This is a genomic window from Rhabdonatronobacter sediminivivens, assembly GCF_013415485.1.
Classification (GTDB): Bacteria; Pseudomonadota; Alphaproteobacteria; order Rhodobacterales; family Rhodobacteraceae; genus Rhabdonatronobacter; species Rhabdonatronobacter sediminivivens.
This window is the reverse complement of the sequence record NZ_JACBXS010000027.1, coordinates 1-53,085: the sequence shown is the minus strand read 5'-3', so window position 1 is coordinate 53,085 and position 53,085 is coordinate 1. Positions and strand designations below refer to the sequence as shown.

Below are 53,085 nucleotides of genomic sequence, written 5' to 3'. Positions count from 1 at the left end.
ATGTCGGAGCGTCTCATGCCCAAGGTATGACACACCCTGCAGCCGTTGGGAATCTTGCGTCAGGTGACGAACACTAGGTGCGAAGGGTGCGACGCTGGAGGGTCATCCCTTGATCTGAAAGAGAACAGAAATCGGGCGCGATCCGCGACCTGACAGCCATGAAGATGTCGTTAGTCAGAAAGTGTAATCTTTTCAGAAACTTGGTAAATTAATGGCCGGACCGAAAAATAACTCTTGACACGGTGCGCAGCAAAAACCGCCGTTTTGCGCACTCATATGCCCGTCATACAAGATAAGAAAGCCATGGCGATCCCGGCAGGACTCGAACCTGCAACCATTCGCTTAGAAGGCGAGTGCTCTATCCGGTTGAGCTACGGGACCGTGATGCGCTTTGCCAGACGGTTCGCCCGAGACGGTTCTTATGCCACCTCCCTATAATGCCTCTGGCTTTCCTGTCCAGAGCTACCGCTTCGAAGTCGTCCGCTCGATCAGGCGAGCTACGGGCATGCGTCGGCTTTCACCCGGTCGGACCGGGGCGCCTTGGTCAATAGCGGCCGGGGTAGGGTGTGCGCAAGTCTGATTGCAGCCTGGGGCATCTGGACAAGGGCGGCGGGATGGCTAGTTTCCCGCGGGCATAACCTGTCGGAGGCTCCATGCTTGTTGTTCTTTCCCCCGCCAAGGCATTGGACTGGGAAACCCCTGAGCCGAACCTGAGCGCCACACCGCCGCGCTTTGCCGGGGAGACCGCCGAGCTTGTCGCCGCGGCGGGGGCGCTGGACGCGGATGCTTTGGGCGAGCTGATGAAGATCAGTGCAAATCTGGCGCGGCTGAACCGGGATCGATTCGCGGCCTTCCGGCAGGACCCCTGCCCCGAAGTCACCCGAAGCGCCGTATTTGCTTTTGCCGGTGATACGTACCGGGGTCTGGAAGCGCGCACCCTTGACCTGGATGCGCTGGACTGGGCGCGCGGGCATCTGCGTATCCTTTCGGGGCTGTATGGGGTGCTGCGGCCCGGGGATCAGATCCAGCCGTATCGGTTGGAAATGGGCAGCCGATTGCGCACCGCGCGCGGGCGCTCGCTCTATGATTTCTGGAGCGACCGGCTTGCCCGCACGCTCAACGAGGATGCCGCGCAGGTCGGGGCAGAGGTTCTGGTGAACTGTGCCTCGGTCGAATATTTCGCTGCGGTGGACCGCGATGCGCTGGCGCTGCGGGTGATCACCCCGGTCTTCATGGAGGACCGAGAGGGCGGGCCGCGAATCGTCAGTTTCCATGCCAAGCGGGCGCGGGGGGCGATGGCGCGCTTCATCATGGAAAACCGCATCGCCGACCCGGAGGCCTTGCAGGAGTTCGACGCGGGCGGTTACGCCCATGCGCCGGACCTGTCCGAGCCTGACCGCCCGGTCTTCATCCGCTGATCGCAGGCCACCGGCCCCGCGCTTTTCGCTTGAATGCGGAGGGCGCGGCGGTAGGCTGCGCCAGGCATTGGAAGAAGGATCACCCCCATGCGCAACCCGGTTGAACAACGCCTTGCCGATCAGGGGCTGGAACTGCCTGACGCGCCTGCTCCGGCAGCCAATTATGTGCCCTTTGTGCGATCCGGCGCGCTGGTGTTCGTGTCTGGCCAGATCAGCGCCGGGCCGGATGGTCTGGTCAAGGGCAAGCTGGGTGCGGATATGGCCGTCGAGCAGGGGGCGGAGGCGGCGAAGCTCTGCGCGCTTGCGCTCATTGCACAGGTGCGCGCGGCCTGTGACGGTGACTTGTCGCGGGTGCGGCAGGTGGTCAAGCTGACAGGTTTTGTCAACTCAACCCCGGATTTCACCGATCAGCCAAAGGTGGTGAATGGCGCGTCCGATCTGATGGTCGCGGTGTTCGGCGAGGCTGGGCGCCATGCCCGTGCCGCGGTTGGCGTGCCCTCGCTTCCGCTGGGTGTGGCGGTCGAGATCGAAGGCGTGTTCGAGATCGCCTGAAGCCGCGCCGCTCAGGGGGCGACCATGAAGCAGGTGCGTTGGCGCGCGCTCATCCGGCGGCAGGCCATGTCGGCCTCGTCCCGGGTCAGGCCGGCAAAGCTTGCTTCAAACCCGCCGGATTGCTGACGCACGCGGCGCAGGCCGTTTTCCAGGGCCACGGCTTCGGACAGGGCGGTCTGGATCAGGATGCGCTCGGCCTCGTGGCGCGAATTGAACCGGCCCAGCGATACGCCCCAGACCCGCCCGCTGGAGGTCGACACGCGTGAGACGATCTCGCTCCCGCCAGCGGCGGCGGCCTCGGTGACCATGGCGACCTGGGCGCGGTCATCGGTTGCGTCATCGTTCATGCTGGTCAGCTGGATCATGGCGTTGGGTGCTGGCCCGTCGGTGCTGGCCATATCGGCGGGGCGCGGTTCCGGGCGCAGGGCGGCGGCCGCAGGCGCGAAACTGGCGGCGACGGGTTCGACGTGGGCCTCATCGCTGGTCCCGGCCATGGCGATCGCACTGTCGATAGCATCCGTGTGGTCCTGATCCGGCGCGGACAGGCGGCCGTCATCTTCCAAGGCGGCGATGTCTTCTGCCGTGGCGGTGGAAAAGCCTGCGGCTGCCGCCAGGGCCAGCTGGACATCTTCGTCCACCGCGGGGGTCTCCTGCGTGTCCGGCGCTGCCTCGGCCAACAGGGTTTCGGGGCGCACAGGCGGGGTAACGGGGAGTTCGGCCAGCGCGATTCCCTCTTCCGTGGCGACAGGGGTGCGTTCCGGCTCGGCGGTGCTGGCCAGTTCGGACACAGCCTGCCCCACGCTTTGCTGAAGGGCCAGAAGCATCTCCTCGGCCGGTTCTGCTGCGGGGCGGGGCAGGGGGCGCGGGCTGCTTGACACGGTGGTCTGCAGCCGAACGGTCCGGTCTGGGGCGGGGCGGTCGCCGGTGCCTTGGGTCTGCCCCGAGGCAACAGCCCGCCCACCCTGATAGGCCGGGGTCGCCGGGGCGCGGGTGGCAACCCGGGTTTGCGCCCGGGCAAACCCCATGTCCAGCAACTCTGCCACATGGGCGTTGCGCGCCGCGCCTGAACTGCCACCGAACATGGTGGCGATGATCCGCACCCCGTTGCGTTCCGCCGAGGCCGTCAGGTTGAACCCGGCGGCGCGGGTGTAGCCGGTCTTGATCCCATCGGCCCCGCGATAGGCATCCAGCAGGCGGCGGTTGGTGTTGGGAACGGTGGCGATACCGGCATGATCAGACCGGCGCGCGAAGATATTGTAATACTGCGGAAAGTCAAAGTACAACTGCCGCCCCAGAATGGTCATGTCCCGCGCGGTGGACAGATGCCCTTGCGCGGTCAGACCGTGGGCATTGCGAAATGTGGTGTTCTCCATTCCCATGGCGCGGGCGGTGCGGGTCATGCGTTCGGCAAAGGCGGCTTCGCTGCCGGAAATGGCTTCGGCGATGGCGGTGGCGGCATCATTGCCGGAACGCAGCGCTGCCGCACGGATCAGGTAGCGCAGGGCGATGGACTGGCCCGCACGCACACCCAGGCAGGAACAGGGCGTGTTGGCGGCGTTGCTGCTGATCCGAACCGGGGTATCCAGGCTGATCTCGCCATGTTTCACGGCTTCAAAGGCGATATAGAGCGTCATCATCTTTGTCAGCGATGCCGGATGCAGCCGCGTGTCATGGTTGCGCGCAAAGATCACGCGCCCGTCGCGTGCATCCATCACCATGGCCGCATAGGGGGCACCGTAGGCCACACCGGAGGCCAGAAATAGCGATATTGCGAAAGCCGCCAGACACGCGAAACCGCGCATCACGGCCATGCTGCCGATTGCCATGTGTCTCACTGCCTCTTGCAAGCCCCGATTGTTATCTGTGGGGTCTTTGGAAAAGGCTAGCACACCGTTCGCTTGTGGAAAACCCCCTTATATCATGAGGTTCTGAGCCACATTTAAGCCATTTTCGCCTATCTTGTGCCGGTGCGGGCAAGGGTCACCAGATGCAGGAATGCCGGTGGTGCGACCTTTCAGGGGCTTGCGCAAAGGCATGAGCCTGGTCACCCTGCGCGTGGGAGCACTGGCAAGGAGCAGCGATATGGGATTGGTTCGGTTAACCGTTTCTTCGCCCAAGATTTGCCATATTGTTTCCATACTGGTTGCAACCGCGATGGCGGATCAACCGCCACGCCAACCCTAGAACCTGAGGCTTGAGATGCAGAAATCCATTATTGCAGCGGTGTTTGGCGCGCTTCTGGTGCCCATGATCCCCGCTTCGGCAAGCGCAAGTGCGATCGAATCGGCCTGCAATCGGTCGGATCGTCCGCAGGCCACGCGCGCGCTGTGTCGCTGTGTCGGATCGGTGGCGAATCAGACGCTGACCCGCGCCGAACAGCGCCGCGCCGCGCGATTCTTCCGCGATCCGCAACTGGCGCAGGATGTGCGCATGTCCCGCAGTGCGCGCGATAACGAATTCTGGACGCGCTACCGTGCCTTTGGGGCCGCCGCGGAGCAGCGCTGCTCATTCTGAGCGCAGGGATGCCAGCAGCGCGCGACTAGCGGCTTCGATCAGATCAAAGGTCCGGTCGAAGCCGCCGACCACATACGGGTCCGGCACATCGGTGACGGGAGTGGCGGCGTAGTGCAGAAACAGCCTGACCGGCACGGTATTGCCCCGCGGGCGCAGGGTTTCGATATCGCGCTGATTGCTGCGGTCCATGGCCAGGATAAGGTCGAAGCGATCAAAATCCGCCGGTGTGATCTGGCGTGCGCGCAGGTCGGAAATGTCATGTCCGCGCCGTGCCGCTTCGGCAGTGGCGCGGCGGTCCGGGGGCGTGCCGATATGCCAGTCTCCGGTTCCGGCGCTGTCGGTTGTCACCGTCAGCCCCTGCGCTGCCGCCATGTCACGAAAGACGCCTTCGGCCGTGGGCGAGCGGCAGATATTGCCAAGGCAAACGAACAGGATGCTGTGCGTATTCATGACGCCAGCTAAGCGCGCCTGCGGCCCGAAGGCAACAGGGTCCGGCGGGTGGCCGGACCCTGCGTGCTTTTGGGGTCAGTCGCCGTGGGAATGCCCGTGCCCGTCATCATGCCCGTCATCATGCCCGTGGGAATGACCATGATCCGCGGCACGTTCCAGGTCCACCGGCACCTCCAGCATGACTTCGCCGGCGTTTTCGAAGATCAGCGTCAGCGCGACCACATCGCCATGGGTCAGTTGCCGGGTCAGGCCCATGAACATGACGTGGTCGCCGCCCCGCACCAGCCCGTGCTGGCCACCGGCGGGAATGGCAAAGCCTTCTTCGACCTCGATCATGCGCATGACGCCCTGATCGTCTTCAAGATGGGTATGGAGTTCCACGCGCTGCGCCACCTCCGATTCTGCGGCGATCAACCGATCCTCGGCGGGCCCATGGTTTTCGATCACCATGAAGGCGGCGCCGGATTGCGCCATGATGGAACTGACCCGCGCGAAGGGGTCATGGATATGGATATCTGCAAAGGCAGGCGTGGAAAGAACCGCTGCAATGGCAGCGGGGAGCATGGGGAATTTCATGGTTCTGATCCTGTCTGAAGTTCGGGTTGAAGGGGTTCAGACAGAACGGGGCGGCGCGCGGGCACGGATGGGCTGGATGGGGTGTGCGGTTGCATGGACGCTGGCACCGGCAGCAAACCGCAGCGGGACCAGGGCGCCGACGGGGCCGGGGTTCTGCGTGCAGACCGCTGGGGTGGCCAGTGTCAGGGTGCAATCAGGGCAGGGGTGGGCCATGCCCGTGGGGTTGCCCTGTGCATCCAGCGCCACCGTTACCACACCCGTGCCGGTGCAGATGACGGCCTGATCCACGGCGGGTGACTGCCCCCGGGCAATGGCCGAGGTCACGCTGGTCAGCGCCAGAACGGCGACCAGGGCAAGGGCGGCACCAGGGGACAATGCACGGATCATGACCCGTTCTTACTGCAGGCTTCCGGCGGGGGGAAGGTTTGGTTGCGTCATGCGCTTGATTGCCGCAACATGCCCGGCGCTGCCCCCGGCAGCATCGGTGGCGAGCGTACGGGCATGCTCCAGCAGCGATTCGGGCGGCGCGATCTGATCCACCAGCCCCCAGGCCAGTGCGGTTTCAGCGTCAATCCTTGCGCCAGCCATCAGGATCATGCGCGCCCGCGCCGGGCCCAGCAGCGCCACCAGCCGCCCCGGGTCCGAGGGCTGCGGCAGGAAGCCCAGCTTCATCACCGGATAGAAGAAGCGCGCCTGCGGCACTGCCAGGCGCAGGTCGCAGGCCAGTGCCATGCCAAAGGCGCCCCCGGCCAGCGCGCCGTTCAGGGCCGCGATGGTCAGGCAGGGCAGATCGGCGATGCGCCCGGACAATGCCTCCCACAGGGGAGAGGTCGCAAGGCCCCCACGCGCGGCCTCCAGGTCGGCGCCGGCGCTGAACTGCCGCCCCGCACCCGTCAGGATCAGCGCGCGTACCTGATCAGCCCGGGCCTGGTCCACGGCCTCGATCAGCGCCTCCAGCATGGGGCCGGTCAGGGCGTTGGCTTTCTCGGGGCGGTTGAGGGTCAGAACGCGGATCGGCGCGCAATTGTTCGACAGGATCACGAGATCAGGCCCAGCCGCTTGCGAATCGGCTCCTCGCGCAGGGACACCTCGCGCCCGATCCAGCCGTCGGCATCGGCGGTGCACATCCACAAGAGCGCCTGCGCGGGCCATTCGGGCGGGATATGCGCGGACCAGTCCAGTTGGCTGACCGCGTTGATGCCGCTGTCGCGTATGCGTTCCTGCATGTTGGTCGCCACGGTGCCCGGTGACAGGCTGAGCACCCGAATGCCCCGGCCCCGGGTTTCCACATCGGCCACGCGCCCCAGCATCAGCGCCCCGGCCTTGGAGGTGCAATAGGCGGCCCAGCCTTCGAGCGGATTATAGGCCGCGCCGGAGCCCACGGTGATGATGGTGCCACCTCCGCGGGCGATCATGCCGGGCAGGGCGGCGCGCATGCCGTGGAACACGCCCTTGATGTTGATGTCGATAAGCTGGCCCCAGGCCTCGGGGTCGCTGTCGGCAATGGGGGCAATGGGGTCGATTACGCCTGCGTTGTTGATCAGCACATCCAGACGGCCGTGTTCGGACTCCATCCGTGCCACCGCCGCGGTGACCGAGGCATAATCGGCCACGTCACAGGGCAGGGCCAGCGCGCCGGTTTCCCCGGCCAGTTCGGCCAGGCTGTCGGCGCTGCGCGCGGCCAGGCCCAGTTTCGCCCCGGCCCGGGCAAAGGCGCGAGCCGCCTCGGCGCCGATTCCGCGGCTGGCGCCGGTGATCAGGACGGATTTGCCGTTCAGGCTGGCCGTGTCGATGGGCATGGGGAGGCTCCGGGTTGATCAGGTGACTTGGCGCAAGTTAGGACGAGAGCGGGCGAAGGGGAAGCGCCCGATGGCTGAAAACCGCGCGGGCCCGAGCTTTGGGGTCGGTGCCGAGAAGATGGCCACCCCGGCCGGAAGGACCCGCATGATTCGTAGCTTTGTCGCCCTGACCCTGCCCCAGGATATCCGCAGCGCGCTGGTGCTGACGCAGATGGCGCTGCCGGTGCCGCGCCGGGTTGCGCCCGAGAACCTGCATCTGACGCTGGCGTTTCTGGGCGAGCTGTCGCATCCGGTTCTGGACGAAGTGCACGCGGCCCTGTCCGATCTGCGCGCGCCCGCGTTCGATCTGCGCCTGCGGGGGCTGGGGCTGTTCGGAGGCAAGCGCCCACGCAACCTTCATGCGGGGGTGGCGCCGGAACCGGCGCTGGAACATCTGCAGGCCAAGGTGGCGCAGGCCGCGCGCCGCGCCGGGGTGACGCTGGAGGCGCGCCGCTTTGTCCCCCATGTCACGCTGTCGCGCTTTTCCCCCGAGGCCGCCGACCTGCCGAGGCTGGAGCAGGCGGTGGCCGCAGCGGGGCTGTTGAGCGCGGGGCCGTTCCGGGTGGACCATTTCGCGTTGATGCGGTCCTGGCTGCGTCAGCCGGAGCCGGAGTATGACGTGTTGGCCGAGTATCCGCTGCTGCCCTGATGCCGGCGCTTCTGGATGAGGGGGGAAGCGCCCCCGGGCCGCGCCCACCCACCCACCCTGCGCGCCCCGGGGGCGCTGACCGGCGCGGCGCCGGTCAGGGTGCCGGGTGGCGTCCGGTGTTACCAGATCTGATCCGGTTTCAGAGGGTTGGCGCTGAGGTTCAACGCGCCGAGGTTGCGCAGGCGATGCTCGGCGGCTTCGGCCAGGGCCTGGGCGTCATGCAGGGCGCGGTTGAGCCAATCGGCGGCCTGCACCGTCAGCAGGCGGCGGGCGAGGTGTTCTTCGCCCTGATCGAGCAGTATTTCGGCGGAGCGCAGCACGGCTGGCAGGTCGGCGGCCAAGGTGGCCTCGGCCCGGCGGGCGTGGTCGAACAGCTCGGCCAGCAACGGGTCCTGCAACTGAAAGGCCAGATGCATCAGGCGCTTGTGCACGGCAAAGGCGGAATGTGTGACCTCGGCCCCCTGGGGCACATGGCTGATGGTATCGCCGTTGCGCCCGGCGTGGCGGGCATCAAGGAACCGCGCGCTTTCACCGGTGGTCAGGTAGCGGTGGGGGCCGTATTCCAGCGGCACATCGGTCATGCCCATGAAGACCGGCACCAGCGGCGCTGTCACCGGCCCCACCGGCGCGTGCCACATCACCCGCAGCGCGTCATGCGCGGGGTGCATCAGCGGCACCACCTGGCCATAGCCGGCTGTGTCACCGGTCAGCCGTTCGGTGGCGATGGACCAGATCACATCAGGCAGGGTGATCTTTTCAGGGCGGGCCGCGCGCTGGCACATTTCATCCTCGATCCAGGCGACACCGTCCCAGCGGCCCTTGCCATCGCCATAGACGGCGTTGACATCGAGCGGACCCTGCGCGGGGTCATACCAGCCCTGTTGCACCGCGAAATCGGTGAAGTGATCGGGGAACAGAAAATCGGCGGTGGGATGGTCGGGGATGGTGCCGATATAGCCGGGGCGGCTGGCGCGGATGCTGTCCGGGCCCAGCCGCTCGGCCACCCAGAGCTTCTGCGCGCCGGCGAATTCGATCACCACCCAGGCCTCGTCAGGGTCGGCGATGATATGGGAATTGCCACCGTAGCAGGAATAGCCATGCGCGGCGATCAGCGCGGCGATCAGGTCCACCCCTTCGCGGGCCGTGCGCGCACGTTCCAGCACCAGACGGGCCAGGTCCGAATAATTCGGCCCGCGCTGGTCCGGGGGCGTCATGTCGACCAGTTCCTTGCGCGAGGTTGACCAGATATCGCGCACCGCCACGCCATGTTCGTTCAGCCCGCCATTGGTGATCGGCGCGGGCACGCCCAGGTAATAGCTGTAGCTGACGCGCAGGTGGCGGAAGGTCTGGGGCACCTGGGGGATGGTGCTGCGCTGGCCGGGCAAATCAGCGGCGGGCGAGACACCGACCTCGATCACTGCATCTGGGGCATGTTCGGCACGCGGGGCAATTTCCAGCCAGTGGCTGGAGGGTTCATCGCCGTACCCGGCCAGCCATGCGTGACCATCGGCGCTGTGGTTGCGCCCGATATAGATGCCGTAGCTCATGCGTCCTCGGGAAGTGGATAGTGACAGGAGACTGCGCGCGTGCCTGCCGCGTCCAGCGCGGGCACGCGGTGGGCGCAATCCGAGCGTGCGACAGGGCAGCGGGTGTGAAACTCGCACCCGGGCGGGCGGGCGGTCAGGGCCGGGGTTTCGCCCGACAGGATGATCCGTTCGCGCCGGGCGGTGGGGTCCGGTTCAGGGTTCGCGGACATCAGGGCGGCGGTGTAAGGGTGGCGCGGGCGCTCCATGATCGCCGCGACCGGGCCGATCTCCACGATCCGGCCCAGATACATCACCGCAATCCGGTCGGCGATGTGGCGCAGGATGTTCAGGTTATGGGTGATGATCACCGTCGTCAGCCCGTGGTCGCCCTTGATCCGGTTCAACAGGTTCAGGATTTCCCCCTGCACCGACACATCCAGCCCCGCCGTGGGTTCATCCGCCAGCACCAGCGCGGGGTTGAGCGCCAGCGCCCGGGCGACGCCCACGCGCCGCGCCTGCCCACCGGAAAGCTGGTGCGGGTAGCGGTGCAGGAAATCGGCATTCAGCCCGGCATCGCGCAACAGCTCGGTCGCCTTGGCCGTGGCATTGTCCACGCGCAGCCTGTGAATGGCGAAGGGTTCCAGCACCAGATCGCGCACGGTCTTGCGCGGGCTGAGCGAGCCGACCGGGTCCTGGAACATCATCGCCATCTGGCGGCGGGTGGCGTGCCAGTCGGGGCGCGCATGCAGGGCGGTGTCGTTGAACCAGACCTCACCCCCGGCAAGGGGTAGCAACCCGTTGATGGCACGGGCGAGCGTGGTCTTGCCCGAGCCGGATTCGCCCACGATGGCCAGGGTTTCGCCCCGCTGCACGGAAAGCGAGATGCCGTTGAGCGCCTGCACCCGGCGCTCGGCGGACGGGGCCATGAGTGCCTTCAGGCCATGGAGGGCGGGAAACTCCACCACCACATCGCGCAGGGTCAGGATCGGCGCGCTCATGCCGAGACCTCGGCCGCGAAATGGCAGAGCGCCCAATGGGCCCCGCGCAGGGCTACGCGGTCCGGGCGGGTGCGGCATCTTTCTGCGGCGCGGTCGCAGCGGTCCCGAAAGATGCAGCCCGCGGGCGGGTCGGTCAGGTCTGGCAAATCGCCGGGGATGGACGGGAGTTGCGCCACCCGCGTCTTCATCCGGCCCGGGTCACATTCGATCAGCTTGGCGGTATAGGGATGGCCGGGGCGCTGGAACACATCTGCAACGGGGCCTTCCTCGACCGCTTCGCCCGCATACATGACCACCACCCGGTCGCAGAGTTCCGCTATCACCCCCAGATGGTGCGAGATGAAGAGGATCGCGCAGCCGATTTCCTGCTGAAGCTCCTTCAGCAACTCGATGATCTGCACCTCCAGCGTGGCGTCCAGCGCGGTGGTGGGCTCGTCGGCGATCAGCAGGCGGGGGCGCATCAGCACCGCCATGGCGATGGCCACGCGCTGGCGTTGCCCGCCCGAAAGCTCATGCGGATAGGCGTCCAGCTTGGCCGCAGGGTCCGGCAGGCCCACGCGGCCCAGCATCTCGGCGGCCATGCGGCGCTTTTCCGCGGTGCTGCGCTTTTCGCGGTATTGGATATCGTGCATCTGCCGTCCGATGGTCAGCACCGGGTTGAGCGAGGTCATGGGATCCTGAAACACCACCGCAATATCGCGTCCGCGCAGGTCGCGCAGACGGCGCGCGCGGGCGCCGATCAGATCCTCGCCCTCCAGCCGGATGGCGCCGCTGGCGATGCGGGCGTTTTCCGGCATCAGTTGCAGCAGCGCGTTGATCAGCGTGGATTTGCCGCAGCCGGATTCGCCCACGATCCCCACGATCTGCCCAGGCGGCACGTCCAGCGCCACATCGCGCAGGGCCTGCAGCGCGCCCTCGCGGGTGGCGTAATGGACCGTCAACCCGTCCACATTCAGGGTGTCGGTCATCGTGATTTCCTCAGTTTCGGGTCAAGCTGGTCGCGCAGCGCCTCGCCCAGAAAGGTGAAGCCAAGCGTGACCAGGATCAGCGGCAGCCCCCCGGCAATGATGATCCAGGGCGTGTTGCGGATATAGTCGAACCCGTCCTTCAGCGTGGCGCCCCAGCTGGGCGTGCCGGGCGGCACACCGATGCCCAGAAAGCTCATGCCGGCCTCGATGGTGATCACCACCGGCAGGTTCATCGCCGCCAGGATAAAGAACGGCCCCAGCACATTGGGCAGCACATGGTGGAACACGATCCGCCCGAAGGATGCCCCCATGGCGCGTTCGGCCAGGATGAATTCGGCATTCTTCAGCGATAGCGTCTGCGTGCGCACCACCCGCCCGTATTCGGCAAAGGAGGTGATGACCACCACGATGATCACCGTGGACAGGCCCCGGGGCATCAGTGCCGCCAGCGCCAGCGCCAGGATGATGGTGGGATAGGCCCGCAGCGTGTCGAAGATGAACAGCAGCAGATTGTCCAGCCAGCGCGGCCCGAACCCCGCGATCATGCCCAGAACCAGCCCGATCAGCCCCGATATGGTCACCGCCGTCAGCGCTACATAAAGCGCGATACGGCTGCCCTGGGCCAGCCGTGAAAACGTGTCCCGCCCTAGATTGTCGGTGCCCAGCCAGTAGGTTGATGACGGGGGCGCAAAGCGGTCCGCCAGGTTCATCGCCGTATGATCATGGGGCGAAATCACATCGGCAAAGACCGCGATTGCGACCAGCGCGGTGATGATGATCAGCGCCACCACGGCCATGGGGTCGGCCATCAATCGGCCCGCGAGGGTATGGCGAAAGCTCATGATTTCACCCTGTGGCGCGGGTCCAGCGCGGCATTGACCAGATCGGCGATCAGCGCGCAGGTGACAAAGAAGCCAATGGCCACCAGCATGGAGCCCATCACCACCGGGTAATTCCGCCCCGAAACACTGTCATAAATGAGCGAGCCAAGCCCGGGGCGCGAGAACACGATCTCGGCAAACACCGCCGAGGACAGCATCCCGCCGATCCCTACGCCCAGCACCTGCACCGCCGGCAGGATGGCCAGCCGCAGGGCATATCCGTAGATGACAGTCCGGCGCGGCAGGCCAAAGGCGCGGGCGGTGCGGATGTAATTCTCGCCCAGGGTTTCCAGCATCGAGGCCCGCACGATCCGCGCCACATACCCCACCCAGGCCAGCCCGATGGCAAAGGAAGGCAGCGCCAGATGATACAGGCGGCTGAGGATGTCGCCCGGCTCTCCGGCGCCGATGGTGGGGAACCAGCGCAGGGTCACGCTGAACAGCAGCAGCGAATAGAGCGCCACCACGAAAGAGGGCGCCGCGATGAACCCGACCGAGATCACCCCCGTCACCCGGTCCAGCCAGCTGTTGCGATTGTCGGCGGAAAACGCGCCCAACAGGATGCCCAGGCTGGCCGACCAGAAGATCGCCCCGAAAACCAGCGCCATGGTATGCGGCAGGGCGCTGAACACGGCCTCGGCGACGGGGCGGTTGCGGTTGTAATCCATGCCCAGATCGCCGGTGAGCACGCGGCCCCAGAAATTGGCGATCTGCACCAGAACCGGATCATCCAGCCCCATGTTGGCGCGAAAGGCCGCGCGCAATTCCGGCGTGGCGCGCGGGCCCAGCAGCACCGTCGTGGGATCCCCCGGCAGGGTGATCATGATGGTGAACAGGGCTGATATGGCAACAAAGACAATGGCCAACGCCAGCAGAACACGCTGAAAGGCGTATTGCAGCATCAGGGCTCCCCCAGTGGCAACCCTGGCCCGTCCCGCATGTTCAGGACGGGCCAGGAGGCAGATCAGGCGCGGCGGAAGAACTGCACCAGCGGCAGGCCATCCGGACGGGTGGCGGGGGCGATGCTGTCAGCGAACAGGTTGGCGGTCACCCCATGGGTCAGGAAGCGGTAACCGCCTGACTCTTCCATCAGGTCCTGCATGCGCCGATACATCTCGTCGCGCAGATCGGGGTCGGTTTCGGACAGGGCCTCGTCATGCAGACGGTCGAATTCCTCACTCGAGAACTGCTCCCAGTTCCAGTCGCCGATCTGGTCGGACACGAACCAGGCGGTGGCGTAATACGGGTCCGGGGTCATCGAGAAGCGCTTGATCGTCAGCTCCAGATCCTGCCAGCGGTCGCCATCGGCGGCGACGCCCAGGCTCCAGAATGACCCCGATTCGTGCACGCTGATGTTCAGGTCGATCCCCGCCTGCGCCATCATCGCCTGCATCACCTGCGCCGCCGTGGTGTGGGTGACATTGTTGAGCACGTCGATATTGATTTCCAGCCGGTCGATCCCGGCCTCGTCCAGCAATTCGCGCGCGCGGGCGAAATCGGCCTGTGGCGGGATCAGGGTTTCGGGGCGGTGCCCGATCAGCCCCGGTGCGATGATGCCGGTGGAGGGCTCGGCCACGTCGAAGAACGCCGCCTGCATGATCGAGGGCACGTCGATGGCGTGCATGATCGCCTGGCGCACGCGCTCATCTTCGAACTTCGGATGCTGCACGTTCAGCCCGACCCAGTGATAGAACAGCGCCGGGTGCACGGTCATCCGGGACCCTGCGGGCGGATTGTCACGCAGCCGCTGGACTGAACCGGCGCCGATGGATGTGAAATCGACATCGCCCGCGTCCTTGGCGATTTCGGCTGCCGAATCGTCCACAACAACGATCAGGTCCACCCGCTCGAAATCGGCGGGCGTGCCCGAAAACTCGGGGTTGCGTTCCAGAACCCAACGCTCGCCCAGCCGGTGTTCCACCACGCGATAGGGGCCCGAGACGGCAGGCGGCACGGCGGTCGTGATCTTGCCGCCTGCGGCCTCGACCGCTTCCTTGCAGATCACGGTGCCGGCCAGATAGGGCAGGGCGATGGTCCAGAGCGGTGCAAAGGGCCGGTCCAGATGGATGATGCCGGAATAAGTCCCGGTCACTTCGACATGGGTGAAGCTGCCCAGGTCAGGCTTGATGCGGGAGTTGTTCTCCTCGACCATATGGCGGTCCATCGAGAATTTGACATCCTCGGCGGTGATCTCGCCATAGCCGTCGGACCACATCTGGCCTTCCTTCAGGCGGAATTCGATGGTGGTGGGGCTGGTCTGCTCGATGCTCTCGGCCAGATCAAGCTGCCAGTCCCATTCCTCGCCCGGGACATACTGGATCAGCTTGCGATAGATGCAGCCATACAGCAGCTCTTCCAGAAAGCCCGAGGCATCGAGCGGATCATAGTCATCGGGTTCCAGATAAGCACGGACATTCAGGCGGCTGCCATCCGCCCATGCGGCGACGGGGATCATCGCGCCGACGCTGAGCGCGGCGGCGCCGGCCATGAGCTGACGCCGAGTCACGTTGGAGAACGGGGCAGAGGGTCTGGTCTTTGTCATCAGAGGCTCCCGGTTTGGTGGACCGGCGCGGCGCTGCGCGTTCCGGCCATTATGTTATCGACGCATCGTGCAGGCCATGCTTGCGTCGGTGCAACTGCGCATTGGGGGCGATGCAGATGTTTCCGACGCGCAACTTGCGTCAGATCGCGTCAGGCGGGCAGCTCCAGTGCGGTCAGCATATGCTGCCCCTCGCCCCCCACAGCCAGCATCCGCGCGATATGCCGGGGCAGTGCGGCGCTGTCCGCCGCAAAGATGCCGGTCTGCGCCATGGCGGGGCGTAGATTGATCTGCGGGCCCAGGTATTCCAGAAACACCTGCGCGGCAAAGGGGGACCGCGCGCTGCGTCCCTGCACGCCAAGGGTCATGCCGGTCAGGAATTCCGGCACCTCGCCCGCCGCCGGGAACAGGATCGTCTGCGACAGCGACCGCAGCGCGTTGGAATTGTGGTCGGTGATGAATATCCGCCCGCCCAGCATGAGCGCGACACCGATGTAGCGGATGAAATGCGACCGCCCCAGGGGGCTTTCCTCGGGCTGGATACGTTCCGACAGGCGCGTGTAATAGACGCCCTTGTACCCGGCGATCCGCAGCACCGAGCGCCGGATCATCCCGGGGCGTGAGGGGGTGTAGTAGTAGTAGAAGTAATAGCCGCAATAGGGCCGCAGACTGTCCACCGAACTGGCGATCATCCGGTCGATATGCGTTGCCGCCGGACCCAGCGCGCGCAGCAGGTGGCGCGCCCGCGGGCGGAGAGACACCAGCTCGGCAAAGCGGCCATGGGGCATCATCAGCTCGGTCTCTTCCACGCCGAAATAGTCGCAGATACGCCGCATGTTCCGCGCCGAGGGGCGCGATGCCCCGCTGAGATACTTGGTGAATTGCTGGCGGTTGACGCCCAGCCCGCGGCAGACCTCGGCGATCGACGGGGCATAGCTGCACAAAAGCTTCAGGTTGCGCGCAATATTGTCCTGCATGGCGCAACCCTATCGGGTTGGCGCGCTCATGCAAGCGATATTGCGTCGGATCGCGTCAGTGCCTTGGCCCGATTACGGGCGGTCCCGTCACACCCGTCACACCCCGTCGCGCGGGATGGAGAAGTCCCAGTCGCGCCGGGTCAGGCATGTCTCACCCTCATATGCCTCCAGCCAGGCGGTGATGTGGAATTGCGTGGCGTCCGCGGTCATGACCGTATGGGTTTCCGTCCGCGTCTTCCAGGCGCCCCGACCGACGGTGAAGCTCCAATGCGTTTCATGGCGGGCGGACAGCGGGTCATCGGGGTGGATGTCCCAGATTTCGGTGATGACCTTGCCGACCTCCATCCCGGTGCTCTCCTGACGCGCGCAGCCGCCGTCGGTGATCAGCGTCAGGCGCTGTGTGCCATCGGGCAGCAGCTCCTCGTGCCGGTCAAAGGCTTCAGGGCGCAGCGGCGTTGCGCTGCCCTCGCGCGTCTGTTCCGGCGGGGCGAACTCTGGCGCGGGTTCCGCCAGTTCGGGGCGGATGGGCAGGTCCAGCGCGCAGCCCTGCGGGTCCAGCTCCAGTGTCAGCGGCGCGGCCGAGGGCCAGATCATCGGCCAGTAGGCGGTGGAGAGGGCCAGTCGCAGCCGGTGCCCGGCCGGCAGCCGATAGGCGATGTCATTGAACGCAACCTCAACCGTGACCGGTGCGCCGGGTGTCAGCGGGGTCACGCTGTCATGCCCGTCCCGATGCGTGAGGTTCAGCATCCCCATGGTGATGAAGGCCACGCTGCCATCCGGGCGCAGGTCGCCCAGCCGCGCCACCACAAAGCCGGTGGGCTGATCGGCGCGCAGCCGCAGGGTCAGCCTGGCGGCGCCGACGATATCCATGGGATCGCCCAGCGGCGCGCTGTCCAGCGTCAGGCACAGCGCGTCATCGGTGCGCTGGTCATCGGCCAGTTCGTCCAGGCTGCGCATTCCGGGGCAGAAGCGTTGCCCCGCCAGGCCCAGGGTCTGCGGGTTCCGGACCACCAGCGCGCCGCTGCCCGCGGTGCCGCCCAGCCCCTGCTCCGAAAGCTTCAGCACCTTGCGCCCGATGCGCGGCGAGGGCCAGGAGGGTTCGGCGATCCAGCGCCCCTTGCGCGCCAGCATGCGCCGCGCGGGTGGCTCGGAGTCCAGCATGAACATCCGATACCGCATGTCCGGGGTGGGGCCTTCGCCCTGCAGCCAGTGGTCTAACCAGGCCTTGACCTCCTGCAGGAAGCCGATGGCGGGCTCCGGCCAGGCGACATTGGGGTATTTGTGCGCCCAGGGGCCGTTGATCCCGGCCACCGGGGATGACAGCCCGGCGATGGTGCGTGGCACGGCATTGGAATAGGCATCGGCCCAGCCGCCCACGGCCAGGATCGCGGCCTTTACCGCGCCATAGTCCTCACAGACCGAGGCGCGCTGCCAATACGCATCGCGGCGCTGATGGGCCAGCCAGGTCTGGATATGCAGAGGCTGGTGCTGCAGCCGGTCCAGCCAGATGTCGCGCCATGCCGCGCCCACCACCTCAGGATCCGGCGGGCGCGAGGAATAGGCCAGCATCTGCGAGGACCAGCCCTTGTTTTCGGTCAGCAGGCAGCCGCCCATGTAATGGATGTCATCGGCATAGCGGTCATCGGTGAAGCAGATGGTGACAGCGGCCTTCAGCGCGGGTGGGGCCAGTTGCGCCAGTTGCAAACCGTTGAACCCGCCCCAGCTGATGCCGATCATCCCCACCGCGCCGCTGCACCAATCCTGCGCGGCCAGCCATGCGATGACCTGCAGACCATCCTCAAGCTCGGCCTTGGAGTATTCATCGGTCATGTACCCGCCCGAGTCGCCATTGCCGCGGATATCCACGCGCACACCGACATAGCCGCGCTGCGCCAGCCAGGCATGGGTCAGTTCATCGCGCGGCAGGGTGCCGTCCCGGCGGCGGTAGGGCAGGTATTCCAGCACCGCGGGCGCCGGAGCGGTCCGGGCCGAGTCCGGCATCCAGATGCGGGCGGCCAGGCGGGTGCCATCGGGCATGGGGATCCAGACCGGGTCCAGAACCTGATACCCCTGCCTGCTGCGTGTTGCTGCGTCACTTTCGGTCATTGCCTGCCCCTGTCCCTACAGCGCAAGCAAAGGCCGTGTCGCCCGGGGGTGCAATCGCGCGAACGGCGCGATTCTGACGCGATCAGACGCTATGGCTGACGCAGTCAGGGCGCGTGCAGGCGCCGAACCCGGGCGGAGATCAGTAGATATAGCGGATCTGATCCGTCCAGAACCGTTCCAACCGCTTGAGCGTATGGTTCAGTTCCTCCAGCCGTTGCAGGTCCATGACCTGCTGTTCGGTCAGACTTTCGGCATGGCGGGCAAAGAGATTGGCAACGATGGCCCGCACCTCGCGCCCGCGGGCGGTCAGGCGCACGCGGACCGACCGGCGATCGATCACGCAGCGCTCATGGTGCATGTAGCCGATTTCCACCAGTTTCTTCAGGTTGTACGACACGTTCGAGCCCTGATAGTAGCCGCGCGATTTCAGCTCGCCTGCTGTCACTTCATTGTCGCCGATGTTGAACAGCATCAGCGCCTGCACCGCGTTGATGTCCAGGATGTTCAGCCGCTCGAACTCATCCTTGATGACATCCAGCAGCAACCGGTGCAGCCGCTCAACCAGCCCCAGACCATCCAGATAGCCCGCCAACAGGTCCTGCTGCGCCTGTCCTTTCACACCGGCATGAAAACTCATGATGATCTCCGTTTCCTGAGCCAGGAGACCGTAGCCCTGAAATCCCAAACTTTGCGTTAAACGGGGATCGCATTTTCGGAAAAATCACGCGCATTCTGCAATGCGGATCGGGTCAGACCGACAGAACCGCCTGCACGGCGCGTTGCCAATACGCGTAGTGCGCCTCGCGCCGGTCTGCGGCCATGGTGGGGGTGAACTGGCGTTCCACGGCCCAGCCCCGGGCGAATTCCTCCATGGCCGGATAGACGTCGGCGCCCTGTCCGGCCAGCCAGGCCGCGCCCAGGGCGGTGGTTTCCAGCACTTCGGGGCGGTCCACGGGGGCGCCGATGATGTCGGACAGGAACTGCATGGCGTAATCGCTGGCCGCCATGCCACCATCCACCCTGAGCGAGGGCTGCGCCCCTTCGCGCGCCCAGTCCGCCTGCATCGCCTCCAGCAGGTCACGGGTCTGAAAGCCCACCGATTCCAGCGCCGCGCGGGCAAACTCCGCGGGCCCCGAGTTGCGCGACAGCCCGAAGACCGCGCCGCGGGCTTCAGGCGCCCAATAGGGGGCGCCAAGCCCCACGAAGGCAGGGACCAAGATCAGCGATTGCGCCGGGTCCGCCGCTTCGGCAAGGGTTTGCGATTGGGGTGCGCTGCGGATGATCTGCAGCCCGTCGCGCAGCCATTGCACCACGGCCCCGGCGATGAAGATCGACCCTTCCAGCGCATAGGTGGGCGTGCCGTCCAGCTGATAGGCGATGGTGGTCAGCAGCTTGTTGCGCGAGGTCACCGGCGTGTCGCCCGTGTTCAGCACCGCGAAACACCCCGTGCCATAGGTGGATTTCAGCATTCCGGGGCGGAAACAGGCCTGACCGATGGTCGCTGCCTGCTGATCGCCCGCCACGCCCAGAATGGGGATTTCGCGGCCGAACAGGTCGGCGCGGGTCATGCCGAAGTCGGATGCGCAGTCGCGCACCTCGGGCAGGATCTCCATGGGAATGTCGAACAGATCGCAGATGGTGCGGCTCCAGCGGCCCTTGTGGATGTCATAGAGCATGGTGCGTGCGGCGTTGGTGGCGTCGGTGACATGCGCCTGGCCCCCGGTCAGGTTCCAGATCAGCCAGCTGTCGACCGTGCCGAAGGCCAGCTCACCCCGGCGCGCCCGGTCGCGTGCGCCCTCCACCTTGTCCAGGATGTATTTCACCTTGGTGGCCGAGAAATAGGGGTCCGCCAGCAGCCCGGTGCGCGCGGTAATCACCGGTTCATGCCCATTGTCGCGCAGGGTGGCGCAGAAATCGGCGGTGCGGCGGTCCTGCCAGACAATGGCCCTGTGGATGGGCCTGCCGGTCTGACGGTCCCAGATCACCGTGGTTTCACGCTGGTTGGTGATTCCGATCGCGGCAATGTCCTGGGCGCGCAGCCCGGCCTTTTCGATCGCCGCGCGGGCCGTGGCGGCGGTGGTGGACCAGAGGTCCGAAGGGTCATGCTCCACCCAGCCCGAGGCCGGGTAATGCTGGGGGAATTCCTCTTGCGCGACGGCAACGATCCGCATGTCTGGGCCAAAGACGATCCCGCGGCTGGAGGTGGTGCCTTGGTCCAGGGCCAGAATATGGGTCATGGGTGCGTCTCCGTTGCTGCAATAGGCGACCAGACTGTGGCAATTGCGGGGGGCGTGCAAGTCGCGTGGCGTCAGGGCGCGGGGGCGGTGGTCTGCTGCGCCATCCAACCGTCCAGTGCGCGGATCTGATCCGGGGTCAGCCGCAGCCCCAGCTTGCTGCGCCGCCAGACGATATCCTCGGCGCTGCGGGCGAATTCGCGGTCCATCAGCCAGCGCACCTCGGCTTCGGTCAGGGTGGCGCCGAAATCCCGGCCCAGATCGCGGGCCTTGGTGGCATCGCCCAGAATGGCGCGGGCCTCGGTCCCGTAGGCGCGGATCAGGCGCCGGGCCCAGAAATCGGACAGGAACGGATGAGCGCGCTGCAGGTCCGCCACCAGCGCGGGCCCGCCGTCATGCGCGAAACTCCCGCCCGGCAGGGCGGCACCGGCGGTCCAGTTTTCCCGCGCCAGGGGCAGGACGGTGCCGATCTTCTGCAGCGCGGATTCAGCCAGACGGCGATAGGTGGTGATCTTGCCGCCAAAGACATTCAGCACCGGCGCCCCGGCCGAACGGTCGATCTTGAGCGTATAGTCGCGCGTGGCCGCGGTGGCGGAACTGGCCCCGTCATCATAGAGCGGACGCACGCCAGAATAGCTCCAGACGACATCGTCGGCGGTGACCGGGTTCTTGAAATACTGGCTGGCAAAATTGCAGAGGTAATCGCGTTCCGCATCGGTGCAGGCGGGCGCGCGCGACGGGTCGTCATGTTCGGCATCGGTGGTGCCGATCAGGGTGAAATCCTGCTCATAGGGGATGGCAAAGATGATCCGCCCGTCCGTGCCCTGAAAGAAATAGCATTTCTCATGGTCATAGATCTTGCGCGTGACAATGTGGCTGCCGCGGACCAGCCGCACATTCTCCTGGCTGTTGAGCCGCAGCTTGCCATGGATCACATCGCCCACCCAGGGGCCGGTGGCATTGACCAGCATCTTCGCGCGCAGGGTCCGGCGCTCATCTGCAGTCTGGACCGTCACGGTCCAGATGCCGTCCTCAACCCGGGCCGAGGTGACCTCGGCCCGGGTCAGGATGGTTGCGCCACGGGCCTGCGCGTCGCGGGCGTTGAGCACGACCAGCCGCGAATCCTCGACCCAGCAATCGGAATATTCATAAGCCTTTGCAAACCGGTCCTGCAGCGGTGCGCCCTCAGGCGTGCCGGTCAGGTCCAGCGTGGCGGTGCCGGGAAGGATCTTGCGCCCGCCCAGATGGTCATAGAGGAACAGCCCCAGCCGGATCAGCCAGGCCGGGCGGCGCCCGCGCATCCAGGGCATGAAAATCGACAGCAGCTTCGAGGTCGGCGTGTCACTCTCGAACCGCATGTCCTTGTGATAGGGCAGCACAAAGCGCATGGGCCAGGAGATATGCGGCATGGCGCGCAGCAGGGTTTCGCGTTCGACAAGCGCCTCGCGCACCAGGCGGAATTCGAAATACTCCAGATAGCGCAGCCCGCCATGGAACAGCTTGGTTGAAGCCGACGAGGTGGCCCCGGCCAGATCACCCTTTTCCGCCAGCACCACCGACAGCCCCCGGCCCGCCGCATCGCGGGCAATGCCGCAGCCGTTGATCCCGCCGCCGATGATCAGCAGGTCATGGAGGGTATCACCATCGGGCAAGGCTTGCCGTGTATCGCTGGGCATGAAGGGCCTGTTCTGTTCCGGATAAGACCAGAGGAACGTAGCTGCGGGAGTGGAAACGCGCAATTGCAATCATGGACCGATGCTTGTATTTTCGCTTTTTGGGAAAGCGAAACCTTGAAGGGCAAATGTTCATGAAAAGTTTCGGTTCGGTTGCGCGCTTCCTTGCATTGGCCGCAAAAAGCGAACTTTTCACGGATGCGGAAGGGCCGAATCATCGCCAACAGCCAGCGTGCCCGCAATGAGCCAGAACCTGCGCCTGCCAGAGATCATGGCAATCGCCCGGCGCGAAGGCCGGGTGGGTGTGGAGCGGCTGGCCGCCCATTTCGGGGTAACGGTCCAGACCATCCGGCGTGATCTGGCGGCCCTGACCCAAGAGGGCAAGCTGGAGCGCGTGCATGGCGGGGCCGTGGTGCCGTCAGCCGTGGCGAATATCGGCTATGAGGAGCGCCGCGCTCTGAACGAAGGCGCCAAGGCCGCGATCGCCGCGCGCTGCGCGCAGGATATCCCCGACGGCAGCGCTGTGTTCCTGAACATCGGCACGACAACCGAGGCCGTGGCCCGCGCCCTGCTGCAGCATCGTGACATCATGGTGCTGACCAACAACATGAACGTCGCCAATATTCTGGTGGCCAACCCGGAGTGCGAGATCATCCTGGTCGGCGGGTTGCTGCGGCGCACCGATGGGGGGTTGGTAGGCACCATAACCACGCGGGCGATCCAGGAGTTCAAGTTCGATCTGGCGGTGATCAGTTGCTCCGCACTGGATGAGGATGGCGACCTGCTGGATTTCGACATTCAGGAAGTGGGGGTCAGCCAGACCATCATCGCACAGGCGCGGCAGAGCTATCTGGTGGCCGATTGCTCCAAATTCCGGCGCCGGGCGCCGGCAAGGATTGCTTCATTGCGCCAGCTCAGCCGCTTTTACACGGACAGTGCCCCCCCGCGCATGGTGCAGGAGCGATGCGCCCTCTGGGAGACCGCGGTGATCCTTGCGGGCGCCGACCCTGGGGCGGTATCGCGCTGAAGCGCGCGGGCGGTTTGCTTGCGCGCACCTGAAGGATGCGCCGCAGAGTGACGACGAGAGAGCGCCCAGCCGCCCACCCTGCGTGCTTGCGCCCGTTGGAGGGTCTTGTCCTCCGCGTGACCCGCATGGAGTGGTGGCGTGTCCGCCTGTCCGGGCACATCACACCAGGGCCAGCCGTTCGGTCCCGGCAGGATCGGGGAAGGGGCGGTAGAGGCCGAATTCGGCGCGGTCGATCATCTGGTGCATCTGGTCATAGCGTTTTTCGCTGTCATGCCCGGCCAGCCCCAGATAATGGAAGGCGGCATCCAGCTGGGCGAGTTCCGTCACCTCGATCTCCAGCAGGAAATCGGCGCAGCCGGGGCCGGCAAGGTTGAGCTTGCGCCGGAACAGTCGCCAGCTCTCAACGCAGCCTGCCTGTGCCAGATCGACCATCCATTGTTCCAGCGCATGGGCGAAGGCCAGCGGGTTGGCGTTCGGTTTCAGGTCAATCATGCAGTGATACAGATTCATCGCAGCCCTCCGTTTCCCCGCAGTATAGCCATCGGGGGTAAACGGAGGGTTGCGCCAGGCTCACGCCTCGGGCGTGGGATCACTTTCGGGGGCGTCTTCGTCACCGGTTTCGGCGATACGCGCCACCGAAACCACATGTTCCCCGTTCGATGTGTTGAACACCCGCACCCCACCGGCCGAGCGGGAGCGGAAAGAGATGCCATCGACCGGCACGCGGATGGACTGCCCGGTCGAGGTCGCCAGCATGATCTGGTCCGACGGATCCACCGGGAAACAGGCCACCAGCGGGCCGCCGCGCATGGCGCGGTCCATGGCCGCCACGCCCTGCCCGCCGCGCCCGCGCACCGGATAGCCATGGCTGGAGCTGAGCTTGCCCATGCCGCGGGTGGTGATGGTCAGGATCAGATCCTCGGCCGCGGACATCTCGGCGTAGCGTTCGGGGCTGAGCTGGCCGCCGGCGGCTTCCTCATCCTCGTCGCCGTCATCGTCGGTCACCCCGGCCATGACGCGGCGCATCTTCAGATAGGTTGCGCGCTCGTCCGGGTCGGCCTCGAAATGACGAATCACGGCCATGGAGACCACCCGGTCGCCCTTTGCCAGGCGGATGCCGCGCACCCCGGTGGAATCGCGGCCCTTGAAGACGCGCACATCAGTGCTGCGGAAACGGATGGCCCGGCCCAGCGCGGTGACCAGCATCACGTCATCATCCGCGCCGCAGATGCGCGCATTCACCAGGCTGACATCTTCCGGCAGCTTCATCGCAATCTTGCCGTTGCGCATGACATTGGTGAAATCCGACAGGGCGTTGCGCCGCACCGAACCGTCCGAGGTGGCAAAGACGATCTGCAGGTTGTCCCATTCATCCTCGGGGCGCTCCACCGGCATGATCGCGGCGATGCTGACACCGGCGGCGATGGGCAGGATGTTGACCATGGCCTTGCCGCGCGCGTTGCGCCCGCCCAGCGGCAGGCGCCAGGTTTTCAGCTTGTAGGCCATCCCGTCGGTGGTGAAGAACAGAAGCTGGGTATGGGTGTTGGCCACGAACAGCTGCGTGACGACATCATCATCCTTGGTGGCCATCCCGGCCAGCCCCTTGCCGCCGCGGCGCTGGGCGCGGAAATCGGCCAGCGGCGTGCGCTTGATATACCCGCCCGAGGTGATGGTGACGACCATCTCCTCACGCTCGATCAGGTCCTCATCCTCCATGTCACCGGCCCAGTCGGCGATCTCGGTCCGGCGGGGGACGGCGAAGGCGTCGCGGACCTCGCGCAGCTCATCTCCGATGATCTCCATGATCCGCGCGCGCGAGCGCAGGATATCCAGGTAATCCTTGATCTTTGCGGCCAGCTCTTCCAGCTCGTCCGTGACCTCCTTGACGCCCATGGCGGTCAGGCGCTGCAGGCGCAGGTCCAGAATGGCACGGGCCTGAATCTCGGACAGGTTATAGGTGCCGTCTTCGTTCACCGTGTGGCTGGGGTCGTCGATCAGGCGGATGTAATCGGCGATGTCAGCGGCGGGCCAGCGGCGCTCCATCAGGCGGGCGCGGGCCTCGGCCGGATCGGCACTGGAGCGGATGGTGGCGACGACCTCATCGACATTCGACACGGCGACGGCCAGACCGCAGAGCACATGGCTGCGTTCGCGCGCGCGGGCCAGGTCATAGGCGGTGCGGCGGGCCACGACCTCTTCGCGGAAACCGATGAACTTGGTGAGGAAATCGCGCAAGGTCAGCTGTTCCGGCCGCCCGCCGTTCAGCGCCAGCATGTTGCAGCCGAAGCTGGTCTGCATGGGCGTGAAGCGGAACAACTGGTTGAGCACCACATCCGGCGTGGCATCGCGCTTCAGCTCCACCACCACGCGCACGCCGACCCGGTCGGATTCATCCTGCACATGGGAAATCCCCTCGATCCGCTTGTCGCGCACGGCCTCGGCAATTTTCTCAACCATGGTGGATTTGTTCACCTGATAGGGAATTTCATCCACGATGATGGCGAAGCGGTCCTTGCGCAATTCCTCGATATGCGTGCGCGCGCGGATGATGACGGACCCGCGCCCCTCCAGATACGCCTTGCGCGCGCCCGAACGGCCCAGGATCAGCGCGCCGGTGGGGAAATCCGGGGCGGGAACGTATTCCATCAGATCCGAGCTGGTCAGGTCCGGGTTGTCGATCAGGGCCAGCGTGGCGTCCACAACCTCGCCCAGGTTATGCGGCGGGATATTGGTGGCCATGCCCACGGCGATCCCGCCCGCGCCATTGACCAGCATGTTGGGAAAGCGCGCGGGCAGGACGGTGGGTTCGCGGTCCTGACCGTCATAGTTGTCCTGAAAATCCACCGTATCCTTGCCGATATCGGCCAGCAGGGCGGCGGCGGGTTTGTCCATGCGCACCTCGGTGTAGCGCATGGCGGCGGGGTTATCGCCGTCCATCGAGCCGAAATTGCCCTGTCCGTCCAGCAGCTTCAGCGACATGGAGAACGGCTGCGCCATGCGCACCAGCGCGTCATAGACCGCCGAATCGCCATGGGGATGATACTTGCCGATCACATCGCCCACCACGCGGGCGGATTTGCGATAGGGCTTGTCATTGGTAAAGCCGTTCATGTGCATCGAATAAAGGATGCGCCGATGCACAGGTTTTAAGCCGTCGCGCAGATCGGGGATCGCCCGGCTGACGATCACGCTCATGGCGTAATCCAGATACGAGGCGCGCATTTCGTCTTCGATGGTTACCGTGGGCAGCCCCGCGCCGGGCGGGGTTTGTCCATTGTCTTCAGGGGTTTCGGGACCGTCGGTCACAGGCGCCTCATGGGTTTGGTACCGCTACAAGATATCGGTGCCCGCCTTATAGCCGAACCCGCATATGGGGTGCAATGATGCCCTGAACCGGATTCCGGCAGCCACCCGTGCAGAGTGCCAACACACTGTTTTCATTGAAAACTAATTTTTCTGCGGCATGATTTGAGGATGACTGATCGTTGAGGGTTGAACATGCAGGAAAATGCAACCGAACTGATGCTCAAGGGCTATGGGCTGACCACCGCCGAGTTTTTCTATCGCATGCCGGATTATCGCAATGTTCTCAACAGCTTCATCTGGCAGGAATACGATCTGGCGCCGGATCACCCGCGCCTGTTCGGCTTCATCGAGTTCTGGCAGGAAAAGATCGAAGGCCCGCTGCATTCGGTGCGCTTCACCCATCGCACGCTGATCGGCCCGTCCGAATGGCGTAATGTGGTGGGGGAGTTCACGCTGCACTGACGCGCCTGCGGCCGGGATGGCGTCTTGCACCGGGGCAATGGCGCCGCTAAACCGTGCGCGCCGGGGGCACCCGGCCATCGCATGATCAGCCGGAGGCCCCATGTCCCGCATCGACACCGAAACCGCGCGCAAGGTGGCGAAGCTTGCCCGCATCGCCGTGCCCGAGGACCAGTTGCCCGCCCTGGCGGGAGAGCTCTCGAACATTCTGACCTTCATGGAGCAGTTGGGCGAGGTCGATGTCGATGGCGTGGAGCCGATGACCTCGGTCACGCCCATGCGGCTGAAACGGCGCGATGATACCGTGACTGCCGGAAGCATGCCGGACCGGATCCTGTCCAACGCCCCCGACGCGCGCGAGGGGTTCTTTGCCGTGCCGAAGGTGGTGGAATGACCCAGCCGAATACCCTGACCATCGCCCAGGCGCGCGATGCGCTGCGCAAGGGCGAACTGACCGCGGTGGAGCTGACCGAGGCCTGCCTGAAGGCGATCGACGCCGCCGATGCGCTCAACGCCTTCGTCCACAAGACGCCCGAGCTGGCGCTGGAGCGCGCCCGCGCCGCCGATGCCCGCCTGGCCGCGGGCGCGGCGCCTTCGATGTGCGGCATCCCCGTCGGCATCAAGGACCTGTTCTGCACCGAAGGTGTCGCCAGCCAGGCCGCCAGCCATATCCTGAACGGCTTTCGCCCCGAATACGAATCCACCGTCAGCGCGCAGCTGCGCGATGCGGGCGCGGTCATGCTGGGCAAGCTGAACATGGATGAATTCGCCATGGGCTCCAGCAACGAGACCTCGACCTATGGCGATGCGGTCAACCCGTGGAAGGTTGATGACCGGCGGCTGACGCCCGGGGGGTCCTCGGGCGGGTCGGCGGCGGCGGTGGCGGCGGATCTGTGCCTGGGCGCAACGGGCACCGACACCGGCGGCTCCATCCGCCAGCCTGCGGCCTTTACCGGCACCGTGGGGATCAAGCCGACCTATGGGCGCTGCTCGCGCTGGGGGATCGTGGCCTTTGCCTCCAGCCTGGATCAGGCCGGACCGATGACCCGCACCGTGCGCGATGCGGCGATCATGCTGGAGGCCATGTGCGGCCATGACCCGATGGATTCCACCTCGGCCGATCTGCCCGTCCCGGATTTCGAGGCCGCGCTGGGCGCGGGCGTCAAAGGTCGCAAAATTGGCATTCCGCGTGAATATCGCATGGAAGGAATGCCTTCGGAGATCGAAAAATTGTGGGCGGACGGCGCCGACATGCTGCGCGATGCGGGCGCAGAGATCGTGGATATCTCGTTGCCGCATACGAAATACGCGCTGCCCACCTATTACGTGATCGCCCCGGCCGAGGCCTCCTCGAACCTCGCCCGCTATGACGGGGTGCGCTATGGCCACCGCGCCAAGCTGGCCCAGGGCGACGGCATCACCGAGATGTATGAAAAGACCCGCGCCGAGGGTTTTGGCCCGGAGGTCCAGCGCCGCGTGATGATTGGCACCTATGTGCTTTCGGCGGGGTTCTATGACGCCTATTACAACCGCGCGCGCAAGGTCCGCACGCTGATCAAGCGCGACTTCGACACGGTGTTCGCCGACGGCGTCGATGCCATCCTGACGCCCGCCACCCCCTCGGCCGCTTTTGGCCTGGGCGAGATGGTGGATGCCGACCCGGTGCAGATGTATCTCAATGATGTGTTCACCGTGACGGTGAACCTGGCCGGGCTGCCGGGGATCGCCGTGCCCGCCGGGCTGGACCGGCAGGGGCTGCCGCTGGGGCTGCAACTGATCGGTCGGCCCTGGGATGAGGCTGGCCTGTTGAATACCGCACAGGTGCTGGAGGAGGCCGCAGGCTTTGTTTCCAAACCTGCGAAATGGTGGTAACCTTTCGGCAAAACGCGGCAGTCGCAAAGATAGTCAGGGCAAGGCAGGCCATGCGCATGATCAGAACCGTCGCGGCATCCTTGATCGCCGTTACCGCGCTTGCGGCATGTGATCCGGAGCCACCCTATTCCAATGTGCAGGCCAATCCCGGCGGTGGGGTCGGGTTCAGTGATTACCGCGCCTATATGCGTGCGCAGGAGGAACTGTCGCGCATTCGTGCCGCACAGGCCCGTCAGGGCGCCACGGCGCAGAACCCCGTGATGCAGGTCAATCCGGGCCGTCCGCAGTCCGAAGCTGGTTCCGGCAGTATCGGGGCCGAAGCGGTGGCCGCCCTGCGCCCGGGCGCCGCGGCTGCGTCATCGCCGGTTCAGCAGCCCCCTGCCGCGCAGACCGCGCAGGCCTCCCCGCCGCAGGATGTGGGTGCCCCGCTCAGCGCGCTGGCCCCGCAGGATGCCGCGCCCGCCGCTCAGGAGGCCGGGGTCAGTTCACAGACCTTCACACCGCAGCCCTTCGGCACCGCGCGGCAGAACCGCGTGGTGCAGCGCGATCACGTCCCGCAGGTCCGGGTGGACAGCGTGCCCCAGGGCGAAGGCGGTCCCAATCTCTTCGCCTATGCCCTCTCCACCACCCACAATGTCGGGCAGGAGCGTTACACCCGGTCCAATCCGCTGCGCTGGCGGCGCTGGGAACGGGCCTGCGCGCAGTTCCGCACCCAGGATGAGGCACAGGAAGCGTTTCTGGCCGCTGGCGGCCCCGAGCGTGATCCCAATCACCTGGACCCCGATGGCGATGGCTTCGCCTGCTGGTGGGACCCGGCCCCGTTCCGCGAGGCCGCGCGCGCAGCGCGCCTTGGCCGTCCCTGATCCGCGAAGCGCCATGCCCGGCGTGATCTGGCATCCGTCGCCGAACCATGGGCCACGGCGTGACGGTTTGCAGCCGGAACTGGTGGTGCTGCATTTTACCGGCATGGCGGATACCGGCGCGGCGCTGGAGCGGCTGTGCGATCCCGCCGCCGAGGTGTCTGCGCATTACCTCATCTCCGGGTCCGGGCAGGTCTGGCATCTGGTGCAGGAATCGCGCCGCGCCTGGCATGCCGGGGCAGGCGGCTGGCAGGGGCGGGGCGATGTGAATTCGCGCTCTGTCGGGATCGAACTGTGCAATCCCGGTGACAGGCCCTTTGCCGCGCCGCAGATGCACGCGCTGGAAGCGCTGTTGCGCAGCGTCATGGCGCGCTGGAACATTCGGGCGAAAGGGGTGATCGGTCATTCCGACATGGCGCCAGAGCGCAAGTTCGACCCCGGCCCGCGTTTTGACTGGTGCCGCCTGGCCCGCCAGCAACTGGCAATCTGGCCTGACCCGCAGGCCGGGCAAGCGCCCGCGCCGCCATTGGTCCAGAGCCTGGACCGCATCGGCTACCCGCCCGCGCCCGCGCCGGACAGGCTGCGCGCCTTTCGCGCACGGTTCCGCCCTGCAGCCGCCCATTCGGGAAGGGATGAGGATGCGCAGGACCGCGCCATTGCTGCCAATGTGGCCGTGCTCTGAGCGGAGCGAAGCCGCGGAACTGCGGGAGGGGTCAACCCCGCCAGAACCGGGGCAGCAGCAGGACCAGCACGGCGATCAGCTCCAGCCGGCCCAGCAACATTCCCAGAATCATCAGCCACTTGGCCGCCTGGGGGAAGCCATCCACCGCGCCGGTGGCGCCGACCTCGGGGCCGAAGGCGGGGCCGATATTGCAGATCGCCGTCCAGGCGGCGGTCAGCGCGGTGCGGGTTTCCAGCCCGGTCAGGGTCAGCAGCACGGCCAGAGTGATGTATCCGGCGATGAATACCGTGAACAGCACCATGACCGAGCGGATGACATCATCCTCGACCACGCGGCCGCCCAGCCGGATCTGGACCACCCGGTTGGGATGGCGCAACTGGAAGAGGCGCGCGCGGATGGCCTCGAACAGAACCAGATATCGGAACACCTTGAGCGAGCAGCCGGTCGAGGCCGTGCACGCCCCGATGAACCCGACCACCAGCACCACCAGCAGCGGAAAATCGCCCCAGAGCGCCACATCCGCGGTGCCATAGCCGGTGCCGGTGAACAGCGAGACGACGTTGAAGAAGCTCTCGCGCAGGATGTCCCCCGGGGCCGCGTCCGAGGTGACCAGCCGATAGGCGACGACGGCCCCCACCGCATAGACCGTCCAGCGCAGAAAGGCGCGCACCTGAATGTCGCGGTAGATCGGCGTCAGGCTGCCATTGACCAGTTGCACGTAGCGGATGAAGGGCAGCCCGGCCAGCAGCATCAGCACCCCGCCAGCGTATTCCGCCCCCGTTCCGAACTTGCCAAAGGACTGGTCCGAGGTGGAAAACCCCCCCGTGGCAATGGTGGTCATGGCGTGGTTTGCAGCATCGAACCCGTTCATTCCCAGCGCCATGTAGACCACCCCAGCCACCGCGGTCAGCAGCAGATAGGTCTGCAACAGCGCGCTTGAGATATCGAGCGCGCGGGGCATGACCTTGCCCATGGTGTCAAAGGCCTCGGCCTTGAAATACTGCATGCCGCCCACGCGCATGACCGGCAGGAAGACAAGGGCCACGATGATGATCCCCAGCCCGCCCAGCCATTGCAGGATCGACCGCCACAGCAGCAGGCCGCGCGCCATCTCGTCCAGCCCGGTATAGACGGTGGTGCCGGTGGTGGTCACACCGGACATGGCTTCGAAAAACGCATGGGTCCAGCCGCCGGGCAGCCCGGCCAGATAGAAGGGCAGGGCGCCAAAGAGCGGCAGGATCGCCCAGGTGCCCACTGTCAGCAAGAAGGCCTGCCGCGTGGTCAACCCGCGCGGGTCGCTGTCGATGGTGGCCACGGCGCTCAGCGTGCCGCACAGCAAGGTGATGGCGGCGCAGCTGGCCATGATCTTCCAGGTGTCGTTGCCCAGGCTCCAGTCCAGCGCGGCTGGCATGAGCATCAACATGCCCAGCGCGGCGGTCAGGATACCCATGACATGGGCAACGGGGCGTATATCGATCATGGCAGACGCATCCGCGCTGGACCGGGCGCTGTCAAGCCTGCGCCGCGGGCGCGTGGGCGCGCAGGGTGCAGCGCGGCAGGATCCCGGCCGAGGCCTCGCCGGTGCAAAGCTGGCTGCCATCGGTCATCACGGCAGCGGCGGCGGCGGCGGTGCCGTGGCGCAGGGCGCGCGCCAGATCGCCGCTGCGTGCCAGTTCCAGGGCGAAACCGGCGGTGAAGCTGTCGCCCGCGCCGACCTTGCTGCGGACCTCGACCGGGGGCGGGCGGCAGTCCAGCCGCATATCGCGCGCCGCCAGGACCGACCCTTCGGCGCCGCGCGCCAGCACCACCACCTGCGCCACCCCGCGGTCCACCATGTCTGCCGCCAGTTTCAGGGATGCTTCGGTATCAGCCAGCGCACCACCGGCCAGCGTTTCGGACTCGGCCTGATCCATGCGCAGCACCATGGGCATGGCCTCGGGGTTCGGGGCTGTGACCAGCCGGGTCAGCGCCGCGCCCGAGGTATCGACCATCAGCCGCCCCGGACCCAGCGCCGCTGCCAGCCGATGCGGAAAATCCGCACCCACCCTGGGGGGCTGGCTGCCGCTCAGCACGACCGGCGCATCGGGCGGCGCTTCGGCGGCGGCCGCGGTGATGGTGTCGATGGCGCGGCTCTCCATGTCGGCGGTCCAGTCAGGGCCGGGCAGGACAAAGCGGAATTGCTGCCCCTGAGCATCGGTGACAGTCAGGCTCTGGCGGGTGTCGCCGGGCTGGTCAAGGGCGATGACCTTCACGCCGGCGCTCTCCAGCAGGGCGCGATGCTGCGCGCCCGTGGCGCCGCCCCAGGCCACCAGCGCGCAGCTCTCCCCCCCCAGCGCCCGGATCGCCCGGCTGACATTTACCCCGCCGCCGCCCGGCTCGGCCACCAGACCCTCCAGCCGCAGTTTGGGGCCGGGGGCCACGCGGTCGCAGCGGGCCGAAAGATCCAGCGCCGGGTTCAGCGTTACGGTCAGGATCTGCGGTGCATGGGGCATGGCGCGTTCCGGTGACGATGCAAAATCGCGCTACACTGTCACGCCCGGGCCGTCGAAGGCAAGCGCGGGCCTTTTCTTTCGCAGGGCGCGCGCGTATAGCCTGCCGCGGCAGCAACAGGAGCCCGGGACGATGCAAGGCAGCGCAAACCTCAACCTCATGATCAAGGCCGCGCGCAAGGCCGCCCGCGGGCTGGTCAAGGATTTCCGCGAGGTCGAGAATCTTCAGGTTTCGTCCAAGGCCGCCGGGGATTTTGTCACCCGCGCCGATATCGCCGCCGAACGGGTCATCCGCGAGGAACTGATGGGCGCGCGCCCCAGTTATGGCTGGCTGGCCGAGGAATCGGGCGAAACCCCGGGCGAGGATCCGACCCGGCGCTGGATCGTCGATCCGCTGGACGGGACCACGAATTTTGTCCACGGCCTGCCGCATTGGGCGATTTCCATCGCGCTGGAGCACAAGGGCCGGATCACCGCCGCCGTGGTGTTCGACCCCGCCAAGGATGAGCTGTTCTTTGCCGAGAAGGGCCTGGGCGCCTTCATGAATGACCGCCGGATGCGGGTGTCGGACCGGCACCGCATGCAGGAGTGCCTGTTTGCCACCGGTGTGCCCTTTGGCGCGCGGCGCACATTGCCCGCCATGCTGCATGATCTGGCCACGCTGATGCCGGGCAGTGCGGGGATGCGGCGCTGGGGCGCGGCCTCGCTGGATCTGGCCTATGTGGCGGCGGGACGGTTCGATGGCTTCTGGGAGCGCGAGTTGCACCCCTGGGACATTGCCGCGGGCATGCTGCTGGTGCAGGAGGCCGGGGGCATGGTCGAACCCCTGCGCGAGGGCGAGCCGCTGTTGGAGAAGGGCGCGCTGATCGCGGCGAATTCCCAGATCTTCGGCCCGCTTTCTGGCGCCTTGCGCAACCGGTCTGAAGCCTGAGCACGCCAGCGCCGATCAGCCCAGCATGATGAACATCACGCCCAGGCAGACCACGACCGAGGCAATGAGGCGCGGGCCAAGCGGGCGTTCCCCAAACCAGATCACCCCGATCAGCGCGGCAAAGATCACCGAGGTTTCACGCATCGCCGAAACCAGCCCCAGCGGCGCCACGGTCTTTGCCCAGAGCACCATGCCATAGGCCAGGGCGGAAATGACACCGCCCGCAAGTGCGATGACAACGGCCCGCCCGCCCACCGCGCGCAGCCTCTGACGGCGGGTGGTCAGCACCCAGACGGCGACAAATATCTCGCCCAGGAACAGCCAGCCGATATAGGCAAAGGCATTGCCCGAAACCCGAACGCCGATCCCGTCGGCCATGGAGTAGGCGGCAATGGTCAGCGCCGTCCCCACCGCCGCGGCCAGCCCCACGGCGGGCATCCGTGCCAGCTTGTCGGGCCGGGCCAGCAGGAATATGCCGCAGGAAATCGCCGCGATTCCCAGCCAGGCGGCGGTGCTGAGTGCTTCGGCCAGGATCAGCCATGAGGCGATGGCTATGATCATGGGCGTCAATCCGCGCGCGATGGGATAGACCACCGACAGGTCGCCGACCCGGTATGCGAGGTTCAGCAGGTAGTAATAGAACCAGTGAATGACCGTCGAGGCGATGATGAACGGCCAGGCGGCGGGATCGGGCAGGGGCAGGGCAATCACCAGCACCAGCCCGATAAGCACATGCCCCAGCGCGATCAGCCCAACCGCCACTGTGCCGTCGCCCGCGCCTTTTAGCAGCGCGTTCCACAGCGCATGCATCAGCGCCGCCAGCAGCACCAGTGACAGGACGCCGACGGTCATGGTTGGCGCTCCGGTGCCAGGCCGGGCTGGACCGCTGCCGGTTGCAAGTGGCCGGGCATCGCAAGGCTCCGTTGATTGACAGGATGCGGCACCTTGGCCGCTGGAGGATCAGAAGTAAAATTAACAGATGCGATACATGAATAAATTCAATCTATCCAGATGCACTCCGGCAATGCATGACATGCCCCGCTATGGCGAAAATGTGCCGGTTCCGTGATTCCCGGCCGGGATGGCTTGAAACACCGCTGCGGGCCGCGTATGTCGCCTCTGCAGACAACGGATGTAGTCACAGGCGGCGTTTTTGATGGCCAGAACCAACCCCCTTCAGTTCATGCAGCAGGTCCGCGCGGAAACCAGCAAGGTTGTCTGGCCCACGCGCCGTGAAACCCTGGTGACAACGGTCATGGTCTTTGCCCTGGCCACGCTGACGGCGATTTTCTTCTTTCTGGTGGATCTGTTGATCCGCACCGGGCTTTCGGGGCTTCTGGGCCTGTTCTGACCGGCCAGCCGGACGCAGGGGTTGAAAAACCCCCTTCGGCGCGATAACGCAACGCCAAGGTAGTCAGGCACGGCGCGCACCGATTCGGTGCGCTGTTTTGTTTGGGCTGCGTCCGCGCCGAAGGTCTGGCCCGGGCAGGGCCGCCCGAAACGGGGCCGATGAGCAGGGCGCGCAGGCGTCGGATGAAGTTGCCGGGGCACGGGCTGCACCGGATCAGACGGGGACATGACAGATGGCGAAACGCTGGTATTCGGTAAGCGTGCTGTCGAATTTCGAAAAGAAGGTCGCCGAGGCCATTCGCACCGCGGTCGAAGAGGGCGGGCTGCAGGACCAGATCGAAGAGGTGCTGGTCCCGACCGAGGAAGTGATCGAGGTGCGGCGTGGCAAGAAGGTGACCTCGGAGCGCCGTTTCATGCCCGGCTATGTGCTGGTGCGCATGGAGATGTCGCCCAAGGGCTATCACCTGATCAATTCGATCAACCGCGTCACCGGCTTTCTGGGCCAGCAGGGCAAGCCGATGCCCATGCGCGACGAAGAGGTGAACGCAATCCTGAACCGCGTGGAAGAGGGCGAGGCCGCGCCGCGCTCGCTCATCCGCTTCGAGATCGGAGAGCAGGTTCAGGTGGCCGATGGCCCGTTCGAAGGGTTTTCGGGCATGGTCGAAGAGGTGGACGAGGACAACAACCGCCTCAAGGTCATGGTGTCGATCTTTGGCCGGGCCACCCCGGTCGAGCTGGAATTCACCCAGGTGTCCAAGGGCAGCTGAGTGAGCCTTGTGGGAGGGGGAGGGGGCGCGCCCCTGAGCCCGGACCACATCAACCGCAATCGGCCCGCCACGCGTGGTGCGCCGAGTTGAGAAAAGGAGAGGCCAGATGGCCAAGAAAGTGATCGGGCAGCTGAAGCTGCAAGTTCCCGCCGGAAAGGCGAACCCGTCGCCCCCCGTCGGCCCTGCGCTGGGTCAGCGCGGCATCAATATCATGCAGTTCTGCAAGGACTTCAACGCCCGCACCCAGGAGATGGAGCCGGGCGCCCCCTGTCCGACGGTGATCACCTATTATCAGGACAAGTCCTTTACCATGGACATCAAGACGCCGCCGGCGTCGCATTTCCTGAAGAAGGCCGCGAAGCTGAATTCGGGCTCCAAGACACCGGGCCGCGCCACCGCGGGCACCGTCACCGTCAAGCAGGTGCGCGAAATCGCCGAGGCCAAGATGAAGGACCTCAACGCCAACAGCATCGAAGGCGCCATGCAGATCATTCTGGGATCGGCGAAATCGATGGGTATCGAGGTGAAAGGATAAGTCATGGCCAAGCACGGAAAACGCCTGCGCGCGGCGCGTGAAGCCTTCGCCGGCAAGGAAAACATCTCGGTCGAGGATGCGGTGGCACTGATCAAGGCCAACGCGACCGCCAAGTTCGACGAAACCGTCGAGGTGGCGCTGAACCTGGGTGTTGACCCCCGCCATGCGGACCAGATGGTGCGCGGCGTGGTCACCCTGCCCAACGGCACCGGCAAGACGGTGCGCGTGGCGGTGTTCGCCCGCGGCCCCAAGGCCGATGAGGCCAAGGAAGCGGGCGCGGATATCGTCGGCGCCGAGGATCTGATGGAGACCATCCAGTCCGGCAAGATCGAGTTCGACCGCTGCATCGCCACCCCGGACATGATGCCGATCGTCGGCCGTCTGGGCAAGATCCTGGGCCCGCGCAACCTGATGCCGAACCCCAAGGTCGGCACCGTGACCATGGATGTGGCAGCGGCGGTGCAAGGCGCCAAGGGCGGCCAGGTTCAGTTCAAGGTCGAAAAGGCCGGGGTGATCCATGCCGGGATCGGCAAGGTTTCCTTCGATGCCGAGAAACTGGCCGAAAACCTGCGTGCCCTTGTGGATGCGGTCGCCAAGGCCAAGCCCACGGGTGCCAAAGGCGCCTATATGCGCAAGGTCTCGGTCAGTTCGACCATGGGTCCGGGCGTCAGTGTCGATCTGGCATCGGCCACCGGGAACTGAGACACGGGTGGCCAGCCGCAAGCTGGCACTCCGCAATCGGACATGAGGGCGCGCCGGGTGGCGCGCCCTTTTCATGCTGAACATGGCAGCCTATATGTACGGTCCGACAGGGGGCGCTTAGATCGAGCAGATCTGCGCGGGGTGCCGTTCCTCCGGCATCGACGGGTGAAACCAGCCTCTCTTGCAGGGCCGATGAAAGAGCTGTTCATCCGCAGCCAATCCGCATTCGGCACCTGACCGGTGTGCTCTGGGCGAGGCTCACGAGAAAATGGCGTTTCGGGGGGTTGCTCCCTATCCGAAAACCGACTATGGCCTCGCGGTCCGGGGATGGTGTGTGAATCGCTGTGCCCGGAAATCGTCCGAGACGGTGGGTGCCGCTGGATATGCAGCGGCTTAATTTCCTGCCTGAGACGGGAAACGAGAATCATGCCGCCGGGGTTTTCCTCGGGCGCATTTTGGCTCGGGACCCGAAGTCGGACCCGAACGCCCCGCAAGGGGCGCAATTGAGCCGGGGGGAAACCCCCAAACTTGGAGTGAACCGTGGATAGAGCCCAGAAAGAGAAAGTGGTCGAGGAACTCGGCCAGATCTTCGAAAGCTCTGGTGTGGTAGTGGTCGCCCACTACGCAGGCATGACGGTTGCCGAGATGCAGGGCCTGCGCGCAAAGATGCGTGAAGCTGGCGGGTCCGTGCGCGTTGCCAAGAACAGGCTCGCCAAGATCGCCCTGGAAGGAAAGCCCTGCGAAAGCATTGGCAGCCTTCTGACGGGTATGACCGTGCTGACCTATTCCGAGGACCCCGTTGCAGCAGCAAAGGTGGCCGAGGACTTTGCCAAGGACAACAAGAAGTTCGAAATCCTTGGCGGGGCTATGGGCAGCACGGCGCTGGATCCGGCCGGTGTGAAGGCCGTGGCCGCGATGCCCTCGCGCGAGGAGCTTATTGCTTCGATCGTGGGTTGCATCGGTGCCCCGGCATCCAACATCGCCGGCGCCATTGGCGCACCTGCTTCCAACATCGCGGGCATCCTCTCCACCCTGGAGGAGCGGGAAGCCGCTTGAGCAATGTCTGACCTGCGTGGGGCCGCAACGCCCGCGCCGGATACCCAACCTGACAGAATGGAACTGAAAAATGGCTGATCTCAAAGCACTTGCCGAGCAAATCGTGAACCTCACGCTGCTCGAAGCTCAGGAACTGAAGACGATCCTGAAAGACGAATACGGCATCGAACCCGCTGCTGGCGGCGCCGTGATGATGGCTGGCCCTGCAGGCGGTGGCGATGCCGCCCCGGCCGAGGAGCAGACCGAATTCGACGTCATCCTGGTCGATGCCGGCGACAAGAAGATCAACGTGATCAAGGAAGTCCGCGCAATCACCGGTCTGGGCCTGAAAGAAGCCAAGGACCTGGTCGAAGCCGGTGGCAAGGCCGTCAAGGAAGGCGCGCCCAAGGAAGAAGCAGAAGAGCTGAAGAAGAAGCTCGAAGAAGCTGGCGCCAAGGTCGAGCTGAAGTGATTTCACGGGGTGCGTGCACCCCGTTCGACTGACATGGCTGGGTCCGGGGTCGCTTCCCGGGCCCGGCCAAAGCTGTTTCTGGACAGGGCTTTGCCCGGAGCCCTGTCCAGGGGTAGCTTGAGGGCTCGGGCGCAGGCCGGTGGGACGGTCTGCAGGAATGGAGCCCACCCCGTTTCGCAATGGGCGGTAGCGGCCGAGGCCCGGCGGCCGGCTGACCCGCGAAAGCATGAAAGGTGACCACGCACATGGTTAAGAGCTACGTTGGCCAAAAACGTATTCGCAAGATGTTCGGCAAGATCCGCGAAGTTCAGGAGATGCCGAATCTGATTGAAGTGCAAAAGTCTTCATATGATCTGTTCCTGCGTTCCGGTGACAGTGACACGCCGCTCGATGGCGAAGGCATCATGGGCGTGTTCCAGTCGGTTTTTCCGATCAAGGATTTCAACGAGACGGCCACGCTGGAATTCGTCAAGTACGATCTGGAAAAGCCGAAATACGATATCGACGAATGCCAGCAGCGGGACATGACCTATGCCGCGCCGCTGAAGGTGACGCTGCGTCTGATCGTGTTCGATCTGGATGAAGACACCGGCGCCAAGTCGGTGAAGGACATCAAGGAGCAGGATGTCTACATGGGGGACATGCCGCTCATGACCCCGAACGGCACCTTCATTGTCAACGGGACCGAACGGGTGGTGGTCAGCCAGATGCATCGCTCTCCGGGCGTGTTCTATGACCATGACGGGGGCAAGACCCATTCTTCGGGCAAGCTTCTGTTCACCTGCCGGATCATCCCCTATCGCGGCTCCTGGCTGGATTTCGAGTTTGACGCCAAGGACCAGGTGTTTGCCCGCATCGACCGGCGCCGCAAGCTGCCGGTGTCCACGCTGCTCTATGCCTTGGGCATGGACCAGGACGCCATCATGGCGGCCTATTACGACACGGTCGATTTCCGCCTGCAGAAGAACAAGGGCTGGGTCACCCGCTTCTTCCCCGAGCGCGTGCGTGGCACCCGCCCGTCCATGGACCTGATCGATGCCGCCACGGGCGAAGTGATCGTCAAGGCGGGTGACAAGGTCACCCCGCGCATGGTCAAGAAATGGCTGGACGAAGGCAGCTTCACCGAGCTTCTGGTGCCCTTCGATCACATCGTTGGCCGGTATGTCGCGCGCGACATCATCAACGAGGAAACCGGCGAGATCTGGGTCGAGGCCGGCGATGAGCTGACCTGGGAGCTGGACAAGGACGGTGAGGTCAAGGGCGGCACGCTGAAGGTGCTGCTGGACAATGACGTGACCGATATCCCCGTGCTCGATATCGATGGCGTCAATGTCGGCCCCTATATCCGCAACACCGTGGCCGCCGACAAGAACCATGACCGCAATTCGGCGCTGATGGATATCTACCGGGTGATGCGCCCGGGTGAGCCGCCGACCGTGGACACGGCCTCGGCGCTGTTTGACACGCTGTTCTTCGACTCGGAACGCTATGACCTGTCCGCCGTGGGCCGCGTGAAGATGAACATGCGCCTGCAACTGGACGCGCCCGATACGCTGCGCACCCTGCGCCATGAAGACATCGTGGCCTGTATCCGCGGGCTGGTGGAACTGCGCGACGGCAAGGGTGAGACCGATGACATCGACCACCTGGGCAACCGCCGGGTGCGGTCGGTGGGCGAGTTGATGGAGAATCAGTATCGCGTGGGCCTGCTGCGGATGGAGCGCGCGATCAAGGAGCGGATGTCCTCGGTCGAGATCGACACGGTGATGCCGCAGGATCTGATCAACGCCAAGCCCGCAGCGGCGGCGGTGCGTGAATTCTTCGGCTCCTCGCAGCTGTCGCAATTCATGGACCAGACCAACCCGCTGTCCGAGGTGACGCACAAGCGCCGCCTCTCGGCACTTGGGCCGGGCGGTCTGACCCGGGAACGCGCGGGCTTCGAGGTGCGCGACGTGCACCCCACCCATTATGGCCGCATGTGCCCGATCGAAACGCCCGAAGGTCAGAATATCGGTCTGATCAACTCGCTGGCGACCTTTGCGCGGGTGAACAAATACGGCTTCATCGAAACGCCCTATCGCAAGGTGGTGGACGGGCAGGTCACCGATGAGGTGATCTATCTTAGCGCCACCGAGGAACAGCGCCACACCGTGGCCCAGGCCAATGCGACGCTGGATGAAGACGGCCGTTTCGTCAACGATCTGGTCAGCACCCGCAAGGCCGGGGATTTCATGCTCAACCCGCGCGAGGCGGTGGACCTGATCGACGTCAGCCCCAAGCAGCTGGTGTCGGTGGCGGCCTCGCTCATTCCGTTCCTGGAGAATGACGACGCCAACCGCGCGCTGATGGGGTCGAACATGATGCGGCAGGCGGTGCCGTTGCTGCAGAACGATGCGCCGCTGGTCGGCACCGGGATCGAGGGCGTGGTGGCCCGCGACTCGGGCGCTGCGATCATGGCGCGGCGCGCCGGCGTGGTGGACCAGGTCGATGCACAGCGGATCGTGATCCGGGCGACCGAGATGCTGGAACCCGGCGAGCCGGGTGTGGACATCTACCGTCTGCGCAAGTTCAAGCGCTCGAACCAGTCCTCCTGCATCAACCAGCGCCCGCTGGTGCGTGTGGGCGATCAGGTCACCCGGTCCGAGGTCATCGCCGATGGCCCCTCGACCGACATGGGTGAGCTGGCGGTGGGCCGCAACGTGGTCGTCGCCTTCATGCCCTGGAACGGCTACAACTACGAGGACTCGATCCTGATCTCCGAGCGTATCCTCAAGGATGACGTCTTCACCTCGATCCATATCGACGAATATGAGGTTGCGGCGCGGGACACCAAGCTGGGGCCTGAGGAGATCACCCGCGACATTCCCAATGTCGGCGAGGAAGCGCTGCGCAACCTCGACGAAGCCGGGATCGTCTATATCGGCGCCGAGGTGCAGGCGGGCGACATTCTGGTGGGCAAGATCACCCCCAAGGGCGAAAGCCCCATGACGCCCGAGGAAAAACTGCTGCGCGCCATCTTCGGCGAAAAGGCCTCGGACGTGCGCGATACGTCGCTGCGGCTGCCGCCCGGTGCCTATGGCACGATCGTCGAGGTGCGGGTCTTCAACCGCCACGGCGTAGAGAAGGATGAACGCGCCCTGCAGATCGAGCGTGAAGAGATCGAACGCCTGTCGCGCGACCGCGATGACGAGCTGGAGATCCTGGAGCGCAACATCTACGGGCGGCTGAAGCAACTCATCCACGGCAAGGTGGCGGTCAAGGGTCCGAAAGGGGTCAAGCCGAACTCGCCCATCAATGACGATCTTCTGGAGAGCCTCAGCCGTGGCCAGTGGTGGCAACTGGCACTGGGCGATGATGCCGATGCGCAAGAGGTCGAGGCGCTGAACGCGCTTTATGACCAGCAGAAGCGCGCCCTGCAGGCCCGGTTCGATGACAAGGTCGAAAAGGTCCGCCGCGGCGACGATCTGCCCCCGGGCGTGATGAAGATGGTCAAGGTGTTCGTCGCCGTGAAGCGCAAGCTTCAGGCGGGCGACAAGATGGCCGGGCGTCACGGCAACAAGGGTGTGATCTCCAAGGTTGTCCCGCAGGAGGACATGCCCTTCCTGGCCGATGGCACCACGGTGGACATGGTCCTGAACCCGCTGGGCGTGCCCTCGCGCATGAATGTCGGTCAGATCCTGGAAACCCATATGGGCTGGGCATTGCGCGGCCTGGGTGTGCAGATTGACGAGGCATTGCAGGAGTACCGCCGTTCGGGCGACATGTCGCCGGTGCGCGATGCCATGAAGCTGGCCTATGGCGATGACCTGTATTCGGAGGTCTTCGACAGCATGGACGAAACCGCCCTGGCGGAATCCGCGGCCACCGTCACCAAGGGCGTGCCCATCGGCACCCCGGTCTTTGACGGCGCCAAGGAGGCCGATGTCGATGACGCGCTGGTGCGCGCGGGCTTCGACCGTTCAGGCCAGTCGGTGGTGTTTGACGGCCGCACGGGCGAATCCTTCGCGCGCGCCGTCACCGTCGGCGTGAAATACATGCTGAAGCTGCACCATCTGGTCGATGACAAGCTGCACGCACGCTCCACCGGGCCCTACAGCCTGGTGACCCAGCAGCCGCTGGGCGGCAAGGCGCAGTTCGGCGGCCAGCGGCTGGGCGAGATGGAGGTCTGGGCCCTGGAAGCCTATGGCGCGGCCTACACGCTGCAGGAAATGCTGACCGTCAAATCCGATGACGTGGCGGGCCGCACCAAGGTCTATGAAAGCATCGTCAAGGGCGAGGACAATTTCGAGGCCGGCGTGCCCGAATCCTTCAACGTGCTGGTGAAGGAAGTCCGCGGCCTGGGCCTGAACATGGAACTCCTGGACTCGGAGGAAGAGTGACCGAAAGCCACTCGCCCCGGGCGGGCCGCCAGGCCCGCCCCGCATCCCCCGTCCGACTGCCAAGGATATGAAGATGAACCAGGAACTGACCACCAACCCGTTCAACCCTATCGCTCCGCCCAAGACCTTCGATGAGATCCGCGTTTCGCTGGCATCGCCCGAACGGATCCTGAGCTGGTCCTATGGCGAGATCAAGAAGCCCGAGACCATCAACTACCGCACCTTCAAGCCCGAGCGTGACGGGCTGTTCTGCGCGCGGATCTTTGGGCCGATCAAGGATTACGAGTGCCTCTGCGGCAAATACAAGCGCATGAAATATCGCGGCGTCGTCTGCGAGAAATGCGGCGTCGAGGTCACCCTGCAGAAGGTCCGGCGGGAGCGCATGGGCCATATCGAACTGGCCGCCCCGGTGGCGCATATCTGGTTTCTGAAGTCGCTGCCCTCGCGCATCGGCCTGATGCTGGACATGACCCTGCGCGATCTGGAGCGGGTGCTGTATTTCGAAAACTACGTTGTGATCGAACCCGGCCTGACCGACCTGACCGCCGGGCAGATGATGACCGAGGAAGAATTCCTCGACGCGCAGGATCAGTATGGCGCGGATGCGTTCACGGCCTCCATCGGGGCCGAAGCGATCCGCGAGATGCTGGCCGCGATCGACCTGCAGGCCACCGCCGACCAGCTGCGTGAAGAGCTGAAGGAAGCCACCGGCGAGCTGAAGCCGAAGAAGATCATCAAGCGGCTGAAGGTGGTCGAGAACTTCCTGGAATCGGGCAACCGCCCGGAATGGATGATCCTGACCGTGCTGCCGGTGATCCCGCCGGAACTGCGCCCGCTGGTGCCGCTCGATGGTGGCCGGTTCGCGACCTCGGACCTCAACGACCTCTATCGCCGGGTCATCAACCGCAACAACCGCCTCAAGCGTCTGATCGAGCTGCGTGCGCCCGATATCATCGTGCGCAACGAAAAGCGCATGCTGCAGGAATCGGTGGATGCGCTGTTTGACAACGGCCGCCGCGGCCGGGTCATCACCGGCAACAACAAGCGCCCGCTGAAATCGCTTTCGGACATGCTCAAGGGCAAGCAGGGGCGCTTCCGGCAGAACCTGCTGGGCAAGCGCGTGGACTTCTCGGGGCGGTCGGTGATCGTGACCGGGCCGGAACTGAAGCTGCACCAGTGCGGCCTGCCCAAGAAGATGGCGCTGGAGCTGTTCAAGCCCTTCATCTATTCGCGGCTGGAGGCCAAGGGCCTGTCCAGCACCGTGAAACAGGCCAAGAAGCTGGTTGAAAAGGAACGGCCCGAGGTCTGGGACATCCTGGAAGAGGTGATCCGCGAGCACCCGGTGCTGCTGAACCGCGCGCCCACGCTGCACCGTCTGGGCATCCAGGCGTTCGAGCCGATCCTGATCGAAGGCAAGGCGATTCAGCTTCACCCGTTGGTCTGTGCTGCCTTCAACGCCGATTTCGACGGTGACCAGATGGCCGTGCACGTGCCGCTGTCGCTTGAAGCGCAGCTGGAAGCGCGGGTGCTGATGATGAGCACGAACAACGTGCTGTCGCCCGCCAACGGTGCGCCGATCATCGTGCCGTCGCAGGACATGGTGCTGGGTCTGTATTACACCACCATGATGCGCAAGGGCATGAAGGGCGAAGGCATGGCCTTCGGCAGCATCGACGAGGTCGAACACGCCCTCGCTGCCGGTGAGGTGCATCTGCACGCCAAGATCCAGTGCCGCGTCACCCAGATCGACGAGGACGGCAACGAGGTCGCCCGCCGCTATGAAACCACGCCGGGCCGCGCCCGCCTGGGCGCGCTGCTGCCGCTGAATGCGAAAGCGCCGTTCGAACTGGTCAACCGGCTGCTGCGCAAGAAAGAGGTGCAGCAGGTCATCGACACCGTCTATCGCTACTGCGGTCAGAAGGAATCGGTGATCTTCTGTGACCAGATCATGGGCATGGGCTTCCGCGAGGCCTTCCGCGCCGGCATCAGCTTCGGCAAGGACGACATGCTGATCCCTGACCAGAAGTGGGAGATCGTCAACGGCGCCCGCGATCAGGTCAAGGAATTCGAACAGCAATACATGGATGGCCTGATCACCCAGGGCGAGAAGTACAACAAGGTGGTCGATGCCTGGTCCAAATGTTCGGATCAGGTGACGGACGCGATGATGAAGACCATCTCGGCGGACCGGGTGGACGAAGCCGGCGCCGAGCAGGAGCCGAATTCGATCTACATGATGTCCCATTCCGGGGCGCGTGGCTCGGTCAGCCAGATGAAGCAGCTGGGCGGGATGCGCGGTCTGATGGCCAAGCCGAATGGCGAGATCATCGAGACGCCGATCATCTCGAACTTCAAGGAAGGCCTGACCGTGCTGGAGTACTTCAACTCCACCCACGGCGCGCGGAAGGGTCTGGCCGACACCGCGCTCAAGACCGCCAACTCGGGCTATCTGACCCGGCGACTGGTCGATGTGGCGCAGGATTGCATCGTTCGGGATCATGACTGCGGCACCGACCGCTTCATCACCGCCGAAACCGCGGTGAATGACGGTGAAGTGGTGGCCACCCTGGCCGAACGCATTCTGGGCCGCTCGGCGGCCGAGGATGTGCTGCACCCCGAAACCGGCGAAATCCTGGTCTCGCACAACGAGCTGATCGACGAGCGCAAGGCCGATCTGGTCGAAGCCTCGGGTGTGGTGTCGATGAAGATCCGCTCGCCCCTGACCTGCGAGGCCGAGGAAGGCGTTTGCGTGAAGTGCTACGGGCGCGATCTGGCCCGCGGCACCGAGGTCAACGTGGGCGAGGCCGTGGGGATCATCGCCGCGCAATCCATCGGCGAGCCGGGCACGCAGCTGACCATGCGCACCTTCCACATGGGCGGCGTTGCCCAGGGCGGCAGCCGCTCCTTCATGGAGTCCAGCCAGCCGGGGGTGGTGGAGTTCCGCAATCCCAACACGCTGGAAAATGCCGCCGGAGAGCTGATCGCCATGGGCCGCAGCATGCAGGTTGCGGTCATGGGCGAAAACGGTGTGGAGCGTTCCAGCCACAAGGTCAGCTACGGGACCAAGCTGCTGGTCAAGGATGGCCAGAAGATCGAGCGCGGTGCCAAGCTGCTGGAATGGGACCCCTACAACCTGCCCATCATCGCCGAAAAGGCCGGTGTGATCCGCTTCGTCGATCTGATCGGCGGGCTGTCGGTGCGTGAGGAAACCGACGATGCGACCGGCATGACCCAGAAGATCGTTTCGGACTGGCGTTCGGTGCCGAAAGGCGCGGCGCTCAAGCCCGAGATCATCATCATGGACCCGGAAACCGGAGAGCCCGTGCGCAACGAGGCAGGCAACCCGGTGACCTATCCGATGTCCGTGGATGCGATCCTGTCGGTCGAGGATGGCCAGGACATTCGCCCTGGCGATGTGGTCGCGCGTATCCCGCGCGAAGGCGCCAAGACCAAGGACATCACCGGGGGTCTTCCCCGCGTGGCGGAACTGTTCGAGGCGCGCCGACCCAAGGACCACGCCATCATCGCCGAGATCGACGGTTATGTCCGCTACGGGCGCGACTACAAGAACAAGCGCCGGATCAGCATCGAACCCGCCGACGACAGCCTGGAGCCGGTGGAATACATGGTGCCCAAGGGCAAGCACATCCCCGTGCAGGAGGGCGATTTCGTCCAGCGCGGCGATTACATCATGGATGGCAACCCCGCGCCGCATGACATCCTGCGGATCATGGGGATCGAAGCGCTGGCCAAGTATCTGATCGACGAGGTGCAGGACGTCTATCGCCTGCAGGGCGTGAAGATCAACGACAAGCACATCGAGGTGATCGTCCGCCAGATGCTGCAGAAGTGGGAGATCCTCGACAGCGGGGAAACCACACTGCTTAAGGGCGAGCATGTTGACAAGGCCGAGTTCGACGAGGTGAACGAGAAAGCCATGAGCATGGGGCTGGAACCCGCCAAGGGTGAGCCGATCCTTCTGGGGATCACCAAGGCCAGCCTGCAGACGCGTTCCTTCATCTCGGCGGCATCCTTCCAGGAGACCACGCGCGTGCTGACCGAAGCGTCGGTTCAGGGCAAGCGGGACCGTCTGGTGGGGCTGAAGGAGAATGTCATCGTCGGCCGGCTGATCCCGGCAGGGACGGGTGGCATCACCTCCAAGGTGCGCCGTATTGCTGCCGAGCGCGACCAGAAGGTGCTGGACGCTCGCCAGGCCGAGGCCGAGGCCGCTGCGGCCCTTGCCGCGCCTGCCCCCGAAGAGGGTGAGGGCGTGTTCTCTGACCCCGCGCGGGATGAATAAGGCAAACCCGAAGCCGGGGTGACCCTGGTTGCCGGACATCGAGAAGGGCCCCTCGCAGCGATGCGGGGGGCCTTTTTCTTATGCGCGGGGGAGTGCGCGCGGCGATCCGCACAGCCGCAGGATCACTGCGTCGTGTCGTTCTCCGCTTCTGCGTCTTCCTTCTCGGCTTGCTGGACAGACCATTCGACAGCCGCTGTCATTGCCACGGCCGATGTTGTCGGCAGAACACCCAGGTAGCTGTCGGTTTCCGTTGCCGGAACACTGGCCCGTTGGGTCATGCGATAGAGCGCATAGAGCGCGATGGCCGCAAAGGTCACGCCAAGGACAAGCCAGAAGCCGTAGGGACCGATCACCTGCATCGCCCAGCCTGTCACCAGCGGGCCGCTGATGGCGCCCAGGCCAAAGATGAACACCAACCCCCCGGAGGCCGAGGGCATGTCCTCGGGATCAAGGGTGTCATTCGTATAGGCCAGGAACAGCGCGTAAAGCGGTGTGGTCACGCCACCGGCCAGAAAGGCCGCAAGCATGAGGAACCAGAACTCTCCGGCCATTGCCCAACCAACCCCGCAGAATGTGGCGCCAATCACCGCAGCGCCGAGGATCAGCTTGCGCCGGTCCATCCGGTCCGAAAGCCAGCCGATGGGAAACTGCAGCACAAGCGCCCCGGCAAACAGCATGGCCACAAAGAGCGCGACCTGCGCGGCCGCCATGCCGATCTGCGCGCCAAACACCGCCCCCATCCCGGATTGGGTTGCATAGATGCTGCCCAGCAGGAATATCCCCACCGTCCCCAGGGGCGAGTTGGCGAACAGCTCCCGCAAGGGCATCGCGCGCGTCACCTCTGCCGCCGGTACCGGGCTGGCTGACAGAAGCATGGGGCCAAAGGAGATCGACACCAGGATCGACGCGCCGATGAACAGCACCGGCGTGGCCGCATCGCCCAGGGTCAGCAGCCCCTGCGCGCCGATGATCCCAAGCGTCTGCGCGATCATGTAGGCCGAAAGCACCTTGCCGCGGGTGTCATTGGTGGCGGCGTTGTTGAGCCAGCTTTCGGCCGCAACATAGACCCCGGACATGCAGAACCCGATCAGCACGCGCAGGATTGTCCAGGCCCAGGGCTCGGTCAGCAGGGGAAAGGCGATCAGGCCGGCCGACATGAAGCTGCCAAGCGCCGCAAAGACGCGCACATGTCCCACCCGGCGGATCAGCACGGGCGTGTATCTGGCGCCCGAAAGGAACCCAACGAAATAAGCCGATGTTACGACGGAAAGCTCGGCCGCTGAGAAACCCTCGATCCCGCCGCGCAGACCGATGAGCGTGAAATGCATGCCGTTGCCCAGCATGATCAGCACGATCCCCAACATGATCGGCCATACGCGTCCCAATACCGTAATCATCGATCGGTCCATCCTGCGTTGCGCTGCCCCCGACCCCGGAAACAGACTGGCACAGGCCGCGCAGGGCGCAAGGCCCGGCTGCGCCGCATTGCAGCATAAACGCGACAGGCATCGGCCCGACGGGGAAACCGGGCCCTTCATGGGCGGCTCGAGCCTCCCTCCGGGCTGACCTGAACGGAGAGGAGGGGCGCAAACCCTGCCGCGTCTCTCGCCGCGTCCTGCCATGGTCCGGGACTGCGCAAGATTGCTGCTTGCAGGTGACAGAGCTTGACGGCGGTGGCGCCGCGCTCCACTGTGCCACGCTGCCACTTTTCCCCCGAGGTTCCATGAAGGACGACAACATCCGTGCTGCGCTGCTGATGATGGCGGGCACCGGTGCCTATACCGTCAACGATGTCTTTGTGAAGCTTCTGGGCGACCAGCTGCCGATGTTCCAGATCATCGTGCTGCGCGGGGTTTTCGTTACGCTGTTCTTTGGTGCCCTGGTCTGGCGCGCGCGCGCCGGTTTTGCCGGGCTGGAGCGCCGCGACCGCTGGCTGGTGCTGGCCCGCTCCACCTCCGAGGCGCTGGCGGCCTGGTTCTTCCTGACGGCGCTGCTGAACATGCCGATTGCCAATGTCACGGCCATCCTGCAGGTGCTGCCGCTGAGCGTGGCGCTGGCGGCCTTCCTGTTCCTGCGCGAGCCGCTGGGCTGGCGGCGGCTGAGCGCGATCATGGTGGGATTCGGCGGGGTCATGCTGATCGTGCGCCCGGGCGCCGAAGGGTTCAACATCTTTGCGGTCTACGCCATAATCGCGGTGGTGCTGATAACCATGCGGGATCTGACCACCCGGATGATGAGCCGATCCGTCCCGTCGGTACTAGTGGCCTTCAGCGCCTCGGTCGGGGTGACGGGGTTCGGGGTGCTGGGCAGCATGACCGAGGCCTGGGTCATGCCTTCGGGTGCGGGGCTGCTGTGGCTGGCCGGGGCGGTCCTGACGCTGATCGGTGGGTATCTGATGACCATCATGGCCATGCGTGTGGGCGAATTGACCTTTGCCGCGCCCTTCCGTTACGCGGCGCTTCTGGTGGCGCTGATCCTGGGCTGGCTGGTCTTTGCCGAATGGCCCGATTCCCTGACCCTGACGGGGGCCGCGATTGTCGTGGCCACCGGGGTCTACACGCTCTATCGCGAACGTGTGCTGCGCCAGCGCATGCGGCGCAAACTCCCCGGGCAAACGCCTTGAGTCTGTGTTGACAACCCCGGCGCAACCGCCTATACGCGCCGCTGACCCGCTTGGCCCGCCACATGGTGCGGCCGTCAAGGGTGTCCAGATATGTAGTGGTCATGATCCGGGCCTCAGCCCCGATCCTCTGGAATTCCACCGCGGCGGCTCCGGGAGAAGGAGTCGCAAGCGGTTTTGTGCGTTCCGCATCATGCTGGACGACACGCCGAAGGCGCCCTGCGCCATGAGATTTGAACGGGTTGCAACACGGGAAGAACCGGAATGCCAACGATCCAGCAGCTGATCCGCAAGCCGCGGCAGCCGAAAGTCAAGCGCTCCAAGTCGATGCACCTGGAGCAGTGCCCCCAGAAACGGGGCGTCTGCACGCGCGTCTACACCACCACGCCGAAGAAGCCGAACTCGGCCATGCGGAAGGTCGCCAAGGTGCGTCTGACCAACGGGTATGAGGTCATCAGCTACATCCCCGGCGAAAAGCACAACCTGCAGGAGCACTCGGTCGTGCTGATCCGCGGCGGCCGCGTCAAGGACCTTCCCGGTGTGCGTTACCACATTCTGCGCGGCGTGCTGGACACCCAGGGCGTCAAGGATCGCCGCCAGCGCCGTTCGAAATACGGCGCCAAGCGTCCGAAGTAAGGAGATACCACGATGTCGCGTCGTCACGCCGCCGAAAAGCGCGAAGTTCTGCCGGACGCCAAGTTCGGTGACACCGTTCTGACCAAGTTCATGAACAACCTGATGGTTGACGGCAAGAAATCCGTCGCCGAGTCGATCGTCTACAACGCCATGGACCGGGTGGAAGGCAAGCTGAAGCGCGCCCCCATCGAGGTGTTCCACGAGGCGCTGGACAACATCAAGCCCTCGGTCGAGGTGCGTTCGCGCCGCGTCGGCGGTGCCACCTATCAGGTGCCCGTGGAGGTTCGGCCCGAGCGCCGTGAGGCGCTGGCGATTCGCTGGCTGATCATCGCCGCGCGCAAGCGCAACGAGAACACCATGGAAGAGCGTCTGGCTGGCGAACTGGTCGATGCCGTGAACTCGCGCGGGGCTGCTGTCAAGAAGCGCGAAGACACCCACAAGATGGCCGATGCCAACAAGGCATTCAGCCACTATCGCTGGTAATTGAACTCAGCCTGAGGACCCAGACCAATGGCACGCGAATACCCCCTTGAGCGCTACCGGAATTTCGGGATCATGGCGCATATCGACGCCGGCAAGACCACCACGACCGAGCGTATCCTGTTCTACACCGGCAAGTCGCACAAGATTGGCGAAGTGCATGATGGCGCGGCCACCATGGACTGGATGGAGCAGGAGCAGGAGCGCGGGATCACCATCACCTCGGCTGCGACCACGACCTTCTGGCAGCGCCAGGAGGATCCGACCGCCGAGGGGACGTCCGACACCAAGTTCCGCTTCAACATCATCGACACCCCCGGCCACGTGGACTTCACCATCGAGGTGGAGCGGTCGCTGGCCGTGCTTGATGGCGCGATCTGTCTGCTGGACGCCAACGCAGGCGTGGAGCCCCAGACCGAAACCGTCTGGCGCCAGGCTGACCGCTACGAGGTGCCGCGGATTGTCTTCGTCAACAAGATGGACAAGATCGGGGCCGATTTCTTCAACTGCGTGAAGATGATCAAGGACCGCACCGGCGCCATTCCCTGCCCGGTCACGCTGCCCATCGGTGCCGAAGACAAGCTCGAAGGCATCATCGATCTGATCAAGATGGAAGAGTGGACCTGGAAGGGTGAGGATCTGGGCGCGTCCTGGACCCGCCAGCCCATCCGCGATGACCTGAAGGATCTGGCCGACGAATGGCGTGCCAACATGATCGAGGTCGCTGTCGAGATGGATGACGATGCCATGGAGGCCTATCTCGAAGGCAACGAGCCTGATGAGGCCACCCTGCGCCAGCTGATCCGCAAGGGCACCCTGTCGCTGGCCTTCGTGCCGGTGCTGGCCGGTTCGGCTTTCAAGAACAAGGGTGTGCAACCGCTGCTGAACGCGGTCATCGACTTTCTGCCCGGCCCGCTGGATGTCCCCGCCTACATGGGGTTCGATCCCAAGGACGAGACCGAGACCCGCAACATCGCGCGCTCGGCCAAGGATGACGATCCGTTTTCCGCCCTCGCCTTCAAGATCATGAACGACCCCTTCGTCGGCTCCCTGACGTTCACCCGGATCTATTCAGGTGTGATCTCTAAGGGCGATCAGATCCTGAACTCGACCAAGGGCAAGCGTGAGCGTGTCGGCCGCATGATGATGATGCATTCGAACTCGCGTGAAGAGATCGACTGGGCCGCCGCTGGCGACATCATCGCACTGGCCGGGCTGAAGGAAACCACGACCGGCGACACCCTGTGCAACCCGCAAAGCCCCGTCGTTCTGGAAACCATGACCTTCCCCGATCCGGTGATCGAGATTGCCGTGGAGCCCAAGACCAAGGCCGACCAGGAAAAGATGAGCCAGGGTCTGGCACGTCTGGCCGCCGAGGATCCGTCCTTCCGGGTCGAGACCGATTTCGAATCCGGTCAGACGATCATGAAGGGCATGGGCGAGCTTCACCTCGACATTCTGGTCGATCGCCTCAAGCGTGAGTTCAAGGTCGAGGCGAACATCGGTGCGCCGCAGGTGGCCTATCGCGAAACCGTCTCGAAATCGGCCGAGGTCGACTACACCCACAAGAAGCAGACCGGTGGGTCGGGTCAGTTCGCGCGTATCAAGCTGCTGATCGAACCGACGGAGCCGGGCGAAGGCTACAGCTTCGAGAGCAAGATCGTCGGCGGTACCGTTCCGAAGGAATATGTGCCCGGCGTGGAAAAGGGGATCAAATCGGTGATGGACTCCGGTCCGCTGGCTGGCTTCCCGGTGATCGACTTCAAGGTCGCCCTGCTGGATGGCGCATATCATGATGTGGACTCGTCGGTGCTGGCCTTTGAGATCGCCTCGCGCGCTGCGATGCGTGATGGCCTGAAGAAGGCTGGCGCAAAGCTGCTGGAACCGATGATGAAGGTCGAGGTTGTGACCCCCGAGGAATATACCGGCGGGATCATCGGCGACCTGACCAGCCGTCGCGGCCAGGTCAGCGGGCAGGAACAGCGCGGCAACGCGGTGGCCATCAATGCCTTTGTACCGCTGGCCAACATGTTCGGCTATATCAACACCTTGCGGTCCATGTCTTCGGGGCGCGCGAACTTCACCATGCAGTTCGCCCATTACGAACCCGTGCCGCAGAACATCTCGGACGAGATCCAGAAAAAATACGCCTGACCCGGTGGGCGGGCATCACGCCCGCCACCGCGCAACGTTTAAGGAGTGCCCATCATGGCAAAGCAGAAGTTTGAACGCACGAAGCCGCATGTGAACGTTGGCACGATTGGCCATGTTGACCACGGCAAGA

At 65.1% G+C, this 53,085-nt stretch carries 46 protein-coding genes and 1 tRNA gene; 23 read left to right on the top strand and 24 right to left on the bottom strand.

Annotated elements, in window-relative coordinates; genetic code table 11:
• Nucleotides 1-304 precede the first annotated feature (304 nt).
• Nucleotides 305-381: transfer RNA gene (locus HUK65_RS13015), tRNA-Arg, on the bottom strand.
• Nucleotides 382-653: 272 nt separating this feature from the next.
• On the opposite strand from HUK65_RS13015, the gene yaaA reads away from it, so the two are divergent.
• Both yaaA and HUK65_RS13005 read left to right on the top strand, forming a co-directional pair.
• Nucleotides 654-1,418: a peroxide stress protein YaaA gene (gene yaaA / locus HUK65_RS13010; protein WP_179906706.1), complete on the top strand. Its 765-nt coding sequence runs from the start codon at nt 654-656 to the stop codon at nt 1,416-1,418.
• 87 nt (nt 1,419-1,505) lie between these two features.
• Nucleotides 1,506-1,970, top strand: a complete 465-nt coding sequence (locus HUK65_RS13005; RefSeq protein WP_179906705.1) for a RidA family protein — start codon at nt 1,506-1,508, stop codon at nt 1,968-1,970.
• Nucleotides 1,971-1,981: 11 nt separating this feature from the next.
• Here the strand turns inward: HUK65_RS13005 and HUK65_RS13000 are convergent, their stop codons facing one another.
• Nucleotides 1,982-3,796, bottom strand: a complete 1,815-nt coding sequence (locus HUK65_RS13000) for a serine hydrolase (RefSeq protein WP_407692433.1) — start codon at nt 3,794-3,796, stop codon at nt 1,982-1,984.
• A gap of 373 nt (nt 3,797-4,169) precedes the next feature.
• On the opposite strand from HUK65_RS13000, the gene HUK65_RS12995 reads away from it, so the two are divergent.
• Nucleotides 4,170-4,484 carry a hypothetical protein gene (locus HUK65_RS12995; protein WP_179906704.1) on the top strand — a complete coding sequence of 105 codons (315 nt, stop codon included), beginning with the start codon at nt 4,170-4,172 and terminating at the stop codon, nt 4,482-4,484.
• Here the strand turns inward: HUK65_RS12995 and HUK65_RS12990 are convergent.
• The 5 genes from HUK65_RS12990 to HUK65_RS12970 all read right to left on the bottom strand — a co-directional run bounded on the left by HUK65_RS12990 (nt 4,476) and on the right by HUK65_RS12970 (nt 7,309).
• The gene (locus tag HUK65_RS12990) at nt 4,476-4,934 is read right to left on the bottom strand and encodes a low molecular weight protein-tyrosine-phosphatase (RefSeq protein WP_179906703.1); all 459 of its coding nucleotides are present in this window, start codon (nt 4,932-4,934) and stop codon (nt 4,476-4,478) included. The genes HUK65_RS12995 and HUK65_RS12990 overlap by 9 nt on opposite strands.
• Before the next feature lie 75 nt (nt 4,935-5,009).
• Nucleotides 5,010-5,510 (bottom strand): copper chaperone PCu(A)C, encoded by a 501-nt coding sequence (locus tag HUK65_RS12985; protein WP_179906702.1) that lies wholly within the window; start codon nt 5,508-5,510, stop codon nt 5,010-5,012.
• 36 nt (nt 5,511-5,546) lie between these two features.
• Complete coding sequence (locus tag HUK65_RS12980; RefSeq protein ID WP_179906701.1) at nt 5,547-5,897, bottom strand: hypothetical protein; 351 nt, start codon at nt 5,895-5,897, stop codon at nt 5,547-5,549.
• Between the two features lie 9 nt (nt 5,898-5,906).
• Entirely contained in the window at nt 5,907-6,551 is a 645-nt protein-coding gene (locus HUK65_RS12975) for an enoyl-CoA hydratase/isomerase family protein (protein ID WP_327787126.1), read from the bottom strand.
• Nucleotides 6,548-7,309: an SDR family oxidoreductase gene (locus HUK65_RS12970; RefSeq protein WP_179906699.1), complete on the bottom strand. Its 762-nt coding sequence runs from the start codon at nt 7,307-7,309 to the stop codon at nt 6,548-6,550. Before HUK65_RS12970 ends, HUK65_RS12975 begins: the two co-directional genes overlap by 4 nt.
• Before the next feature lie 145 nt (nt 7,310-7,454).
• Here HUK65_RS12970 and thpR point away from each other — a divergent pair, with 145 nt between their 5' ends.
• Nucleotides 7,455-7,997 (top strand): RNA 2',3'-cyclic phosphodiesterase, encoded by a 543-nt coding sequence (gene thpR / locus HUK65_RS12965; protein ID WP_179906698.1) that lies wholly within the window; start codon nt 7,455-7,457, stop codon nt 7,995-7,997.
• 119 nt (nt 7,998-8,116) lie between these two features.
• On the opposite strand, the gene HUK65_RS12960 is transcribed toward thpR, so the two are convergent.
• The 11 genes from HUK65_RS12960 to glpD all read right to left on the bottom strand — a co-directional run bounded on the left by HUK65_RS12960 (nt 8,117) and on the right by glpD (nt 21,902).
• Entirely contained in the window at nt 8,117-9,544 is a 1,428-nt protein-coding gene (locus HUK65_RS12960; protein WP_179906697.1) for a C69 family dipeptidase, read from the bottom strand.
• Nucleotides 9,541-10,521, bottom strand: a complete 981-nt coding sequence (locus HUK65_RS12955) for an oligopeptide/dipeptide ABC transporter ATP-binding protein (RefSeq protein ID WP_179906696.1) — start codon at nt 10,519-10,521, stop codon at nt 9,541-9,543. The genes HUK65_RS12960 and HUK65_RS12955 overlap by 4 nt, the downstream gene beginning before the upstream one ends.
• The gene (locus HUK65_RS12950) at nt 10,518-11,489 is read right to left on the bottom strand and encodes an ABC transporter ATP-binding protein (RefSeq protein WP_179906695.1); all 972 of its coding nucleotides are present in this window, start codon (nt 11,487-11,489) and stop codon (nt 10,518-10,520) included. Before HUK65_RS12950 ends, HUK65_RS12955 begins: the two co-directional genes overlap by 4 nt.
• Nucleotides 11,486-12,331, bottom strand: coding sequence for an ABC transporter permease (locus HUK65_RS12945; RefSeq protein ID WP_179906694.1), 846 nt, complete (start codon nt 12,329-12,331; stop codon nt 11,486-11,488). Before HUK65_RS12945 ends, HUK65_RS12950 begins: the two co-directional genes overlap by 4 nt.
• Complete coding sequence (locus tag HUK65_RS12940; RefSeq protein WP_179906693.1) at nt 12,328-13,272, bottom strand: ABC transporter permease; 945 nt, start codon at nt 13,270-13,272, stop codon at nt 12,328-12,330. Before HUK65_RS12940 ends, HUK65_RS12945 begins: the two co-directional genes overlap by 4 nt.
• Before the next feature lie 62 nt (nt 13,273-13,334).
• Entirely contained in the window at nt 13,335-14,912 is a 1,578-nt protein-coding gene (locus HUK65_RS12935; protein WP_179906692.1) for an ABC transporter substrate-binding protein, read from the bottom strand.
• A gap of 149 nt (nt 14,913-15,061) precedes the next feature.
• Nucleotides 15,062-15,886 carry a helix-turn-helix domain-containing protein gene (locus HUK65_RS12930; protein WP_179906691.1) on the bottom strand — a complete coding sequence of 275 codons (825 nt, stop codon included), beginning with the start codon at nt 15,884-15,886 and terminating at the stop codon, nt 15,062-15,064.
• Nucleotides 15,887-15,982: 96 nt separating this feature from the next.
• On the bottom strand, nt 15,983-17,992 hold the full coding sequence (locus HUK65_RS12925) for a CocE/NonD family hydrolase (RefSeq protein ID WP_179906690.1): 2,010 nt from the start codon (nt 17,990-17,992) through the stop codon (nt 15,983-15,985).
• Between the two features lie 139 nt (nt 17,993-18,131).
• Nucleotides 18,132-18,629 carry a MarR family winged helix-turn-helix transcriptional regulator gene (locus HUK65_RS12920; RefSeq protein WP_179906689.1) on the bottom strand — a complete coding sequence of 166 codons (498 nt, stop codon included), beginning with the start codon at nt 18,627-18,629 and terminating at the stop codon, nt 18,132-18,134.
• 112 nt (nt 18,630-18,741) lie between these two features.
• Nucleotides 18,742-20,229, bottom strand: coding sequence for a glycerol kinase GlpK (gene glpK, locus HUK65_RS12915; protein ID WP_179906688.1), 1,488 nt, complete (start codon nt 20,227-20,229; stop codon nt 18,742-18,744).
• A 71-nt stretch (nt 20,230-20,300) separates the two neighbouring features.
• On the bottom strand, nt 20,301-21,902 hold the full coding sequence (glpD, locus tag HUK65_RS12910) for a glycerol-3-phosphate dehydrogenase (RefSeq protein WP_179906687.1): 1,602 nt from the start codon (nt 21,900-21,902) through the stop codon (nt 20,301-20,303).
• A gap of 238 nt (nt 21,903-22,140) precedes the next feature.
• Here glpD and HUK65_RS12905 point away from each other — a divergent pair, with 238 nt between their 5' ends.
• Nucleotides 22,141-22,926 carry a DeoR/GlpR family DNA-binding transcription regulator gene (locus HUK65_RS12905; protein ID WP_179906686.1) on the top strand — a complete coding sequence of 262 codons (786 nt, stop codon included), beginning with the start codon at nt 22,141-22,143 and terminating at the stop codon, nt 22,924-22,926.
• 159 nt (nt 22,927-23,085) lie between these two features.
• Here HUK65_RS12905 and HUK65_RS12900 read toward each other — a convergent pair whose 3' ends face one another.
• Both HUK65_RS12900 and gyrA read right to left on the bottom strand, forming a co-directional pair.
• Nucleotides 23,086-23,436 carry a DUF6614 family protein gene (locus HUK65_RS12900; protein ID WP_179906685.1) on the bottom strand — a complete coding sequence of 117 codons (351 nt, stop codon included), beginning with the start codon at nt 23,434-23,436 and terminating at the stop codon, nt 23,086-23,088.
• 60 nt (nt 23,437-23,496) lie between these two features.
• Nucleotides 23,497-26,232 (bottom strand): DNA gyrase subunit A, encoded by a 2,736-nt coding sequence (gene gyrA / locus HUK65_RS12895; RefSeq protein WP_179906684.1) that lies wholly within the window; start codon nt 26,230-26,232, stop codon nt 23,497-23,499.
• 192 nt (nt 26,233-26,424) lie between these two features.
• On the opposite strand from gyrA, the gene HUK65_RS12890 reads away from it, so the two are divergent.
• The 5 genes from HUK65_RS12890 (at nt 26,425) to HUK65_RS12870 (ending at nt 30,105) form a co-directional block, all read left to right on the top strand.
• The gene (locus HUK65_RS12890) at nt 26,425-26,694 is read left to right on the top strand and encodes an usg protein (RefSeq protein WP_179906683.1); all 270 of its coding nucleotides are present in this window, start codon (nt 26,425-26,427) and stop codon (nt 26,692-26,694) included.
• A 100-nt stretch (nt 26,695-26,794) separates the two neighbouring features.
• A complete protein-coding gene (gene gatC, locus HUK65_RS12885; RefSeq protein WP_179906682.1) occupies nt 26,795-27,085 on the top strand; it encodes an Asp-tRNA(Asn)/Glu-tRNA(Gln) amidotransferase subunit GatC in 291 nt (96 codons plus the stop codon).
• Nucleotides 27,082-28,563 carry an Asp-tRNA(Asn)/Glu-tRNA(Gln) amidotransferase subunit GatA gene (gene gatA / locus HUK65_RS12880; RefSeq protein ID WP_179906681.1) on the top strand — a complete coding sequence of 494 codons (1,482 nt, stop codon included), beginning with the start codon at nt 27,082-27,084 and terminating at the stop codon, nt 28,561-28,563. The genes gatC and gatA overlap by 4 nt, the downstream gene beginning before the upstream one ends.
• 56 nt (nt 28,564-28,619) lie before the next feature.
• Nucleotides 28,620-29,426: an excalibur calcium-binding domain-containing protein gene (locus HUK65_RS12875; RefSeq protein ID WP_179906680.1), complete on the top strand. Its 807-nt coding sequence runs from the start codon at nt 28,620-28,622 to the stop codon at nt 29,424-29,426.
• Between the two features lie 13 nt (nt 29,427-29,439).
• Nucleotides 29,440-30,105, top strand: coding sequence for an N-acetylmuramoyl-L-alanine amidase (locus HUK65_RS12870; protein WP_235442131.1), 666 nt, complete (start codon nt 29,440-29,442; stop codon nt 30,103-30,105).
• A 31-nt stretch (nt 30,106-30,136) separates the two neighbouring features.
• Here HUK65_RS12870 and HUK65_RS12865 read toward each other — a convergent pair whose 3' ends face one another.
• Both HUK65_RS12865 and HUK65_RS12860 read right to left on the bottom strand, forming a co-directional pair.
• Entirely contained in the window at nt 30,137-31,585 is a 1,449-nt protein-coding gene (locus HUK65_RS12865) for a TrkH family potassium uptake protein (protein WP_179906678.1), read from the bottom strand.
• Nucleotides 31,586-31,616: 31 nt separating this feature from the next.
• Entirely contained in the window at nt 31,617-32,597 is a 981-nt protein-coding gene (locus HUK65_RS12860; RefSeq protein WP_179906677.1) for a 1-phosphofructokinase family hexose kinase, read from the bottom strand.
• Between the two features lie 130 nt (nt 32,598-32,727).
• On the opposite strand from HUK65_RS12860, the gene HUK65_RS12855 reads away from it, so the two are divergent.
• Nucleotides 32,728-33,525: an inositol monophosphatase family protein gene (locus tag HUK65_RS12855; protein WP_179906676.1), complete on the top strand. Its 798-nt coding sequence runs from the start codon at nt 32,728-32,730 to the stop codon at nt 33,523-33,525.
• A gap of 15 nt (nt 33,526-33,540) precedes the next feature.
• Here the strand turns inward: HUK65_RS12855 and HUK65_RS12850 are convergent, their stop codons facing one another.
• Nucleotides 33,541-34,377: an EamA family transporter gene (locus HUK65_RS12850; RefSeq protein ID WP_179906675.1), complete on the bottom strand. Its 837-nt coding sequence runs from the start codon at nt 34,375-34,377 to the stop codon at nt 33,541-33,543.
• Nucleotides 34,378-34,681: 304 nt separating this feature from the next.
• Between HUK65_RS12850 and secE the strand changes: the two genes are divergently transcribed.
• The 8 genes from secE to rpoC all read left to right on the top strand — a co-directional run bounded on the left by secE (nt 34,682) and on the right by rpoC (nt 47,065).
• On the top strand, nt 34,682-34,876 hold the full coding sequence (gene secE, locus HUK65_RS12845; RefSeq protein ID WP_179906674.1) for a preprotein translocase subunit SecE: 195 nt from the start codon (nt 34,682-34,684) through the stop codon (nt 34,874-34,876).
• A 232-nt stretch (nt 34,877-35,108) separates the two neighbouring features.
• On the top strand, nt 35,109-35,642 hold the full coding sequence (nusG, locus tag HUK65_RS12840; protein WP_179906673.1) for a transcription termination/antitermination protein NusG: 534 nt from the start codon (nt 35,109-35,111) through the stop codon (nt 35,640-35,642).
• A gap of 106 nt (nt 35,643-35,748) precedes the next feature.
• The gene (rplK, locus tag HUK65_RS12835; RefSeq protein ID WP_179906672.1) at nt 35,749-36,177 is read left to right on the top strand and encodes a 50S ribosomal protein L11; all 429 of its coding nucleotides are present in this window, start codon (nt 35,749-35,751) and stop codon (nt 36,175-36,177) included.
• A 3-nt stretch (nt 36,178-36,180) separates the two neighbouring features.
• On the top strand, nt 36,181-36,879 hold the full coding sequence (gene rplA, locus HUK65_RS12830; RefSeq protein ID WP_179906671.1) for a 50S ribosomal protein L1: 699 nt from the start codon (nt 36,181-36,183) through the stop codon (nt 36,877-36,879).
• A gap of 540 nt (nt 36,880-37,419) precedes the next feature.
• A complete protein-coding gene (rplJ, locus tag HUK65_RS12825; RefSeq protein ID WP_179906670.1) occupies nt 37,420-37,935 on the top strand; it encodes a 50S ribosomal protein L10 in 516 nt (171 codons plus the stop codon).
• Between the two features lie 70 nt (nt 37,936-38,005).
• Nucleotides 38,006-38,386, top strand: coding sequence for a 50S ribosomal protein L7/L12 (gene rplL / locus HUK65_RS12820; protein WP_179906669.1), 381 nt, complete (start codon nt 38,006-38,008; stop codon nt 38,384-38,386).
• Between the two features lie 245 nt (nt 38,387-38,631).
• Nucleotides 38,632-42,765 carry a DNA-directed RNA polymerase subunit beta gene (gene rpoB / locus HUK65_RS12815; RefSeq protein ID WP_179906668.1) on the top strand — a complete coding sequence of 1,378 codons (4,134 nt, stop codon included), beginning with the start codon at nt 38,632-38,634 and terminating at the stop codon, nt 42,763-42,765.
• A 73-nt stretch (nt 42,766-42,838) separates the two neighbouring features.
• A complete protein-coding gene (gene rpoC, locus HUK65_RS12810; protein ID WP_179906667.1) occupies nt 42,839-47,065 on the top strand; it encodes a DNA-directed RNA polymerase subunit beta' in 4,227 nt (1,408 codons plus the stop codon).
• 122 nt (nt 47,066-47,187) lie between these two features.
• Here rpoC and HUK65_RS12805 read toward each other — a convergent pair whose 3' ends face one another.
• Nucleotides 47,188-48,462 (bottom strand): MFS transporter, encoded by a 1,275-nt coding sequence (locus tag HUK65_RS12805; protein WP_179906666.1) that lies wholly within the window; start codon nt 48,460-48,462, stop codon nt 47,188-47,190.
• A 326-nt stretch (nt 48,463-48,788) separates the two neighbouring features.
• Between HUK65_RS12805 and HUK65_RS12800 the strand changes: the two genes are divergently transcribed.
• From HUK65_RS12800 to fusA, 4 genes are all read left to right on the top strand, one after another.
• Nucleotides 48,789-49,688 carry a DMT family transporter gene (locus HUK65_RS12800; protein WP_179906665.1) on the top strand — a complete coding sequence of 300 codons (900 nt, stop codon included), beginning with the start codon at nt 48,789-48,791 and terminating at the stop codon, nt 49,686-49,688.
• Nucleotides 49,689-49,949: 261 nt separating this feature from the next.
• Nucleotides 49,950-50,321 carry a 30S ribosomal protein S12 gene (gene rpsL, locus HUK65_RS12795; RefSeq protein ID WP_114965546.1) on the top strand — a complete coding sequence of 124 codons (372 nt, stop codon included), beginning with the start codon at nt 49,950-49,952 and terminating at the stop codon, nt 50,319-50,321.
• Between the two features lie 12 nt (nt 50,322-50,333).
• Nucleotides 50,334-50,804 (top strand): 30S ribosomal protein S7, encoded by a 471-nt coding sequence (gene rpsG / locus HUK65_RS12790; protein ID WP_179906664.1) that lies wholly within the window; start codon nt 50,334-50,336, stop codon nt 50,802-50,804.
• Nucleotides 50,805-50,831: 27 nt separating this feature from the next.
• A complete protein-coding gene (gene fusA, locus HUK65_RS12785) occupies nt 50,832-52,955 on the top strand; it encodes an elongation factor G (RefSeq protein WP_179906663.1) in 2,124 nt (707 codons plus the stop codon).
• Nucleotides 52,956-53,085: the final 130 nt, after the last annotated feature.

What these genes read in the sequence shown, in the direction of transcription:
- rpsL (WP_114965546.1), top strand. Translation starts at nt 49,950, where the DNA reads ATGCCAACGATCCAGCAGCTGATCCGCAAGCCGCGGCAGCCGAAAGTC.
- HUK65_RS12805 (WP_179906666.1), bottom strand. Translation starts at nt 48,462, where the DNA reads ATGATTACGGTATTGGGACGCGTATGGCCGATCATGTTGGGGATCGTG.
- HUK65_RS12945 (WP_179906694.1), bottom strand. Translation starts at nt 12,331, where the DNA reads ATGAGCTTTCGCCATACCCTCGCGGGCCGATTGATGGCCGACCCCATG.
- HUK65_RS12900 (WP_179906685.1), bottom strand. Translation starts at nt 23,436, where the DNA reads ATGAATCTGTATCACTGCATGATTGACCTGAAACCGAACGCCAACCCG.
- rplA (WP_179906671.1), top strand. Translation starts at nt 36,181, where the DNA reads ATGGCCAAGCACGGAAAACGCCTGCGCGCGGCGCGTGAAGCCTTCGCC.
- secE (WP_179906674.1), top strand. Translation starts at nt 34,682, where the DNA reads ATGGCCAGAACCAACCCCCTTCAGTTCATGCAGCAGGTCCGCGCGGAA.
- rplK (WP_179906672.1), top strand. Translation starts at nt 35,749, where the DNA reads ATGGCCAAGAAAGTGATCGGGCAGCTGAAGCTGCAAGTTCCCGCCGGA.
- fusA (WP_179906663.1), top strand. Translation starts at nt 50,832, where the DNA reads ATGGCACGCGAATACCCCCTTGAGCGCTACCGGAATTTCGGGATCATG.
- HUK65_RS12920 (WP_179906689.1), bottom strand. Translation starts at nt 18,629, where the DNA reads ATGAGTTTTCATGCCGGTGTGAAAGGACAGGCGCAGCAGGACCTGTTG.
- glpD (WP_179906687.1), bottom strand. Translation starts at nt 21,902, where the DNA reads ATGCCCAGCGATACACGGCAAGCCTTGCCCGATGGTGATACCCTCCAT.
- HUK65_RS12955 (WP_179906696.1), bottom strand. Translation starts at nt 10,521, where the DNA reads ATGAGCGCGCCGATCCTGACCCTGCGCGATGTGGTGGTGGAGTTTCCC.
- HUK65_RS13000 (WP_407692433.1), bottom strand. Translation starts at nt 3,796, where the DNA reads ATGGCAATCGGCAGCATGGCCGTGATGCGCGGTTTCGCGTGTCTGGCG.
- HUK65_RS12890 (WP_179906683.1), top strand. Translation starts at nt 26,425, where the DNA reads ATGCAGGAAAATGCAACCGAACTGATGCTCAAGGGCTATGGGCTGACC.
- HUK65_RS12870 (WP_235442131.1), top strand. Translation starts at nt 29,440, where the DNA reads ATGCCCGGCGTGATCTGGCATCCGTCGCCGAACCATGGGCCACGGCGT.
- glpK (WP_179906688.1), bottom strand. Translation starts at nt 20,229, where the DNA reads ATGACCCATATTCTGGCCCTGGACCAAGGCACCACCTCCAGCCGCGGG.
- HUK65_RS12925 (WP_179906690.1), bottom strand. Translation starts at nt 17,992, where the DNA reads ATGACCGAAAGTGACGCAGCAACACGCAGCAGGCAGGGGTATCAGGTT.
- HUK65_RS12860 (WP_179906677.1), bottom strand. Translation starts at nt 32,597, where the DNA reads ATGCCCCATGCACCGCAGATCCTGACCGTAACGCTGAACCCGGCGCTG.
- HUK65_RS12865 (WP_179906678.1), bottom strand. Translation starts at nt 31,585, where the DNA reads ATGATCGATATACGCCCCGTTGCCCATGTCATGGGTATCCTGACCGCC.
- HUK65_RS12930 (WP_179906691.1), bottom strand. Translation starts at nt 15,886, where the DNA reads ATGCAGGACAATATTGCGCGCAACCTGAAGCTTTTGTGCAGCTATGCC.
- HUK65_RS12990 (WP_179906703.1), bottom strand. Translation starts at nt 4,934, where the DNA reads ATGAATACGCACAGCATCCTGTTCGTTTGCCTTGGCAATATCTGCCGC.
- HUK65_RS12985 (WP_179906702.1), bottom strand. Translation starts at nt 5,510, where the DNA reads ATGAAATTCCCCATGCTCCCCGCTGCCATTGCAGCGGTTCTTTCCACG.
- HUK65_RS12970 (WP_179906699.1), bottom strand. Translation starts at nt 7,309, where the DNA reads ATGCCCATCGACACGGCCAGCCTGAACGGCAAATCCGTCCTGATCACC.
- yaaA (WP_179906706.1), top strand. Translation starts at nt 654, where the DNA reads ATGCTTGTTGTTCTTTCCCCCGCCAAGGCATTGGACTGGGAAACCCCT.
- HUK65_RS12940 (WP_179906693.1), bottom strand. Translation starts at nt 13,272, where the DNA reads ATGCTGCAATACGCCTTTCAGCGTGTTCTGCTGGCGTTGGCCATTGTC.
- HUK65_RS12935 (WP_179906692.1), bottom strand. Translation starts at nt 14,912, where the DNA reads ATGACAAAGACCAGACCCTCTGCCCCGTTCTCCAACGTGACTCGGCGT.
- HUK65_RS13005 (WP_179906705.1), top strand. Translation starts at nt 1,506, where the DNA reads ATGCGCAACCCGGTTGAACAACGCCTTGCCGATCAGGGGCTGGAACTG.
- HUK65_RS12950 (WP_179906695.1), bottom strand. Translation starts at nt 11,489, where the DNA reads ATGACCGACACCCTGAATGTGGACGGGTTGACGGTCCATTACGCCACC.
- rpoB (WP_179906668.1), top strand. Translation starts at nt 38,632, where the DNA reads ATGGTTAAGAGCTACGTTGGCCAAAAACGTATTCGCAAGATGTTCGGC.
- HUK65_RS12995 (WP_179906704.1), top strand. Translation starts at nt 4,170, where the DNA reads ATGCAGAAATCCATTATTGCAGCGGTGTTTGGCGCGCTTCTGGTGCCC.
- nusG (WP_179906673.1), top strand. Translation starts at nt 35,109, where the DNA reads ATGGCGAAACGCTGGTATTCGGTAAGCGTGCTGTCGAATTTCGAAAAG.
- gatA (WP_179906681.1), top strand. Translation starts at nt 27,082, where the DNA reads ATGACCCAGCCGAATACCCTGACCATCGCCCAGGCGCGCGATGCGCTG.
- HUK65_RS12800 (WP_179906665.1), top strand. Translation starts at nt 48,789, where the DNA reads ATGAAGGACGACAACATCCGTGCTGCGCTGCTGATGATGGCGGGCACC.
- HUK65_RS12905 (WP_179906686.1), top strand. Translation starts at nt 22,141, where the DNA reads ATGAGCCAGAACCTGCGCCTGCCAGAGATCATGGCAATCGCCCGGCGC.
- rpoC (WP_179906667.1), top strand. Translation starts at nt 42,839, where the DNA reads ATGAACCAGGAACTGACCACCAACCCGTTCAACCCTATCGCTCCGCCC.
- rplL (WP_179906669.1), top strand. Translation starts at nt 38,006, where the DNA reads ATGGCTGATCTCAAAGCACTTGCCGAGCAAATCGTGAACCTCACGCTG.
- HUK65_RS12850 (WP_179906675.1), bottom strand. Translation starts at nt 34,377, where the DNA reads ATGACCGTCGGCGTCCTGTCACTGGTGCTGCTGGCGGCGCTGATGCAT.
- rpsG (WP_179906664.1), top strand. Translation starts at nt 50,334, where the DNA reads ATGTCGCGTCGTCACGCCGCCGAAAAGCGCGAAGTTCTGCCGGACGCC.
- HUK65_RS12855 (WP_179906676.1), top strand. Translation starts at nt 32,728, where the DNA reads ATGCAAGGCAGCGCAAACCTCAACCTCATGATCAAGGCCGCGCGCAAG.
- thpR (WP_179906698.1), top strand. Translation starts at nt 7,455, where the DNA reads ATGATTCGTAGCTTTGTCGCCCTGACCCTGCCCCAGGATATCCGCAGC.
- HUK65_RS12980 (WP_179906701.1), bottom strand. Translation starts at nt 5,897, where the DNA reads ATGATCCGTGCATTGTCCCCTGGTGCCGCCCTTGCCCTGGTCGCCGTT.
- HUK65_RS12960 (WP_179906697.1), bottom strand. Translation starts at nt 9,544, where the DNA reads ATGAGCTACGGCATCTATATCGGGCGCAACCACAGCGCCGATGGTCAC.
- gatC (WP_179906682.1), top strand. Translation starts at nt 26,795, where the DNA reads ATGTCCCGCATCGACACCGAAACCGCGCGCAAGGTGGCGAAGCTTGCC.
- HUK65_RS12875 (WP_179906680.1), top strand. Translation starts at nt 28,620, where the DNA reads ATGATCAGAACCGTCGCGGCATCCTTGATCGCCGTTACCGCGCTTGCG.